Genomic DNA, 55,279 nt, shown 5'->3' with positions numbered 1-55,279 from the left:
CGCCAGAGCACGAGATCGAGAACGCCGCTGCGGTCCGCAAGGCGGGCGACGACGAGAAGAAGCGCAAGCGCATCGTCAAGAAGAAGGCGCCGCAGGGCTTCGTCTCGTGGGGCGAGAAGTCGTTCGAGAAGCTCGTCTCCGCCGAGCCGGAGCCGCTGACCTCGCATATGCACATCACGGCGTCGATGATCATCAACGTCATCGCGCGTGGGGGAGACGTCTTCGGCAACGCGAAGAGGCTCGTCTACGACAACCACGAGAAGCCCGCCCGTCAGCGGGAGCTGGCGTTGCGCGCGATCGGCATCTTCCGCACGCTCGTGACGGCAGGCATCGTCGAGATCGGCAGGCAGGGTCGCATCACCCTCACCGTCGACCTGCAGGCGAATTTCGCGCTCAACCAGCCGCTCTCGCCGTTTGCGCTCGCGGCCATCGAGCTGCTCGACCCTGACGCTGAGGCCGCTCCCGGCGACCGCGGTTCCGAGGAGAACACGAGCGGCGAGGGGGCCGTCGGCTCCGGCCACTACGCGCTCGACGTCGTCAGCATCATCGAGTCGACCCTCGACGACCCGCGCCCCGTGCTCTCGCAGCAGCAGTTCAAGGCGCGTGGCGAGGCGGTCGCGCAGATGAAGGCCGACGGCATCGAGTACGACGAGCGCATGGAGCGGCTCGAGGAGATCACGCATCCCAAGCCGCTCGAGGGGCTCCTCGCGCAGTCGTTCGAGCTGTTCGCGCAGCACGAGCCGTGGGTGCGCGACTTCGAGCTCTCGCCGAAGTCGGTGGTGCGCGACATGTTCGAGCGCGCCATGAGCTTCGCCGAGTACGTGAACTTCTACCAGCTGATGCGCAGCGAGGGGCTTGTGCTCCGCTACCTGAGCGACGCGTACAAGGCCATCCGCCAGACGGTGCCGGACGAGGCGAAGACCGAGGAGCTGCTCGACATCATCGAGTGGCTCGGCGAGCTGGTGCGCCAGGTCGACTCGAGCCTCATCGACGAGTGGGCGTCGCTGGTCGACCCTGAGCAGCAGGCGGCGAGCGACGAGCCCGTCGTGCCGCCGGCCCCGCCGAGCGTCGTCGGCAACCGCCGCGCGTTCACGGTGCTCGTGCGCAACGAGATGTTCCGTCGCGTGCAGCTCGCTGCCCTCCAGCGCGACGAGGCGCTCGCCGAGCTCGACCCGGACGTGGACTGGTCGAAGGCCCTCGACGACTACTTCGCAGACCACGACTCGATGGGGGTGGATGCGGCGGCTCGTTCGCCGAAGCTCCTCACGATCGACGACTCCGAGGGGCGCCAGTCGGGCGGCCTCTGGACCGGCGTGTGGCATGTGGAGCAGATCATCGATGACCCGGCTGGCGACCATGACTGGCGCATCCGCGCCGACGTCGACCTCGCCGAGTCGCACGAGGCCGGGGAGGCCGTCGTGCGGGTCACCGAGGTCGCGCGCCTGTAGACCCGGCGCCCTCGCCCGGCACGCCCCTTCCGGGGCAGCCAGCAGACCTGGGGCTTGCGCATGCCTGTGGCAAGACCCGGTGCGGCGGCCACAGGTCTGCGGTGGCACCATCCGCAGACCTGGGGGTCGCGCATCCACAACACGGCACGCGGATGCACAAACCCCAGGTGTGCAGCGGGCACCGGCGGCACCGCGGGCACCGGAGACCTCATCAGGCCGCACGAGCCCGCCCTGGTCCGCCGGGCAGGAACGACGAAACCGGATGCTCGCGACTGGCGCGTGCATCCGGTTTCGTCCTACTGGCGTGGTGCCTAGCGGCGGTCGGGCTCGTGGCTGGCGACCGGAGCGGAGTCCGTGTCCTCTGCGGTCTCGGGCGTGGTGCCCTCGACGCCGGCGGCTGCGGCCTCAGGGCCACCGGCGGCGGACCCGACGGTGCTGGGAGCGTCGTCGCCCTTGGCGCGGGTGTAGATGATGCTCGCGATCGTCGCGACGATGAGCACGCCGAAGATGAACGTGAGCGACAGCCAGATCGGGATCTCGGGGATCCAGAGGAGCGGCTCGCCACCGTTGATGAAGGGCAGCTCGTTCTCGTGGAGCGCGTGGAACATGAGCTTCACGCCGATGAAGCCGAGGATGAACGCGAGGCCCAGGTCGAGGAACACGAGGCGCTCGAGGAGCCCGCCGATGAGGAAGTACAGCTGGCGGAGGCCCATGAGCGCGAAGGCGTTCGCCATGAAGACGAGGTACGGTTCCTGCGTGATGCCGAAGATGGCGGGGATGGAGTCGAGCGCGAAGAGCAGGTCGGTGAAGCCGAGGGCCACGATGACGAGGATGAGCGGCGTCCAGACCTTCTTGCCGTTCTCCAGGATCTTCCACTTGTCGCCGTCGTAGTGCTCGCTGGCGGGGATGATCTTGCGGACGAGGCCGACCCACTTGGGCATCTCCGGCTCTTCGTCCTTGAAGGAGTCGATGGCCTGCTTGACGGCCATGTAGAGCAGCCAGGCGGCGAAGATGTAGAAGACGGAGACCCAGGCCTCGAGGATCGCGGCACCCGCGATGATGAACGCGAAGCGCATGACGAGGGCGATGGCGATGCCGATGAGCAGCGCCTTCTGCTGCGCGATCTTCGGCACCTTGAAGCTCGTCATGATGATGAGGAAGATGAAGAGGTTGTCGACCGACAGCGCCTTCTCGGTGGTGTAGCCGGCGATGAACTCGCCCGCGTGCTGCCAGTCCCAGACGAAGCCGAGCGCCACCATGAAGACGACGGCGAGCGCGATGTAGAAGATCGACCACCAGCCGGCTTCCTTGAGGCTCGGCTCGTGCGGCGTCTTCACGTGGGTGAAGAAGTCGAAAACAAAGAAGCCGATGACCACGGCAATGGTCACCGCCCAGATCCAAATGGGAACGTCCACGGGTCCTCCGGAGGGGTGTGTTCGGCGAATCGGCCGAAGGTCTCTTCCGTCGGCAGAAACCGACCGACGCGCCCGGGTGGCTGATGACAGTCACCGTGATGACGAGCGCGTCGCAGGAGGAATACTCCCCTTCAACGAAGCTCATCGTACACCGTGGACGGGGCGACGCCAGGGGCGGCGAGGAATCCGTCGCTCGAATCCGGGATTCGCGTGCCTGCGTTCCCGGATGCCTGCTAGGGCGTTGGAACGAGCGGGTACCCGTTGAGCAGCGTCACGACGAAGCCGCCTTCAGCGCCCGGTCGCAGGATGCTGAGGCCGAGGTTGCCGATGTGCGGCGCCTGGGCGCTGAGGATCGCGGTGAGGACGAGGCGGATGACGCTGCCGTGGCACACGATGAGGGAGTCCTCGTCCGGGTGGGCGGCCGCGACCTCGCCGATGGCGGCCAGCGACCGCTCGACGACCGCGGCTCGCGGTTCGACGGTGGGGTGGTCGAGTGGACGGCGGGTCCCGTCGGGCATCCAGTACTTCTCACCTTCGAGGACCCCGAAGCTGCGCTCGATGATGCCGGGCAGCAGGATCGGGGCACCGAGGCCCGTTCCCTCGCCGATGATCTCGGCCGTGACTCTCGCGCGGGAGAGCGGGGAGCTGTAGAGGTTGCTCCAGCCCTGGCCCACGAGGAGCCCGGCTGCATCTCCCGCCTGGTCGAGGCCTCTCGAGTTCAAGGGGATGTCGGTGGCGCCCTGGAGGAGGCCGGTCGCGTTCCACTCGGTTTCGCCGTGGCGGATGAGGCCGATGCGCATAGTGCTCCGTTCGAGGTTTCCACCCTCGCTGGCGAAGTTTCGCCGCTGGCTGAGGGGTCAGCACCCATGGTGTCAGAGCGCTGACTACGCTTGGCACATGGCTGAACGCACTCCCTGGTCACTGTCCGGCGCTCTGCGCGGCATGTTCGGCAGGCAGAAGATCGACGAGACGACGTGGGACGACCTCGAGGAGGCGCTGATCACGGCCGACTTCGGACCCGACATCACCGACGAGATCGTCGAGCAGCTGCGCGAGCAGGTCGACCGGTTCCACACCGAGGACCCGAAGGACCTGAAGCGGATGCTGCGCGAGCTCATCGAGGAGCGGCTCTCGAAGTTCGATACGACGCTGAACCTGCGCGAGCGCCCCGCGGTGACGCTCGTGGTCGGGGTGAACGGCGTCGGCAAGACCACCACCATCGGCAAGTTCGCGAACTTCCTGCGCATCAACGGACGCACCGTGGTCGTCGCGGCGGCGGACACGTTCCGCGCGGCGGCGGTCGAGCAGCTGGCGACCTGGGCGCAGCGCGCCGGCGCCGGCATCGTTCGCCCGCAGCAGCACGGGCAGGACCCCGCATCGGTCGCGTATCAGGCGGTCGAGATCGCGATGCGCGAGGGGCTCGAGATGGTCGTCATCGACACTGCTGGCCGTCTGCAGACGAAGAGCGGGCTCATGGACGAGCTGTCGAAGATCCGCAGGGTCGTCGAGAAGCTGGCGCCCGTCTCCGAGGTGCTGCTGGTGCTCGATGCGACGACCGGCCAGAACGGTGTCGCGCAGGCCGAGGCGTTCATCCAGCACGCCGGCGTCACCGGCCTCGTGGTGACGAAGCTCGACGGCTCCGCCAAGGGTGGCTTCGTGCTCGCGGTGCAGGAGCGGACAGGTCTGCCGATCAAGCTCATCGGGCAGGGCGAGGGCATCAACGACCTGGCTGGCTTCACGCCGCACGTCTTCGCCGAGAAGCTCGTCGGCTGAGGCCCGCCGTCGCCCAGTGCGGGGGAGTAGTGTGCCTCGCATCCGTGGAAGAGGTCTCTGATGGAAGCTGACGCGCTGTTCGTGTTCCTGTCCTACGCGCTCGCGGTGGTGCTCGCGGGTGCGGGTGGAGTCCTCATGGCCTTCGGCTCCGTACCGAGGCGATCCTGGCGCATGGTGATCTTCGCGACCGTCAGCCTGCTCGGGGCGGCCCTCCTGATCTGGACGGCGTTCGGGTCGCGGCCGTGGCTCTTCGTGGTCTTCGTGCTGGTGGCAGTGCTCGCGAACGCGGTGACGAGTGCCCTGCGGTGGAAGCTGCTCCCGCAGCTCAGCGGCGCCCAGCTGCCCGAGCTGCTCCGCCTCGTGCTCCTCCGCCCCGACATCCTCAGGCGGATGGCCGCTGACGCAGCCCAGCTGGAAGCCGACCGACTCCGCCGGGAGCGCGGACGAGGCTGAGCCTGCCATGAGGAGCCGAGCTCGCACAGCGCCGTCGAAGCAGACGATTTTCCCGTGGCGCGAGACGAAATGACGAAATCGCGGCGAGGCGGAAGGATTCGTCGACGGCAGAGGTTGTCAGCCACGTGACCCGCCAGCAACGCCAGATCCTCGTCATCGCGATCCTCGCCTCGTTCGTCGCCTTCCTGGACGGCTCGGTGACCAATGTCGCGCTCCCGGCCATGGTCGCCGAACTCGGCGGCGGACTCGGCACCCAGCAGTGGATCGTGGACGCGTACCTCATCACGCTCGGCTCGCTCATCCTGCTCGCGGGTTCCCTGTCTGACGTGTTCGGTCGCATCTCGGTGCTGCGTTTCGGCTTGATCGGTTTCGGCATCACGAGCGTCGCCATCGCGCTGTCGCCGACTCCGGAGTTCGTCATCGTCGCGCGGGCACTGCAGGGGGTGGCGGGGGCGCTGCTCGTCCCGAGCTCGCTCGCGCTCATCATCTCGGCGTTCCGCGACGCCGCGCAGGCGAAGGCGATCGGCATCTGGACAGCCTGGACCGGTGCCGCGTTCCTCGCCGGCCCCTTCCTCGGCGGCCTCGCGGCCGACTACGTCACCTGGCGTCTCGTGTTCGGCATCAACGTCATCCCGATCCTCGTCACACTCTGGATGCTCACCCGACTCGACAAGAGCGTCGACAGCAGGTCAGGCGGGCGCATCGACGTGCTGGGGGCGGTGCTCGGCTTCCTCGGCCTCGGCGGGCCCGTGTTCGCGCTCATCGAGCAGGGCAACTACGGGTGGGGGAGCCCCGTCGTCTTCCTGCCTCTTGTGCTCGGCCTGTTGAGCTTCGCGGGATTCCTGTTCTGGCAGGCGCGTGCGCCGCAGCCGATGCTGCCGCTTGGGCTCTTCCGCATCCGCAACTTCTGGGCTGGCAACATCGCGACGGTCTTCATCTACGCGGCGCTCTCGCTGGGCGGCTTCGTGCTGGCCATCTACCTGCAGCAGGTGGCCGGGTTCAGTGCCACGTTCGCAGCGCTGGCGACGCTGCCCACGTCGATCGCCAACGTGGCGCTGTCCTCGTGGTTCGGTTCGCTCAGCGGACGCTTCGGGCCGCGCCTCTTCATGACGGTCGGGCCCATCCTCGCGGGAGTCGGCACGCTGATGTACTCGGGGCTCGGCTCCGAGGTGAACTACTGGACCCAGGTGCTGCCGGGCGTCGTCGTCTTCTCGCTCGGCCTCTCGATGACCGTCGCTCCGCTCACGTCCGCCATCCTCGGCTCCGTGCCGACGACGCAGTCCGGCATCGGCTCGGCCACCAACAACGCCATCTCGCGAGTTGCCGGCCTCGTGGCGATCGCGATGATCGGCGTCATCGCCGGCGGCACGATCGACGTGGCCAGCTTCCAGCCGCTCATGTTCGTGACGGCTGGCCTCCTCTTCGCCGGGGCGCTCAGCTCATGGCTCGGCGTGCGGAACCCGAAGCCGGAGGCCATCACCGCGGCGAGCTGACCTCGACCGGTCGCGGGCGGATGGCGCAGGCCGGGGAAGCGTCACGTCGCGCTGAGCGTGAGCTCGAGCAGGGTGTCGTCGCCGTCGCGCGGTGAGCCCCGCCCGTCGGTGTTGTTCGTCAGCACGAGCAGGGTGCCGGATGAGGTCACGACGGCGTCGCGGAGCCGCCCGAACTCGTCGACGTAGAGTGCCTCGTCGCTGGCTTCTGATGCCTCTGGGATGGCGATCTTCCAGAGGCGCTCCCCGCCGAGGCCGGCCATGAAGAGCGTGTCGCGCGAGTACGCGAGGCCGCTCGGGCTGGCCTCGTCGGTCGACCACTGCAGGACGGGGTTGAGGAACGCGGGGTCGTCGCCCTGGCCTTCGACGTTCGGCCAGCCGTAGTTGCCGCCCGCCTCGATCTTGTTGAGCTCATCCCACGTGTTCTGCCCGAACTCGCTCGCCCACAGCGCACCTGTTGCGTCGAACGCGAGGCCTTGCGGGTTGCGGTGGCCCATCGAGTAGACGCGGTTGCCGAACGGGTTGTCGGCGACGGGGGAGCCGTCGAGCTCCATCCGGAGGATCTTGCCGTTGAGCGAGTTCTGGTCCTGGGCGAGATCGGTCTGGGACGCGTCTCCGGTCGAGGCGTAGAGGTAGCCGTCCGGGCCGATCGCGAGTCGCCCGCCGTTGTGGTTGCCGGCTTTCGCGATGCCGTCCACGATCACTTCGGGGGCCCCGACGCCGAGGCCACCCTCCCAGGTCACGGGGAAGCGCACGATGCGGTTGTCGGCGTCGGCGGTGTAGAAGGCGTACAGCCACTGCTCGGCGTCGTCGCTCGTCCCCGCGAGGGCGAGGCCGAGGAGGCCGCCCTCGCCGCCCGGTGCAGCGTCATCGATGGTCGTCACGACGCGATTGGGGTTCGACCCGTCGGCGGACACCTCGACGATCTGGCCGGAGTCGCGCTCGCTCACGAGGAAGTCGCCCGTCTCCAGCTCGACGACGGACCAGGGGGCCTGAAGGCCAGTCGTGACCACTCGCGGGTCGCCGCTCGGGGCGACGGGGCCGGGTTCTTCGGTGGCTGCTGCTGACGTCGCCGGAGCCTGGGTCGTGGATGCCGGCGACGGGCTGGCCGACGCCGTGGCCGGCCCCGTCGCCCCCGTCTCGGGTGCTGTCGGCGCGCATCCGGCGAGGGCCAGTGCTGCGGCCGCGGTGAGGGCGATGAGCGGAGCGGTGCGCTTGGTCATGGTGACGGCCAATCCTTCGACGACGGATGCGACCAGTCAAGCCGAGCTGTCTGTGCTGGCGCTCCGTGCCGGGGCCGTTGGCGCCTGCGCCAGCGACGCGGCTCAGTTCGTCAGCAGGAGGATGCCGAGCAGCGCCTGGGCGATGCCGATGACGAGCGCCGTGAGCACGAGCACGGCGTGCACCGTGAGGAAGCGAGTGGGGCGACCGTTCTCGTCCCGAGCGCGCGGGTCGTTGGAGACCCGACGGTAGAAGGACGGCCAGACGAGCACGTTGAAGACGGCACCGACGAGCAGGGCGATGCTTGCGAGGAAGACCATGCCCCAAGCCTATGGGCGGGCGGTGGCGTCCCCGATCGAGATGGCAGCGCCAGCCGGGCTCTGCCGCTTCGCGAGGGCGACGTAGCCTGCCGCGTGCGGAATGAACGCGGCGCTCTCCGCTGCTGTCAGCTCGCGCCGGACCTTGGCGGGCACGCCGGCGACGAGGACGCCGTCGGGGATGCTCGCGCCCTCGAGCACCACGGCGCCCGCGGCGACGAGCGAGCCCGTGCCGATGATGGACCTCGAGAGGCACGCGGCCTTCATCCCGATGAGCGTGCCGTTCGCGATGGTCGTGCCGTGCAGGAGCGCCTGGTGGCCGGCGGTCACGTCGTCGCCGATGATCGTGTCGACCTCTCGCTCGACGTGCACCACGGTGCCGTCCTGCAGGTTCGACCGTGCCCCGATGACGATGCGGCCACCCACATCCGCTCGCAGCACGCACCCGTACCAGACGGACGATTCCGGGCCGATCTCGACGTCACCGACGATGACGGCACCCGGCGCGATCCACGCGCTCTCGTGGATGCGGGGCGTCTTGCCCTCGAACGGCAGAATCAGGGGAGCGGCGCTGGTCATGCTCCGATACTCGCAGTTGCGCTGCTCCTTCGCGACCCCGCACGCCAGACTCCGCCACCTCGGCTAAAATGGGCGGACTATGGCCATTTTCGGGAACCTCTCTGACCGGCTGACGCAGACGCTCGCCGGCCTCCGCTCCAAGGGCAAGCTCACGCCCGCCGACGTCGACGGCACCGTGCGCGAGATCCGTCGCGCCCTCCTCGAAGCCGACGTCGCGCTTCCCGTGGTCAAGGACTTCGCCGCGCACGTGCGCGAGCGGGCCCTCGGCGACGAGGTCAACCGCGCCCTCAACCCGGCTCAGCAGGTCGTGCAGATCGTCAACGAGGAGCTCGTGCGCATCCTCGGCGGCGACACCCGCCAGATCGAGTTCGCCAAGCAGCCGCCGACGATCATCATGCTCGCCGGCCTCCAGGGCGCCGGAAAGACGACGCTCGCCGGCAAGCTCGCGAAGCGGCTCGCGGGGGAGAAGCACACGCCGCTGCTCGTCGCGGCCGACCTCCAGCGTCCGAACGCCGTCACCCAGCTGCAGGTCGTCGGCCAGCAGGCAGGCGTGCAGGTCTACGCCCCTGAGCCCGGCAACGGCGTCGGTGACCCGGTGCGCGTCGCGACGGATGCGGTCCGCTTCGCGAAGGACAAGCTGCACGACGTCGTCATCATCGACACGGCCGGCCGCCTCGGCGTCGACCAGGAGCTCATGAAGCAGGCGGCTGACATCCGCCGCGCCACGAACCCCGACGAAGTCCTCTTCGTGATCGACGCCATGATCGGCCAGGACGCCGTCGCGACGGCCAAGGCCTTCCAGGAGGGCGTCGACTTCACCGGCGTCGTGCTCTCGAAGCTCGACGGAGACGCCCGCGGTGGCGCCGCCCTCTCGGTGGCGCAGCTCACCGGTCGCCCCATCATGTACGCGTCGACCGGTGAGGGGCTCGACGACTTCGAGGTCTTCCACCCCGACCGCATGGCGAAGCGCATCCTCGACATGGGTGACATCCTCAGCCTCATCGAGCAGGCCCAGAAGGCCTTCGACGAGGACGAGGCGATGGAGATCGCGGGCAAGCTCGCGACCGAGAACTTCACCCTCGATGACTTCCTCAAGCAGATGCAGCAGCTGCGCAAGGCCGGCAACTTCAAGAAGATGATGGGCATGCTCCCGGGCATGGGCCAGATGAAGGAGGCGCTCGAGAACTTCGACGAGCGCGAGCTGGTCCGCACCGAGGCGATCATCCAGTCGATGACGAAGGCCGAGCGGCAGAATCCGAAGCTGCTCAACGGCTCGCGTCGCGCGCGCATCGCCCGCGGTTCCGGTCGGACCGTCACCGACGTCAACGAGCTCGTGAAGCGCTTCGAGCAGGCGGCGAAGATGATGAAGACCGTCGCACGCGGCGGCACGCCGCAGATCCCCGGCATGGGGCCGATGCCAGGCCAGCACGGCGGTCGCAAGGCTGCGGCCAAGGGTGGCAAGAAGAAGCAGCAGGGCAAGCGAAGCGGCAATCCGGCCAAGCGCGCGCAGCAGGCCGTCGAGGAGGCCGCGGCTCCGAAGCGACCGGGTGGCGCGTTCGGTGGCGCGGGTCTCGGGCGTCCCGCGGCCGGCGACGGGCAGCCGAGCCCGGCGGAGCTCGAGCAGCTCCAGAAGTACCTGGGTCGCGGGTAGCTCGAAACGCTGCCGCTGGCGGCAGCTGACGGAGGGGCGCATCCATCTCGGTGGATGTGCCCCTCCGTCGTTGAGCGGGTTCGCTTCGCGCGTCGCCCCGCGGCCGGCAGGAAGCACGAGGGGCGCATCCACTGATGGATGCGCCCCTCGTGCGTTCGTGCGCTGCCGTTAGTCGGACTTCCTCATGCGGCGTGTGAGGAGCAGCACGGCACCGGCGGCCAGCAGGAGTCCTGCGCCGATCGCCAGCGCGGGGGCGAAGCCTTCAGCACCGGTCGTCGCGAGTCCTCCGCCAGTGGCCGGCGGCGTCGTGTGGGTCGAGGTCGGCGCCGGGGTCCAGGTCGGCGCGGTGGTCGTCGGGACAGGGGGGACGACGGTTGCGGTCGGCGTGGCCGTGCTGGTGGGCGTCGGCGTGGTCGTCTCGGTCGGCGTTGGAGTCGGCGTCGTCGTCTCGGTGGGCGTCGGCGTCACGACGACGGGGCTCACCGTGATGGTGACCGTGGCCACCTCGCTGTCGACGGAGCCGTCGTTGGTCGTGAACGTGAAGCTGGTCTCTCCCTCGAAGCCGTCGGCCGGGGTGAAGGTGAGGTCAGCGCCTTCGCCGCTGAGCGTTCCGTTCTCCGGCTGCGTGACGACGGTGTAGGTCAGCGGGTCGCCTTCGGCGTCAGCGCCCGTGAGCGTGATGTCGAGCGGCGTGTCGATGTCTGTGGACAGGTTCTGCGAGGCCGCCGTCGGCGGCGTGTTGGAGCGGAAGCTGCCGGCTTGGATGAGGACCGCCGAGTCGTAGGAGCTGTCACCGCGGTCGGCGATGACGAGCTTGATGTGGTTCGTCTCTCCCTGCTGGACTGGGGCGGAGAGGCCGAGCACCGTCGTGAGCCCGTCGAGGCCAGTGTCGAAGGCGCCGGAGTCCGCGGGGTTGTCCCGGTAGAGCCCCGTGTTGCGCAGGTGGTTGATGTTGTTGATCGCGACGGCGGTGGTGGTGCCATCCGCGTCGAAGGTCGCGTAGTTGGTGCCGTTGACGAAGAACGCGAAGACGTCGTTGAAGCCCGTGTCGACGAACTCCTGGTACTCCTCGGAGCCGAAGACGTAGGAGAACGCGATGTTGTCCTCGGTGGGGACGAAGTCGAACTCGAGCACAGCGGCATCGCGGGTCGAGCCCTCGACGATGTTGTCGAGGTCCGCATCGCCTGGAAGGCCGTGCGATGTCGTGGTCGACCCGGACTCGTTCGGGCCGAGCAGGGCGCCGTCTTCGCCGGCTGAGCCGGTTGTCAGGGTGACGCCGCTCTCGACGCCGAGGTCCGTGAATCCCGAGTAGCTGCCGGAGGCTTCCGGCGCGCCCGTGTAGGCGACATTCGAGACGGCGGTCTCGTCGCCGACGAGGGAGGCGACCAGCTCTTCGGGTGTCTGGGCGGTGAGGTCGGTGACGGTCTGCCCGGGCGAGGCGGCGGCGGTGCCGACTCCGACTCCGAGAAGAAGGACGGATGTTGCCCCTGCGGCGAGGGCGGTGCGGAGTCGCATGTGTTCTCCTGAGGATCTGTGGGTTTCGTGATGCTAAGCCGCTAGTTCGCTGAAAATCAAGAGAATCTTGGGAAACAGGACGGGCTCGTGCGTCCCGGGACCAGAAGGTGTGGCGGATGTGACTCGTGTGAATGCGCGCCACCCCGATGATCCGCCACTGGTGAGGGCTCGTCGACAGGTACGCTTGTCAGGTCATCAAGTCGTCCGAGGAGTGCGCCATTGAGCAATGAAGCTGCCACAACAGGCGAGGCCCGACTCCCGCTCGGGCTGTTCGTCGGCATCGACCGTTCGAGCCCCGTCCCGCTGTACCACCAGGTGTCGGAGCGCATCGAGAAGGCGATTCGAGACGACACGCTGCCTGCAGGGTCGAAGCTCGAGAACGAGATCTCCCTCGGCCACCGCCTCGGCCTCTCTCGCCCGACGGTGCGCCGAGCGATCCAGGAGCTGGTCGACAAGGGACTCCTCGTCCGACGCCGCGGTGTGGGCACGCAGGTCGTGCACGGGCCCGTCACCCGCAACGTCGAGCTCACGAGCCTGTATGAGGATCTCGAGCGGTCCGCGCAGAAGCCGACGACGACGCTGCTCTCTCGCCGAGTCGAGGCCGCGACGCCCGAGCTCGCCGAGACCCTCGGCATCGAGGTCGGAAGCCCCACCCTGCACATCTCGCGCCTGCGCAGCGCGGATGGGGTCCCCCTTGCCGTGCTCGACAACGTCCTGCCAGAGCCGTTCGTCGAGCTCACCGAGGATGAGCTCATCCAGCACGGGCTCTACCAGCTGCTCCGCGCCCGCGGCGTCACCATGCGCATCGCCAAGCAGCGCATCGGTGCCAGGACCGCGTCTCGCGAGGAGGAGCGCCTTCTTGATCTCTCCGGCGGTGCAGCGGTGCTCACGATGTCCCGCGTCGCGTTCGACGCGACGGGTCGCGCCGTCGAGTACGGGCGGCACTGCTACCGGCCGGACCTCTACACGTTCGAGATCACGCTCGTCGAGCGCTGACCTGCGCTGACGGGCGCTGACGTGGCGGGTTGGTCCTCGTCCGCGGGTCGATGGCCACCGCCGGCAGCGCGAGTTCTCCGGGATGCGCGAGAAGACGTTGCCAGCCGATGTGCCTTCCGCACAGGGTGCGGTCGGGCGCATCGGCTGGCAGCGTCTGGCTGCCGTGGGGCCGAGGCTAGGCGCGGTTGGGAACCGCGAGCTCGCCCGTGAGGTACTGGGCGCGGCCGAAGCCGAACGTCCAGTCTTCTGGGCCGTTCTCGACATAGCCGATGAAGACGTCGTTGCCGTCGACGCCTTGCTCGCTGAGTGCTTCGGCGATGCGAGCGTAGAGCGACTGCTTGGCCTCTGCGGTGCGGCCGCGCTGCGTGAAGATCTGGATCATGACGACGCCGCTCGAGCGGTCGAAGCCCAGTCCAGCGTCCTGGGCGATGATCTGGCCGCCCTGGTGCTCGGTGATGATCTGGAATCGGTCGCGAGCGGGGATCCCGTACTCGGCGACGATGGCGTCGTGGATGGCGTCGGCGATGGACGAGATCTGCTCGGGCGTGCGGCCGGCGTTGACGTCGATGCGTACGAGAGGCATGGTGCGGTGTCCTTGAGGTCGAGGGGGTGACGTTCGTTGTCTGCTCACGAAGTCTAGCGTCAAAAGACCTAATGTCCTAACAATTACCGTCCGGGCTCATGGGACCACGAGAGGCCGCATCCGAATGGATGCGGCCCCAGTGGTCAGGCGCGGAGCTCTCGCAGAAGAGTCGTGCCCAAGACGGAGATCAGAGCGACGCCTCGAGAGCCGCGTCGGCGTCGAGGAGCACCGTCGCGGCGACCTCGAGCCCCTCGATGCGGCCGAGCGAGGTGTCCTCGTGCTCGATGTTGACCCACATCTCTGGGTCGACCTCGTGCAGGGCGCGGAGGAACTCGGTCCAGAACGCCGTGTCGTGGCCGCGGCCGAGGGCGACGAAGTCCCACGCTGAGTTCTTCGGCCACTCGTTCGCCCACTCGTCGCCACCGAGGTTGGTGCGCGGCTCGTCGGCGGACAGCTTGCGGAACTGGTTGTCCAGCACGCCGTAGATGGCCGCTGCCGGGTTCACGCGAACATCCTTCGCGGCGGCGTGGAAGACCCACTTGCCGAGGTCGCGGACGACGGCCACCGGGTCCATCTGCTGCCAGAAGAGGTGCGAGGCGTCGAGCTCGACGCCGATGTTCGTCGTGCCGGCCCGCTCGATGAGCTCGCGGAAGTTCGCCGGGTTGAAGGCGACGTTCTGCGGGTGCAGCTCGAGCGCCACCTTCACGCCGTGCTCGCGGGCGAGCTCGTCGATCTCGGCCCAGAACTTCGCGGCGACGTCGAGCTGGTAGTCGATGACGTCGAGCGCCGCCGAGTTCCAGGCGTTGACCACCCAGTTCACGGTCGTAGCTCCCGGCTCGCCACCGGGGAGGCCGGACATCGTGACGACGCGGTCCTGCCCGAGGCGGGCCGCGAGGCGGATCGACCGGCGGATGTCCTCGGCGTGCTTCTCGCCGATCGCGCGGTCGGGGTGCAGCGGGTTGCCGTTGCAGTTGAGACCCGCGATCGAGACGCCGGTGCCCTCGAACTGAGCCAGGAACGCATCCCGTGCATCATCGCTCTCGAGGATCTCGTCGAAGTTCGGGATGTGGGTTGCCGGGAGGAAGCCGCCCGAGTTGAGCTCGATCCCCGTGAGGCCGAGGTCGGCGATGACCGTGATCGCCTCCGGCAGCGGCCGGTCGTGGAGGATCGCGTTGTAGACGCCGAGACGCATGTCAGGTTCCGATCTTGTGCGTGGTGGTGGGGTTGACGCGCACGGCCGAGCCGTTCGCGGCTGCTGATGCGGCGACGGCGTGGAGCAGCTCCATGTTGTGGATGCCTTCTTCGAAGCTGGCGCAGCGGGGGAGAGATGCATGCTCTGGAATGCCTGCGACCTCCTCGAGGAAGGAGCGCGCCTGGTAGGCGAATGCGTCGTTCTGCCCGAAGCCGACACTCGGGGCGTCCATCGCGAGCCCACCGGCGATGTAGGGGTGCTCCGGTCCGAGGATCACCTGCCGGTACCCGTTCTGGGCCGAGGGGACATCGTTCAGGAAGAGCTCGATCTCGGAGGGGCGACGCTGGTCGTACCTGGCGCCACCGTTCTCGCAGAAGACCTCGAAGATGAGGCTGTTGGCATGGCCGCGAGCCACGCGGGAGACCTCGATGGCGCCAGCGCCGTCCGCGAACTTCAGTGAGAACGCGGCGTAGTCGTCGTTCTCGACGGACTCGAAGGTGTCGCTCACGGCCGCGTGGTCGTGGCCGAGGACGGCTCCGAGCGGCAGGGGGCGCTCGTGGATGACGGTGCTGAGCGTCCCGCCGCTGACCTCCTGGATCTCACCGCCAAGGAACTCCGCGATGTACGCCATGTGGCTCCCGACATCGGCCAGCGCGCCGCTTCCTGGTGCGCCCTTGAAGCGCCAGCTCATGGGGCCCTGTGGGTCGCAGGCGTAGTCCGTCCAGTAGCGCCCGCTGAAGTGGAGCAGCTTGCCGAGGGTGCCGTCCTGGATGAGTTGGCGGATGTGGGCGATGCCGGGGGATCGGCGGTAGGTGAAGCCCACGCGGGCGATGGAGTCGGCGCGCTCTGCGGCCTCGGCCATGGCGTAGGCGTCCTTGATGGAGTCGCTGAGGGGCTTCTCGCAGAGCACGTGCTTGCCGGCTGCGAGGAGGCCCTCGACGGCCTCTCGGTGCAGGGAGTTCGCGATGACGACGCTCACGACGTCGATGTCGTCGGCGGCCGCGATGGCCTGCCAGGACGAGTCGGTGCGCTCGTAGCCGAAGCGCTTCGCGGCGAGTGCGCCGAACTCCGGGTTGATGTCTCCGATGGAGACGAGGCGGATCTCGGGCAGCGTGGGGCTGTAGAGAGTGGATGCGACGCGGTACGCCGCGGCGTGTGCGCGCCCGGCCATGCCTGCGCCGATGACGGCGACGCCCAGTGAGGTGGACATTGGTTCTCCTGTGGTTCTGCGTGAGCTGGGATGGTGAGCGCAGGCGACCGACGACGGTGTTGGAGCGCTACACTGGAAGGTAGGTCATGAAACAATGTCCTGTCAAACGATCCGAGTTCGGAGTGTCGAATGCCACCCACGTCCCGCCAGAAGCGACCGACGATCTACGACGTCGCTGAGCGCGCCGGAGTCTCCAAGTCGCTGGTGTCGCTTGTGCTGCAGAACTCGACCCGAGTCAGCGACGAGAAGCGCGCGGCAGTGCGGACCGCGATCCAGGAACTCGGCTACCTGCCGAGCCGGGCGGCCACGGCGCTCGCGGGGAACCGCACGCGCGCGATCGGCGTCATGATCGACGACTTCAGGAACCCCTGGTTCGTCGACCTCCTCGAGGGCATGCAGGAGGTGCTGAACGGGCCCGGCTTCCACGTGACGGTGGCTGACGCGAACCTGAACGCGCACCTCGAGCAGTCCCCGATCAGCGGCTTCCTCGCCGCAGGGGTCGAGGGTCTTGTCATCGGCGGTGACGTGGATGCGGTGCCTGCGAAGGGCTTCCCGGTGCCGACCGTCGTCGCGGGCAACCGGGCGACGGTGCCGGCCGGGGCCGACCTCGTGGCCAACGACGACGAAGCTGGCGCCCGCCTCGCTGTCGAGCACCTGCGGTCACTCGGCCACGCGAGGATCGGGCATGTCACGGGCAGCGGGCGAGCGGCCGAACTCAGGCGCATGGCCTACGAGGCGGCCATGGTCGAGGCGGGGCTCCAGCCGCGCGTCGTCGGAGGCTCTGGTCCCACTGACCAGGACGAAGGGCGACGAGCCTCGCGCGAGCTGCTCGAGAACTGGCCGGAGACCACGGCCGTTTTCGCCGCGAACGACGTCATGGCGCTTGGCGTGCTCGGAACGCTCGACAAGCTCGGGATGCGTGTGCCGGACGACATCTCGATCGTCGGCTACGACGACTCGCACCTCGCGGGCGCCGAGCACCTGTCGCTCACCTCGGTCGACGACCGCAGTGCCGACGTGGGTCGTGTGGCGGCCGAGCTCCTGCTCGCGCGCATCGAAGGGCGCCGTCCGGAGGCCGGAGAGCGAGGCGAGGGAACGCGCAGGCTCATCCAGCCGATCCTCACGGTCCGGGGCTCGACCGCGTCCGCCGACGGCTCCGCCTGAGCTGCGCTCGCCGGCCGATGACGCGGCTCAACGGTCGCGTCGCGCCCCTGCCTCAGGTTCGAAGGCGAGCACGAGGGGAGCCTCCCAGCCCTGCTCCACGTACGCGCTCAGGACGCTCTCGCGCAGCTCGTCGACCTTCTCGGCTGGGTGCATCACGAACACGGAGCCGCCGAGGCCCGTGCCGGTCATGCGCGCGCTCGCGGCACCGAGGTAGGTGGCCAGCTCCACGGTGAAGTCGATGCGCGCGGTCGAGACCTCGAAGTCATCCCGGAGCGACGCCTGCGACGCGGCGAGCAGGTGATTGCGTTCCTCGGGCGTCTCGCCCGTGCGCATCAGCTTCGTGAACTCCAGCGTGCGAGCGATCTCGGAGACGACGTGGCGGGCGCGCCTGAAGACGACCTCGTCGAGCTTGTCCGCAGCCGCGTCGAGTTCAGCAGGTCGCACCTCGCGCAGCGTCTGGCAGCCGAGCGCCTCGGCAGCCCTGGCGCAGTCCTCGGCCCTCGATGCGAACTCCGCCGACCAGTTGCGGTGCGATTCCCGCGTGTCGATGAGCACGCGGACCAGGCCGGACTCGGCTGGTCGCGGCGCGGGAAGGATGGAGACGTCGGACCCGCGCGCGTCGAAGAAGACGTCCTCATCGCTGCGCGCGGCGTGCACGGTGATGTGATCGCTCAGGCCGCCGGGCGCGCCGACGATGTCGGCCTCGGTCTGTCGGCCGATCTCCGCGAGCTCCTCGACGTTCATGCCGAGGCCCCAGAAGTCGTTGAGGGCCGTGCTGATGGTGGCGCACACGGAGGCGGAGGAGGCGAGGCCAGCCCCGATGGGCACGTCCGTCGTCAGGAAGATGTCGAGGCCGGTGCCCAGGAAGAAGGGCACCCCGGGGTCCGTCTCGTCGTCGTCGCCGCGAGTGCCTTCCGGCGGGTTCTCGCGAGCGAAGCGCAGCATGCTCGAGACCGCTCCGAGCGGGTACGCACGCCAATCCTTGGTGGGGATCTCCGAGGAGATCGACCGCAGGTCGGTCACAGCTTCCTCGGTGGAGAGATCGGTGACGATGCGGATGCGGCCGTCGTCACGCGGCGCGATCGCCGCGCTCGAGCGGAGGGGGATGGCGCACCCGTAGCCGACGCCATCCTGCAGGTCGGTGTGGTCGCCCATGATGCTGACGCGACCCGGCGCGGACCAGACTCCGAGGGGTTCGCGCTCGAAGGCGGCCCGGAAGCCCTCACAGACGATCGTCGTCAGGTCTCTGCTCATCTCGTCACCGTTTCTCAGGCATGGGCGAATGGGCGTCCGCCCCTGTGCATGCGCAGGGCGATTCTAATAACTGCGTCCTGAACGAGTGCCGAAACTCCAGCGGGCGAGCCGCGCATCCGAACGGAACGGGCCGTCCATCTGGTCGGGACTGGTCTCGCGTGCTAGAGTCGGACCCTCGTGGGTCCTATTTCCCACAATCGTCGTACCGTTTGTTGTTCGAGGGCACCTTTCCTGCCTCGGCACGATTTCACGAGTTGCGGCGAACGGGCACATTCGCCCGCATCATCGCCGCAAGAGCGCAGCACTCGAGTGTTGTGCGTTCTCTGCGTGCTGATTGAAAGGCAAGACCTCCATATGACGGAAACAACCTCAACTTTCGCCGAGCTCGGCGTCCCCAAGTCCCTCGTGAGCGTGCTCGATGCAGCAGGCAAGCACGAAGCCTTCCCCATCCAGCAGTCCACACTCCCGAGCACCCTCGCTGGCCGCGACGTCCTCGGCCGTGGCAAGACGGGCTCCGGCAAGACGCTCGCGTTCGCGATCCCGCTCGTGGCCCGCCTCGCCGGTGCCGTGTCCGGTGGCAAGCGCCGCCCGGGCCGTCCGCTCGGCCTCGTGCTGCTCCCCACCCGCGAGCTCGCAACCCAGGTCGCAGCGGTCATCGAGCCGCTCGCCAAGGCCGCAGGCCTCACCGTGACCACCGTCTTCGGCGGCGTCTCGCAGCGTCCGCAGGAGACCGCGTTCCGCAACGGCGTCGACATCGTCGTGGCCTGCCCCGGCCGTCTCGACGACCTCATGAAGCAGCGCATCGTGAACCTCGACGCCGTCGAGGTCACCGTGCTCGACGAGGCCGACCACATGGCCGACCTGGGCTTCCTGCCCGTCGTCACGCGCATCATGAACGCCACGCCGCAGAGCGGGCAGCGCCTCCTCTTCTCCGCCACGCTCGACAACGGCGTGGACAAGCTCGTCAAGAAGTTCCTCAACGACCCGATCCTCCACTCGGTGGACGAGTCGAACTCGCACGTCGCCGCCATGACGCACCACGTCTACGAGGCGGAGACGCCCGAGGCGAAGACGGCGCTCGTGCACGCCCTCGCCAGTGGCAAGGGCCGCCGCATCATGTTCATGCGCACCAAGCACCAGGCGAAGAAGCTCGCCAAGCAGCTGACCGCTGCCGGCATCCCGGCCGTCGACCTGCACGGCAACCTCTCGCAGAACGCCCGCGACCGCAACCTCGCGGCGTTCTCCGGCGGCGAGGTCAACGTGCTCGTCGCGACCGACGTCGCCGCACGCGGCGTGCACGTCGACGCCATCGAGCTCGTCGTCCACGTCGACCCGCCGGCCGAGCACAAGGCGTACCTGCACCGCTCCGGCCGCACGGCACGCGCGGGCTCCGAGGGCGACGTCGTCACCCTCATGCTCCCGAGCCAGCGCAAGGACACGGAGATGCTGCTCCGTCGCGCGAAGATCGGCGTGACCCCGCAGCGCGCCAACGTCAACTCGCCGTTCGTGGCCGAGCTCGTCGGCGAAGTCGCCCCGACCGTGCGCCCCGTTCCGGGCGGACCGGGATCCGGCAACGTCGAGGTCAGCCAGGGCCGCGGCACCTCGCAGGGAGCGAACGCGCGCCGCAAGCGCGACAACGCCTCCTCGCGTGGTGGCGCATCGCGTGGCGGATCGAGCACCGGCGGTGGCCGTGGCCGCGGCGGGTCCTCATCGCAGACCTCCTCCTCGTCGTCCGCGTCGCGCCCCGCGCGCTCGCAGGGTGGAGAGGGTGCAGCCCAGGGCCAGCGCCGCGGCGAGGGTCGCCCGCGCCGCGCAGGCACCACCTCCGCAGCGGCTCCGTCGCGCGGTGGCGGCGAGCGCGGCTCGCGTCGCGCCAGCTGGTCCTCCGGTCAGTAGTCAGCGCCAGACGCACAGCATCCCCGAACGGGCGGCCCGAGCAATCGGTCCGCCCGTTCGTGCTCTGCCCGCGCCGCTCGCCGGTCTGCCCGCATTCGGAGTCCATCCACGTGGAGATGCGGCTTTGATCGCGCAGGAAGCGGCAGCTCTCGTTTGGATGTGTGGATGCCACGGGCGCTGCGCAGGCAGGCACTGAGTCGGCTCAGGCGGGGGAGTCGCTCACCAGGTGGGCGGTGAGGGCGTCGAGGTGGCCTCGCACGGCGGCCGGGCCGTCGTGCTCGAGCAGGGTGAGGTAGGCCTCGTGGTCGTCGGCCAGCCCCGTGGCCTCGTAGTGCTCGTGCGCTCCCGCCAGCAGCAGGCGGACCTCGCTCTCGAGTGATCGCGAGGCCTCGCTGATCCGGGGACTCCCGGCCGCGTCGACGATGGCCTGGTGCACGGCGGCGTGCGCCGCCTCGAGCAGGCGCCAGGACTGCGCATCGCTCGCCTCGATCTCCCGCAATCGGGCGATCTTCGACTGGATCGGCTGCCGCACGGCCAGCGGCCACCCGCCTGCGTGCCTCGAGTTCAGGATGCGCACGGCCTCGGATTCGAGCGCGCAGCGCAGATCCTGCATGGCCCTGATCTCCGCGTCGTCGAGCTTCGTGACCTCGACCCCCTTGTAGGGAGCGGAGTGGACAAGCCGTTCCGCGGCCAGCGCGGCGAGGGCCGTGCGCACCGTGTGCCGCGACAGTCCGAACTCGTCCGCGAGGTGCTCCTCGCGCAGTGACTGGCCGCGGGCGTAGCTGCCCTCGAGGATGCGCTCGCGAAGCGTCGTGGCGAGCTTCGAGGCGGCGGTCAGTCGTGGCGTTGCGTCAGGCGCTCCTGCGCGCGTCATTGCTGCTGCCGCTCCGCCGAATCTGCGTCCGGATGGATGCCAGCCGCAGCCGTGCCCGTTGTCGTGCCGTTCACGGCGAGCGTCGTCTTCGTCGCAGGTGAGAACCGCTTGGAGGCAGCGGTGGACCCCAGCACCAGCACCACGATTCCTGCCGCGAGCACGATGAGGCCGAGGGCTTCGAGGCCCGCGAGCTGCTCGCGAAGCACGAGGAGCCCCAGGATGCTCGCGGTCAGCGGCTCCGCGAGCGTCAGTGTCGAGACGGTCGCTGCCTGCAGCTTCGCGAGGCCAGCCCCGAAGCACAGGTAGGCGATGGTCGTCGTGACGACACCGAGCCAGGCCGCGGTCGCGAGCCCGGTCGGTGTGAGCATCCACTCGGCCCCGCTCGCGAGGAGCAGGGGAACGCTGACGATGCCGGCGACACCGAAGACGACGCCCATGGTGCCGTCGGCGCTCCAGCCTCGGTTCATGAGCGCCTTCGCCGAGAGCGTGTAGACGCTGTAGCTCGCGCCGGCACCGATCGACGCCGCGATCCCGGCGAGGTTCGCTCCGCCCGCGTCTCGTGAGCCAGCCGCCGCGATGAGCGCAACGCCGAGGACGGCGATCGCGGTCGCGACGCCCCAGCTCAGTCCGGGGAAGCGGCGTTCGAGCGCCCACTGCAGCAGTCCCGTGAGGACCGGTGCTGATCCGAGCGCGAGGACGGTGCCGACTGCCACGCCGCTGCCTGCCGTGCCCGCGAAGAACAGTGGCTGGTAGAGGAGCACACCGAGCGCTCCCAGGGAGATCAGACCGAGATGGGCACGATTCGGTCGGCGGAGCCGGGCTGCGTCCGGCGTGAAATTCGCGGTTGTTCCGCGGGCTCCGCGGCGATGCCGCACGGCGAACAGCGCCCAGGCGCCGAGGAGCGTCCCGCCGATGGCGAGACGGGCGGAGCCCAGCGAGAACGCGCTCACCTCCGGCGCGCCGAGCGCCTGCGCCGTCCCGGTCGTGCCGAAGCAGACGGCGGCGAGGAGGACGAGGAGGAGAGGCACCACGAACAGATTGTTACACAATCCGTCGTGCGCGTGGGGTGCATCCGAAGACGAGTGATGGGCCCGGCCAGAACGGCCGAGCCCATCGCTCATTGCTGCAGAGGGGGTTACTTCTTCGCGGTCGGAAGGAAGATCGCGCCGGTCGTGACGCCCTCATCCAGTGACTCGAGCGTGCGGCCGCGGGTCTCCGGGATCTGCGTTGCGACGAAGATGAGCGCGACCACGTTCAGCGCGCCGAACAGGAAGAAGGTTCCAGTGATGCCCATTCCGTCGACGAGCGAGGGGAAGTACAGCGAGAGGAAGCCGTTCGCGACCCAGAGGAAGAAGATCGAGACGCCCATGCCGATGCCGCGCATGTGCAGCGGGAAGACCTCGGAGAGGTAGACCCAGACGGCAACGTTGAGGAACGTCTGCATCGACCCGACGAACGCGACGACGAGGAACAGGATGACCCAGGGGCGCAGCGGGTTGCCGACCTCGAGGAGCATCGAAGACAGGCCGATGAGTAGGTGGCAGATCGTCGTCAGCGTGAAGCCGATGATGAACGTCTTGCGGCGGTCGAACTTGTCCATGTAGGAGAGCGCGATGAACGCACCGACCACGGCGATGACGCCTGGCGCGATGTTGGCGATGAGGGCCGCGCTCGAGTCGAAGCCGGACTCGATGAGCACGATCTGGCCGTAGTACATGATCGAGTTGATGCCCGTGAGCTGCTGGGCGACACCGAGTCCGATGCCGACGAGCAGGATGCGCAGGAGCCACTTGTTCTTGAGGATGGCTGCGAAGCCGACCTGCTTCTCCTGGCCCTCTTCCAGCGCGACCTTCTCGACCTGTGCGAGCTCAGCTTCGGCGCGCTCGGGCGAGCGGACGGTCTTGAGCACCTCGAGCGCCTCGGCGTCGCGGCCCTTCTCGACGAGCCAGCGGGGTGATTCCGGCATGCGCAGCATGCCGAAGAAGAGGCAGATGGCCGGGATGGCGCAGATGGCGAACATGATGCGCCAGACGCCGTCGAGGTGTCCGAGCGTGTTGCCGAGGATGGCGTTGATGATGAACGCGGAGAGCTGTCCGATGACGATGGCGGCTTCGTTGCGGCCTGAGATCGACCCGCGGATCTCGTAGGGTGCCAGCTCGGCCAAGAAGACCGGGACGACCGTGGACGCTCCGCCGACGGCAAGACCGAGGAGGATGCGGCCGACGACGAGCACCTCGAAGTTCGGGGTGAAGACGACGACGAGCGTGCCGAGGAAGAAGAGCACGGCGAGCATGATGATGGTCTTGCGGCGGCCCCAGCCGTCGGAGAGGCGGCCGCAGAAGATGGCGCCGATGGCGGCCGCGAAGACGAGCGAGCTCGTGACGACGCCTTCGGTGAGCGGCGTCAGACCGAGCTCCTCGGTCATGGGGTTCAGGGCGCCGTTGATGACACCGGTGTCGTAGCCGAAGAGGAGACCGCCGAAGCACGCGACGATCGAGATCAGCCCGAGCCGCGAACGGTGCGGCCCAGCTGTGAGGGGCGGAAGTGATTTCTCGGCGGTATTGCCCGCCGGATGCGATGAGGCCATTTGGACGTCCTTGTCGTGGATGCTGCGAGGTGGAGCAAGGTTGTGCGGTGCTGCTGGCGCGTCTTCTGCGAACGCGTGTCTTGATGGTAACCGAAGAATGACGTGATGTGAATATGTCCTGACAAATTTGTCGGGAGTGACAATGGCCCCGCAGCTCAGAGCTGCGGGGCCACACGGTGTCAGGAGGAGGCGACAAGCTCCCGGATCTTCTCGAGCTGGAACTTCGAGACCTCGTCGGCCCGCTCGTCCTCTGCGAAGACGTTCGAGACGATGAGCGCGTCCGGGCGGTCGAGGTACCCGACCTGCTTCAGCGTCGCGAAGAGCTCCGCGAAGTCGACGTCGCCGTCGCCGATGCGGAGGTGCTGGTGGATGCGCGCCTCGTTCCCTGGAGGGTTCGAGATGTAGCGCAGGCCGTGCGAACGGTGGTGGTCGAACGTGTCCGCCGTGTAGACGGCGCCGAGCCGCTCACCCAGTTCGGGGAGCAGTGTCCTCGCCCGGTCGCCGTAGTGGAAGGTGTGCGAGGCGACGTAGACGAAGCCCACGTTCTTGCTGTTCAGACCGCGGATGACGCGCCACCCCTCGAGCCCGTCCTCGACGAAGTCGTTGGGGTGCGGGTCGATGTTGAGCTGGATGCCCTCGCGCTCGAGGATCGGCAGCAGCGTCTCCATCGAGCGGTGGAAGGCGTCCTCCGACTCGTTGAACTGGGAGGGCTCTCCGCTGAACTCCGTGTTGATCACGGGGATCTCGAGCAGCGACGCCAACTCGATGACCCGCGTGAAGTTGCGGACCGCCGCGAGGCGGCCGGCTTCCTCCGGCCCCGAGATGCGCTGCACCGGCAGGATGGCGGGGATCTTGACCCCTGCATCCGCCGCCCGCTTCTTGAACTTCAGCGCGTACGCGTCGTCGGCCGACGGGTGGCGGAAGAACCAGGAGAAGTCGGGGTGGGGCGTGATCTGCAGGTACTCGTAGCCGAGGCGGGCTGCGATATCCGGGAACTCGAGGAAGCCGGCCTCGTGGTGGAACGGCGTCGGGTCCAGTGCGATGCGAACCATGGGGGTCTCTCCTTACGCCTTGTCGTAGAACGCGGGGCGCTCGACCTGCTGGACCTCGACGATGCCACCGTCGAACGCCTTCACGCCGGCCTCGCAGGCGAGCGCGACGCGGTAGCCGTGCCACGCGTCCGGGCCGTCGATGGTTCCGCGGGCGACCGCATCCACCCAGCGCTGGATCTGCACGTCGTAGGCGGCCGCGAAGCGGGTCACGAACGAGCGGTGCTCCTCCTTCGCGAACGAGCCGTCCGACCAGGTCTGCACTCCGTTGGCCTGGCCGATGCGGGCGAGCCCGTTCGAGAACACTGCCTCGGTCGCGACCTGGTAGCCGAACTTGATGCTGACGTTCATCTCGACGTCGACGAGGATGCCGTTCTCGAGCTCCATGAGCACGAGGATCGGCTCGCGGAGGCGCTCGGGCGAGTTCGGGTTGCGACGCATGTACTTGATCTCGATGCTGCGGATCTCGCTGCCTGCGAGCCACGGGATGACATCGAGTTCGTGCACGACCGAGTCGTTGATGAGCATGTCCTGCGTGTACGTCTCGGGCACGTCGGGGTTGCGGTGCACGGCGCGCAGCGCGAGCAGCTCGCCTGCCTCGCCCGAGGCGATGATCTCGCGCAGGCGGGCGTACTCGGCGTCGAAGCGGCGCATGAAGCCGAGCTGGATGAGCGGTCGGTCTGACGCGGCCATCTCGGCCTCGACGACGCGCAGGGACGACGCGGAGTCTGCCGTCAGCGGCTTCTCGCACAGGATGGGGAGCTTTGCCTCGAGGGCGGGCAGGAGCACGGGCTCGTGGAACTTGCCTGGCGTCGCGATGACCACCGCGTCGACGGCGTTCGCCGCGATGGCGTCCTCGATGCTCGTGAACCACTGCGCGCCCGGCGCGTTCTGCAGGGCCGCGGTGCCGCGTCCCTCGTCCGGCTCGATGACGGCCGAGACGATGGCACCACTGATGCGCTTCGTGATGCGGGCGATGTGGTCTGCGCCCATGAGGCCGGCGCCGACGACGCCGACGCGGAGGTCAGTTGAAGTCATGTCGATGGTTCCTGTTCTTCTCTGGCGCTACTTCGCGCGGGCTGCCGGCGTGGAGCCGCAGATGTGCTTGAGCGTGCGCTCGGCGATCGGGTACGGGCGGTCGGCCGAGCAGCCGAACATGTCCTGCTCGACGATGCCGAAGATGTTCGGGTCGATCTCGGCGGCACGGGCCACGATGGGGCCGAGCTCCGGGATGCCGTTCGGCGGCTCGACCATGATCATGTCGGCTGCGGCCTCGGCCCACGGAACATCGTTCTTGAGGACGTCGAACAGGCGGTCAGGATCGACCTGCTTGAGGTGCAGGTAGCCGATGCGCTCGGGGTAGGCGTTCATGAGGCGCAGGCTGTCGCCGCCGTAGTACGAGAAGTGACCCGTGTCGAGGCAGAGGTTCGTGTACCGAGCGTCGGTCTCGGTGAGCAGGCGCTCGACCTCGCGGTACGTGCCGACGTGGCTGTCGGCGTGCGAGTGGAACTGCTGCTTGACGCCGTACTCCTCGAGGAGTGCCTTGCCGAGGCGGTCATGGCCGGCCGCGAGGCGCGTCCACTGCTCGGCGTCGAGCGTGCGGGGCTCCTTCGCCTGGCCCGTGATGTCGTCACGCCACATGTCGGGGATCGTCACGAGGTGCTCGGCGCCGAGCTTCGAGGCGAGCCCCGCGACGGCGATGGCCTGGTCCCAGGCGCGCTGCCACTGGCTCTCGTCCTCGTTGTGGAAACCCGTGAAGACGGTTCCGGCCGAGAGCTTCAGGCCGCGCGACTCGAGTTCGTCGGAGAGCTGGTTGGGGTCGGTGGGGAGGTAGCCGTACGGGCCGAGCTCGATCCACGTGTAACCGGCCTTGACGACCTCGTCGAGGAAGGTCTGCCACGGGATCTGGCCCGGGTGGTCGGGGAGCCAGATGCCCCAGGAGTCAGGTGCGGTTCCGATTCGGATGCTCTGCGACATCGTCGTCTGCTTTCTGTTGAGGGTCGTTCGGGGAGGTCGAGAAGAGGGTGTTGTCGTGGCGTCAGCCGAGGAGCGGCCGCTGGGCGGCCTTCTGCTCCTTGTAGGCCTCGAGCGCGCTCTTCGTGGAGTCGAGCGTGGAGGTCTCGGCGACCGGCACATCCCACCATCCTTCGCCGTCGGGGGCGTAGAGGAGCGGGTTGCTGTTGATGTGGATGAGGGTCGAGGTGTCAGATGCCTTCGCCGCGGCCATGGCGTCGCGCAGGTCGCTGATGGCGTTGGCGCTCGGCTCGATCTCGATCGTGGTGATGCCGTAGCTGCGCGCGTTTGCGGCGAGGTCGACGGGGAGGATCTCGTCGCCCTGGAAGTTCGAGCCGGCCTCGTCGAAGGCGCGGTACCAGGTGCCGAAGCGCTCGGAGCCGACCGTCTCGGAGAGGTGGCCGATGGAGGCGTAGCCGTGGTTCTGGATCAGCACGACGATGATCTTGATGCCCTCGGCGACGGCAGTCACGAGCTCGGTGTGGAGCATGAGGTACGAGCCGTCGCCGACCATGACGATCACGTCGCGGTCGGGAGCCGCGCGGCGCACGCCCATGCCGCCTGCGATCTCGTAGCCCATGCAGGAGAACGCGTACTCGACGTGGTAGCCGAGCGGGTCGCGCACGCGCCAGAGCTTGTGCAGGTCGCCCGGCAGGGAGCCGGCGGCCTGGACGACGACGTCGCGCGGGTCGCTTGCGCCCTGCACAGCGCCGATGATCTCGGGCTGGCCCGGCAGCTCGAGGCCGCTCGGCTCGAACGCGGCGTCGACGGCCGCATCCCACCCGCTCTTCTCGGCGGCGATCTGCCGCGAGTAGTCGTCGCTCACGCGGAACCCGGAGAGGGCGCCGATGAGCTTCACGAGCGTCTCGCGCGCATCCGCCACGACGGGCAGCTGCGAGCCGTGCTTGTAGGCGTCGAAGGCGGCCACGTTGATGTTGACGAAGCGCACGCCGTCGTTCTGGAACACCGTGCGGCTCGCCGTCGTGAAGTCGCTGTAGCGCGTGCCGATGCCGATGACGACGTCGGCCTGCGCCGCGAGGCGGTTCGCGGCGGTCGTGCCGGTGGCTCCGATGCCGCCGAGGTACTGCGGGTGGTCCCAGTCGAGGGACCCGCCGCCGGCTTGGCTCGTGCCGACCGGGATGCCGGTGGCCTCGACGAAAGCGCGCAGCTCGTCCTCAGCTCCCGAGTAGATGACGCCGCCGCCCGCGACGATGATCGGGTTCTTCGCGTTCTTGATCGCCTCGACAGCACGGGCGAGCGGACCGGCCTCGGGGAGGGGACGGCGGATGTGCCACTCGCGCTCCTCAAGGAAGGCGAGCGGCACGTCGATGAGCTCGGCCTGGACGTCCTCCGGCAGCGCGATCGTCACGGCACCCGTCTCGGCAGGGTCGGTGAGGACGCGCATGGCGGCGAGTGCGATCGAGAACAGCTGCTCGGGGCGCTGCACGCGGTCGAAGAAGCGGGAGAGGGGACGGAACGCATCCGTCACCTGGATGCCCGTGTCGTGCGGGAACTCGAGCTGCTGCAGCACGGGGTCGGAGACGCGCGTCGCGAAGGTGTCGCTCGGCAGGAGCAGTGCCGGCAGGCGGTTGGCCGTCGCGAGGGCGGCACCCGTGAGCATGTTGGCGGCGCCCGGTCCGACGGATGCGGCGCTCGCGTACGTCGCGCGGCGGCGGCGCATGCGCGCGTAGCCCACCGACTGGTGCACCATCGCCTGCTCGTTGCGCGCCTGGAAGTACGGCATGAGGCTCGGGTCTTCGACGTTGGCCTGCTTGAGCGCCTGGCCGATGCCGGCGACATTGCCGTGGCCGAAGATCCCGAACATGCCGGGGATCGTGCGCTCGCGCACGTCGCCGTCGACGGTGTACTGCTTGCCGAGGAACTCGACGAGCGCCTGGCCGACGGTCATTCGCTTGGTTGACATCTGCGTCATCTTTCTGCGTTGTTTCTGAGCTGGTGCTGGTGCTGGTGCTGGTGCGCTGGAAGCGCGGCGTTACTGCTGGGGGCCGTAGGGGAGGCGGGAGTCGAACTCCTGGGAGGTCCACTGCTCGCGCACCCAGCCGTGGGCGGGGTCGTCGCTGATGAGCCATTCGCGCGCCTCATCTGGGCCGGCCATGACGTTGAGGTAGTACAGGTCGTAGCCTGGGGCCGCGACGGCGGGGCCGTGGTAGCCGAACGGGACCAGCGCGATGTCCCCCGTGCGCACGATCTCGTTGATGGAGATCTCGCCCGCTGGCGACGTGTAGGTCGCGAACATGCCGAAGGCGTCAGCGCCCTCGGGGACCGTCGCGTTCTTGGTGGGCTCGCTCTCGAAGTAGTAGATCTCCTCGAGGCGGCTCTCGTGGCCCGGGTGGTGCTCGTCGTGCTTGTGGGGCGGGTACGACGACCAGTTCTCGGCCGGTGTGATGACCTCGCACACGATGAGCTTGGCGGCCTGCAGCGAGCCGGGGATGCCGAAGTTCTGCACCTGCCGGCTCGAGCGGCCGGCGCCGCGCAGCTCGACCGGCACGTCGCCCTTGCGGAGCACCTGGAACGGGAAGACCTGGGTCGTCGGCGCCTCGGCGACGGCGATCCTGCCGTTCCCCGTGACGACGGCGCTGGTGCCGACGGGCAGGTAGGCGACGTCTGCCGGACCGTCGAAGACCGAGGGGCGGCCCTCGAGCTCGACGGATGCGGGCGCATCCGTCCCGTCGAGCTCGAGGGCCGCGTCTCCGCGGAGGGGGATGACCATTCGCTCAATGTCGCCTGCGGGCAGCTCGAGGCGCACACCATCGGAGAGGTCTGCGACTCGGATGCCCGTGTGTTCCCAGCCGGGGAGCGTCGCATCGACGACGCTCTCCCAGCCGTCTCGCGAGAGGGCTCCGCGGGCCCTGAACCAGGTGTTCTCTGCTGTGTCCCTGGGGGAAGCTGCTGCGTGTGAGGACATTGCTCGTGAGTCTTTCTAGGTGCGAATGGTCTGGCTAGCCGGTGGAGGCTAGTCGTTCTGGGCTGCTCAGTCGTTCTCGGGGAAGCCGAGGTTGATGCCGCCGTGCTTGGCGGGGTCGAGCCAGCGGCTGGTGACGGCTTTCTCGCGGGTGTAGAAGTGGAAGCCCTGGAGGCCGTAGGCCTTGGAGTCGCCGAACGCGGAGTCCTTCCAGCCACCGAAGGAGTAGTAGGCGACGGGCACGGGGATGGGCACGTTGATGCCGATCATGCCGACCTGGATCTCGTTCTGGAAGCGTCGTGCGGCGCCGCCGTCGTTGGTGAAGATCGCGGTGCCGTTGCCGAACTGGCCGGTGTTGATGAGCTCCACGCCCTCCTCGAACGACTTGACGCGGACGATGCCGAGGACGGGGCCGAAGATCTCTTCCGTGTAGGCGCGGCTGGTGGTGGGGAGGTTGTCGATGAGGGTCGGGCCGAGCCAGAACCCGCCGTCGGCGCCTTCCGCCTTGATCTCGCGGCCGTCGACGAGCACGTCCGCGCCGTCGTCTTTCGCGATCTGGATGTAGGAGGCGATCTTGTCGCGGTGCACTTCCGAGACGATGGGGCCCATGTCGGGCTCCGTGTGGGTGTCGGTGGGGGTGCCGTCGCCGATGCGGAGCTTCGCGATGCGCTCGGTCACCTTCTCGATGAGCTGGTCGGCGACGGGCTCGATCGCGAGGACCACGCTGATGGCCATGCACCGCTCGCCCGCGGATCCGTAGCCGGCGTTGATGGCCTGGTCGGCGACGAGGTCGAGGTCGGCGTCGGGGAGCACGAGCATGTGGTTCTTCGCCCCGCCGAGGGCCTGGACTCTTTTGCCGTTCTTGGAGGCGGTCTCGTAGATGTACTGCGCGATGGGCGTGGAGCCGACGAAGCTGATCGCGGCGACGTCGTCGTGGTTCAGGAGGCCGTCGACGGCCTGCTTGTCGCCGTGGAGGACGTTGAAGACACCGTCGGGGAGGCCGGCTTCCTTCCAGAGCTCCGCGAGCCAGAGCGCCGCGGAGGGGTCCTTCTCGGAGGGCTTGAGCACGACCGTGTTGCCGACGGCGATCGCGATGGGGAAGAACCACATGGGCACCATCGCGGGGAAGTTGAAGGGGCTGATGATGCCGACCACGCCGAGCGCCTGCTTGATGGAGAACACATCCACACCGGTGGACGCGTTCTCGGTGAAGTCGCCCTTCATGATGTGGGGGAACCCGGTCGCGAGCTCCACGACCTCGAGGCCGCGCTGGATCTCACCGGCCGCGTCGGACACGACCTTGCCGTGCTCGGAGGTGATGATCTTCGCGAGCTCGAGCTTCCGCTCGTTCAGCAGCTCACGGAACTTGAAGATGATGTTCTGGCGCTTCGCGATCGAGGTGTTGGACCAGCCGGGGAACGCGGCCTTCGCGGCGGCGATCGCTGCGTTGATCTCGGCGTCGTCGGCGAGAGCGACGTTGCCCGTCGCGGTGCCGAGGGCGGGGTTGAAGACCGGCGAGGTGCGCGCCGGCGCGGTGGTCGAGTAAGCGCCGTCGATCCAGTGCTGGATCGTGGGCAGAGCAGTGTCAGTCATTGATCTTCCTTCGCTGTGGTGCACCGGGTTGGGAGCGGCGCGAGTGGATGCGGCAGCTGCCGCGAAGTGAGGGTGTCGGCGGTCCGAGCTCAGCTCGGGGTATGCACGAGGCGCGCGGCCGTGTCGACGGCCGCCGCGACGTCGCCGTCTGCGGGATAGAGGAGGGTGCGGCCGACGACGAGGCCGCGAACTCCGGGAAGCGCGAGGGCCTCGGCCCACTTCGCGTAGACCGCTTCCTGGTCGCCGTTCGGCTCTCCGCCGAGCAGCAGCGTCGGCATGGTCGTCGCCGCCATCACGCGCTCCATCTCGGGGACGACGGGCAGCTTCATCCAGGTCGACCCGGAGCTGTTGCCGAGACCCGAGGCGATGGCGATCGAGGTGATGACGGCGTCCGCCGAGAGGTCGTTGACGATCCGCCCGTCCTTCCACTCACTCATGAACGGCTCGAGCATGATCGGCAGGGAGGCCGCCGCCGCGTCGTCGACGGCGCGTGCGTTGGCCTCGAGCGTCGAGACCGTGCCCGCGTCGGAGAGGTTCACCCGCAGGAGGGTCTTCGCGAAGTCGATGCCGTCGCGCACCATCGAGTCGACGTCGTACCCGGTGAAGCGGTCGTCCATCTCGAAGCTCGCGCCCCGGAGTCCGCCGCGGTTCATGGAGCCGACGATGAGCTTGTCGTCGAGGGCACCGAGCAGGGCGAGATCGTCGATGATGTCGGGCGTGCCGAGCACGCCATCGACACCAGGGCGGGAGAGGGCGAGCGCGAGGCGGTCGAGCAGGTCGTAGCGATCGGCCATGGCCATGGCGTCGTCGCGGACGCCGAGCGCGCCGCGCGCCGGGTGGTCGGCCGCCACGAAGAAGAGCCTGCGGTCTTCTGGAAGCAGCGAAGCCCGGCGCTTCCGGCCGGCGAGCGCCTCGCGCAGCGCCGAAGGGCCGTCAGCTCGTGCGTCGCGGAGCTTCTCGAAGGCGGCCTCGTCGAGGATCCGGTACTGCTCAGGCAAGGGAGTTCTCCTTCAGGATCTCGTCGACCTCCGCCGTCGATGGCATGGCGGTCGAGCACTCGAGTCGCGAGGCCACGATGGCCCCGGCGACGTTCGCGAAGCGCAGGATGTGCTCGAGGTCCCAGCCGGCGATGAGGCCCTTGCAGAACGCGCCGCCGAAGCTGTCGCCGGCTCCGAGGCCGTTGATGACGTCGACGAAGTGCGTCGGCACCTCGATGGATCCCTCTCGGGTCTTGGCGAGGACACCGCGCGGGCCCTGCTTGACGACCGCGATGTCGACTCCTCGCTCGAGGAGCGCATCCGCTGCCCGCTGGGGCTCGGTCTCACCGACGGCGACCTCGCACTCCTCCTTGTTGCCGATGGCGATCGTCGACTGCGCGAGGATCGGCTCGATCGCGGCCGTCGCAGTTGCGGCATCCGGCCAGAACATGGCGCGGTAGTCGAGGTCGAGGATGGTGTGGTCGCGGCGGGCACGAGCGGCGAATGCGGCGTGGTGCGCGGCCCGGCTCGGCTCCTCGGAGAGGCCGGTGACGGTCGCCCAGAAGATCTTGGCGTCGCGGATCGCGTCGAGGTCGAGCGTCTCGGCCTCGATGTTGAGATCCGGTGCCTTGGGCTGCCGGTAGAAGTAGAGGGGGAAGTCGTCAGGCGGGAAGATCTCGCAGAACGTGACCGGAGTGGCGAGCGAGTCGTCACTCGTCACGAAGTCGCTCCTGACGCCGAGGCGCTCGAGCTCCCGCACGATGTAGCGGCCGAAGGGGTCGTCACCCGTGCGGGTGATGACCGCGGAGTTCAGGCCGTGCTTGGCGCCCGCGACCGCGACGTTCGTCGCACTGCCGCCGAGGAACTTCCCGAATGTGGAGACATCCTCTAGCCCGACACCGGTCTGGAGAGGGTAGATGTCGACGCCAACACGGCCGAGCGTGATGAGGTCGAACGCTGACGTTGCTGTTGTAGTGGTCATACGGCTCTGTACAACTTTCAGTCCGATGGTGAACGAGGACGAGAGTCAGCATACACCTATTGTCCTGACAAAGTAACAAAGTCGAACGGTCACCCTCATCGGCCCGATCTCCGGCCGCCGTTCGGCGTGTGTCAGGCCTTGAGCTCCTCGATGAGCGAGTCGACGACGGGGACAAGCGCGCCGTCGTGCCGGTCCGCCACGCGACGCTGCCGGTCGCTCGACGAGCCACCCTCGATGATCTCCGCGATCACGGCGAGCTCCCGCGTGCATCCGAGGTCTTCAGCGACCTGCAGGTAGTCGCCCTCGATGCGTTCGGCGAGCACCTCCGTCACGGGGCGCTCGTTGCCGTCCGCGTCCTCGATGATGATGGCGTCGAGTCCATAGCGGGCCGCACGCCATTTGTTCTCGCGCACGAACCACGACGGGAGGCGATCCGTGTCCCTGCCGGCGTCGAGCTCCCGAGACGCGTGCTCGACGATGACGTGGTTGAGCGCGACCATGGCTCCGAGCTCGCGGAGGTTCGTCGCCCCGTCCGAGATGCGGATCTCCACCGTGCCCCACTGCGCCGAGGGGCGCACGTCCCAGCGCAGCTCCTGCACCTCGTCGACGATGCCCGTGTGGAGCACGTCGTGGGCGACTCGCTCGTAGTCCTTCCACGTCTCCATCTCCGGCGGGAGGCCACCTGTCGGGAGCTGCTGGAAGATCATCGTGCGGTGGGAGCTGAAGGTCGTGTCCTCGCCCTGCCAGTACGGGCTCGATGCGGAGAGCGCGAGCATGAGGGGGTAGTTGGCGAGCGCGGCCCGCATGACCGCGGGCACCTTCCGGCAGTCCTCGATCCCGATGTGGGTGTGCACGCCCCAAATCGCGAGCTGCCCGCCCCAGCGCCCGGATCGCTCGGCGACCATGCGGTAGCGCTCACCGGGGGAGCGCTGCTGCTCGCGCCACTTCGAGAACGGATGCGTGCCGGAGCCGATGACCGCCGCACCAGCCTCGTCCGCGGCAGTCAGCAGGGAGTCCCTCAAGTCGCGCAGCTCGTCGACGGCCGCTCCCGCAGAACGGTGCACCCCCGACACGAGCTCGACGGTGTTCGTCAGGAACTCCTTCGTGAACCGCTCGTCGCCGAGGCGGTCGATGAGCTCTGGAGCGATGCCGGTCAGCTCGCGCGACGCAGCGTCGACGATACCGAGCTCCCATTCGACGCCGAGTGTCGAACGCTCTGATGAGGCGAAACGCATGGTTGAAGCGTAGACGCACCAGTGGTCGCGGCGTGTCTGCATTGCGGGGTATTCCGAATCCGCCGCAAGATAGGAGGAGGAGTCGGGCGACGGCAGGCGCCGCCCGCGAAGCGGAGGCCCTCATGCGCTACTCGGATGCACTCTCGGAGCTCGCGACCGCGGGTGCGCAGGACTTCGTTCCGTACGTCATCGGGGCCGTTCTGCTCGTGCTCCTCGGCGGCATCGTGCTCTTCTTCGTCCAGCGCCGACAGCGCGCAGCGGAACGCTCGAACGACTGGGCCGATGACCGCGACGGCCGCGGGACATCGAGCGATGATTCTGCGGTTGGCTAACTGGCCGAGAATCTGCCAAACTAGGCAGTTGAGCCTCGCGGGCTCGACCCTCTAATCCGGCCCGCGGTTCACCATTGAGCTCTGCCGAGTGTGCCCCACGCCCTCCGGCTGTCGTTCGCCGATACACACACCATCAGGAGACACGTGGCTGTCAAAATTCGTCTGAAGCGCCTGGGCAAGATCCGGGCACCCTACTACCGCATCGTCGTCGCCGACTCGCGCACCAAGCGCGACGGTCGCGTCATCGAGGAGATCGGCAAGTACCACCCCACCGAGAGCCCCTCGTTCATCGAGGTCAACTCGGAGCGTGCACAGTACTGGCTGAGCGTCGGCGCACAGGCCTCCGAGGCCGTCGTCGTGCTCCTCAAGCTCACGGGCGACTGGGGCAAGTTCACGGGCGAAGGCTCGACCGAGAACCAGGTCAAGGCGCCTGAGGGCAAGGTCCCCTTCGTTGCAGAGGCCGGCAAGAAGCCTGTCCTGCGCCCCAAGGCTGAGCCCAAGGCAGCTCCGGCCGCCGAAGAGGTCACCGAAGAAGCAGCGACCGAAGAGGTCGAGGCCTAGTCATGCTCGCTTCCGCGCTGGAACATCTCGTCAAGGGAATCGTCGATCACCCCGACGATGTCCGCGTGGACCGCAGCACGGCTGCGCGCGGCGAGGTCCTCGAAGTGCGCGTGCACTCCGAGGACCTCGGCCGCGTCATCGGTCGCTCCGGCCGCACCGCCAAGGCGCTGCGCACCGTCGTGACCGCGCTTGCCGACGGCCGCCGAGTTCGCGTCGACGTAGTTGACGACTGAGGTGGCAGGCAAGAAGAAGGGCATCACCCAGCTCCGTGTCGGTCGCCTCACCAAGGCCCACGGACTGAAGGGTGCCATCAAGCTCGAGCTCTTCACCGATGAGCCCGACCGGCGCTTCGTGCCGGGCGCGAGCTTCAGCCTCCAGGTGCCGACCGACAGCGAGTGGCACGGCAAGAGCCTGGAACTGCACGAACTCCGCTGGTACAACGGGCACCCCGTCGGCTTCTTCGTCGGCATCGCCGACCGAACGGCCGCGGAGAGCCTCGCGAAGGCCATCCTCTGGGTCGACTCCAACGACGCCGAAGAGCTCGAGGACGACGCCTGGTACGACCACCAGCTCGTCGGTCTCGACGTGCGGCGCGACGGCACGTCCGTCGGCCAGGTCATCCGCGTCGAGCACTTCCCAGCCCAGGACCTCCTCGTCGTCAAGACCGAGGACGCGGAGGTGCTCGTCCCACTCGTGAAGGCCATCGTCGCCGAGGTCGACCTCGAGGCCGGCACCGTCAGCATCACCCCGCCCAACGGCCTCTTCGAAGAGGTCGATGAGGCGCAGGTCGAAGCAGAGGCGCCCGCCGCCGAGCCCAAGGCTGACGCCGAATAGCCTCGTCCCCTCATCTGCGTTCTGCGCGCCCGCACTCAGCTGCGGGCGCGCATCCGCTTAAGCTGGAGCCCATGCGCGTCGACATCGTCACGATCTTCCCCGAGTTCTTCCAGGTGCTCGACGTCTCCCTGCTCGGCAAGGCGCGGCAGGACGGCATCATCGATGTTCGTGTGCACGACCTGCGCGATGCGACGACCGACCGGCACCGCACGGTCGACGACACCCCGTACGGCGGGGGCGCCGGCATGGTCATGAAGCCGGAGCCGTGGGGGCAGACGATCGACGCCATCCTGGGCGATGCTGCGCGTGATCGGGGTGCCTCGGAGCTCGCCGTCGCCGTCGCCGACGACGCCGAGGATGCGGATGCTCGACCGCTTGTCGTCTTCCCGTCGCCAGCCGGGACGGTCTTCACACAGGCGACCGCGAGGCGCTACGCGCTCGAGCCGCACATCGTCTTCGGCTGCGGTCGCTACGAGGGCATCGACCAGCGCGTCTTCGACGACACCGCCGAGCGTGCCAGGGTCGAGCTCGTCAGCCTCGGCGACTACGTGCTCAACGGGGGAGAGGTCGCCGTGACCGCGATGATCGAGGCGTTCGGTCGGCTCGTGCCAGGCGTCGTCGGCAACCCGGAGTCGCTCGTCGAGGAGTCGCACGAGGACGGCCTGCTCGAATACCCGAGCTACACGAAGCCAGCGCTGTGGCGAGGCCGAGAGGTCCCCGACGTGCTGCTGAGTGGCCACCACGCGAAGATCGCCGCGTGGCGCCGCGAGCAGCAGCTCGAGCGCACGCGCCGCGTCCGCCCCGAGCTGCTCCCGCCCGAACTCCGCTAGCCGCCGCCAGCTAGCTGCGGGCGGTGAGGATGATCGGGTCGCCGTCCGTGATGACGACCGTGTGCTCGCTGTGCGCGCCCCGCGAGCCGTCCGCGCTTCGGAGGGTCCAGCCGTCGGCATCCTGGACGAGCTTGTCCGTCGTCTCGAGCAGCCAGGGCTCGAGTGCCAGCACGAGGCCCGGCTTGAGCGGCATGCCGCGGTTCGCGCGTCCGCGGTTGGGGACGCTCGGCTCCTGGTGCATGGTTCGGCCGACCCCGTGGCCACCGAACTCGACGTTGACGGGGTAGCCGGCGTTCTTCGCGACCTGGCCGATGGCGTGTGAGATGTCCCCGAGCTTGTTGCCGGGGCGAGCGGCCTCGATGGCCGCCTCGAGTGCCACCTCGGTGGTGTCGATGAGGCGCAGGTCGGCCTCGCGGGGCGTGCCCACGACCACCGTGATCGCCGAGTCGCTGACCCAGCCGTCGACGGCGACGGCGAAGTCGAGCGTGAGGACGTCGCCGTCCTTGAGCGAGTAGTCGTGCGGGAGTCCGTGGAGGACGGCGTCGTTGACCGACGTGCAGATGACCTTGCCGAACGGCGAGGCGCCGAAGGAGGGGTGGTAGTCGATGTAGCAGCTCTTCGCGCCGCGCTTCGTGATGAGCTCGTGGGCCCTGGCATCGAGCTCGAGGAGGTTCGTGCCGACCGCGGCGCTCTGCGAGAGCTCGCTGAGGACCTCCGCGACGAAGCGCCCCGCGGGTCGCATCTCTTCGATTTCGTTCTGGGTGCGCAGCTCGATCATCCGCCAATCGTACCGGCGCTCGTGCCATGAGCGAACGTCTCTGCCTCCGCTCGGGATCCTCCCGTAGCGTTGCACCATGGGCATCGGCCGTCTCGTCTACCGCGCACTCCTCCCCGCTGCGCTCTTCCTCGCAGCCTGGCAGTTCGTGGGCTGGCTCATCCTGGGTGCGCCGGTTGGGCGCCTCTTCGTCTTCGGCTTCGCGGGTCTCGCGGCCGTCGCGGGGCTGCTCATCCTCTCCGCGAACTTCTGGCTCCGGCCGGACATCCGGGAGAGCAAGGCCCTGCCAGCGCGCGACCTGCCGCTCATCATCGTGCCGTGGCTGCTCTGGGCGGCCGGCGCCGTGGTTCCGGATGCGCCGGGCCTCTGGGTGCTCGCCGCCGCGTTCCTGTCGATGGTGGTCGCAGGCTCCATCGCGCGTCGCCGGCTCACCGCCGTGGTCCAGGAGCGCCTCGCCGCTGCGCAGGCGGCCGGCCCGCAGGCGAACCCGTTCGGCCTCTTCGGCACGATGCCGGGGATGGCGGGGCCCGGAATGCCCGGAACGCCTGGGACGCCGGGAAACAGGACGCCGACGTCGGGGCCCGGGGGCGCCTCCGGGCCGGATGCCGGCAAGATCATCACGCTCGACGCCGAACCGGACGACGAACGCCGCTGAGCTGGCCCGCTCTCGCATTGCGGGGGCAACGTCGGCATGGTTTACTGGATCCTTGTGCCGCGGCTCGACTCTGCCACAGGGGACGAGAGCACTTCGCGATGCACGCCAACCTCTTCACTGACCTTCGCAGCCGACCTGTGGCGACTGCAGAGAGCGAAATCATGACCAACGTTATCGATGTCATCGACGCAGCATCGCTGCGCAGCGATGTCCCAGACTTCCGCCCCGGCGACACCGTCAAGGTGCACGTGAACATCGTCGAAGGCACGCGCTCGCGCGTCCAGGTCTTCCAGGGTGTTGTCATCGCACGTCAGGGCGCCGGCGTCCGCGAGACCTTCACGGTCCGCAAGGTCAGCTTCCAGGTGGGCGTCGAGCGCACGTTCCCCGTGCACACCCCGGTCATCGAGAAGATCGAGATCGTCTCCCGCGGCGCCGTGCGTCGCGCGAAGCTCTACTACCTGCGTGGACGTCGTGGCAAGGCTGCGAAGATCCGTGAGAAGCGCGACAACTAAGCTTCAAGCAGTAGGCGAATGGCTCCCCAACGCGGGAGCCATTCGTGTCGTTCCACACACTGACTGAGGGTTCCGCCACCGCGGACCGACCGCGAGGGGGAGCCATGGGCGACGCGAGTGCGCGCGACCTCCGCGCCCCATCCCACGGCAGACCGCCCCATGAGGGGCGGCACCGCCTCGGGCGAGCCGCACGGCCCGCCGGGCTCGGCTCCTCCGCGATCGCCGACGCGCCCATCCACGCCACCGGGCTCATCGCCGACGACGAGCCGGTTCCGGCGCCCAGTCGTGGTCTCGGCAAGGCCATGCTCTCGTTCGCGCGCGACCTGGTCATCGTCGCCGTCCTCGCGATCGTCATGTCGATGCTCATCAAGACGTTCCTGCTCCGACCCTTCTACATCCCCTCGGCATCGATGAACGACACCCTCGTCGTCGAGGACCGAGTGCTCGTGAACCTGCTGGTCCCAGATCTGGTCGGCATCGAGCGCGGCGACATCGTCGTGTTCGAGGACCCGGGCGGATGGCTGCCCGTGGTCACGCCACCCGCCAAGTCGGGCTCGCAGGCGGCCGTCGATGGCGCGCTCGAGTTCGTCGGGTTGAAGCCCGAGGAGACGAGCAACCACCTCATCAAGCGTGTCATCGGCCTGCCTGGCGACGTCGTCTCCTGCTGCAACGAGTACGGGCAGGTGCTCATCAACGGGCTGCCGATCGGCGAGCCGTACCTGCTGCTCCAGGACGGTCAGGCCGCATCCGGAATGCCGTTCGACGTGACCGTGCCGGAAGGTCACCTGTGGGTCATGGGCGACAACCGCTACAACTCCGAGGACTCCCGCTACCACCAGGACGAGCCAGGGGGCGGCTTCGTGCCCGTCGACGACGTCGTCGGCAAGGCGTTCCTGCTCAACTGGCCGCTCGACAGGTTCACGTTCCTCGGGAACTACCCAGAGGTCTTCGATCGCGTGCCCGAGCGGACGGACCAGGAGTGACCCCACCGGTCGACCCGACGCTCGAGCTCGAACGCGAGCTGCTGCTCACCGCCCCGGTCGTCATCGGCGTCGACGAGGTCGGGCGCGGCGCGATCGCCGGCCCGGTCGCGGTGGGCGCGTGTGCCATCGACGTCAGACGGATCGAGCTCACGGCGCCCGCTGGTGTGCGCGACTCGAAGCTGCTGAGCGCGAAGCGCCGACTCGAGGCGCGCGCTGGCATCGAGGCGTGGGCGATGGGCGTCGGCGTCGGCTACGCGAGCGCCATCGAGATCGACGAACGCGGCATCACGGCCTGCCTCGGGGCGGCCGCCAAGAGGGCCCTCGCCGAGCTGCACGCGATCGGGGTGCCGGTCGCGGATGCGGTGGTGCTGCTGGACGGCTCGCACGACTGGCTCTCTCCGTGCCTCTCGACGCCGCTGCGCGTCGTGGTGCGACCGAAAGCCGACCGCGACTGCACCTCCGTGGCCGCGGCCTCTGTGATCGCGAAGCTCGAGCGCGACGCCCTCATGGTCTCGGCTGCGGAAGCGCATCCCGAGTACCTGTGGGAGTCGAACAAGGGATACGGCAGCGCGGCCCACCTCGCGGCGATCGCAGCGACGGGGCCGAGCGAGCTCCACCGGCACACGTGGCTTCGGGCCGCGACCCCCTAGACTGGGCGGATCATGGACGACGAGAATTTCGACGATTACGAGCGCGAGCAGGAGCTCTCCCTGTTTCGCGAGTACCGCGACGTCGCGGGGCAGTTCAAGTACGTGATCGAGACCGAACGCCGCTTCTACCTCGCGAACAGCGTGGACCTGGTCAGGCGCGACACCGAGCACGACTTCTACTTCGAGCTCACGATGAAGGACGTCTGGGTCTGGGACATCTACCGCTCCGACCGCTTCGTGAAGCAGGTTCGAGTGCTGACGTTCAAGGACGTCAACGTCGAGGAGACCGGTTCGAAGGAGTTCGAGCTCCCCAAGGAGCTCGCACTCGACGAGTAGCGCGGACGGGCCCCGGAGGGCACTCGCGCTCGAGCGGACGCGACGCGCCGCCTGAACGCCGATGTCGGTGGTTCGTGGGAGCCTCATGGGGTGACAGACACGACGATTCCCGAGGCCACCGCAGCCGCCGCAACCCAGATCCTCCGGGCCCTGGTCGGCCGAGACGACGCAGTCTTCCACGACGGGCAGCTCGAGGCGATCTCGGCGATCGTCGATGAGCGGAGGCGAGTCCTCGTCGTGCAGCGCACGGGCTGGGGCAAATCGGCCGTCTACTTCATCGCGAGCCTCATGCTGCGCGCCAGGGGAGCGGGCCCGACCATCCTCATCTCGCCGCTGCTCGCGCTCATGCGCGACCAGGTGGAGGCCGCGAGCCGGGCGGGTGTCCGCGCCGTGTCGATGTCGTCGGCGAACGCGCACGAGTGGGCGAGCATCCGCGAGCAGCTGGCGGCCGACGAGATCGACGTGCTGCTCGTCTCGCCCGAGCGGCTCAACAACCCCGAGTTCAGAGACACGCAGCTGCCCGAGCTCTTGGCACGCACGGGCCTCGTCGTGGTCGACGAGGCGCACTGCATCTCCGACTGGGGCCACGACTTCCGCCCCGACTACCGACGCATCGCGTCGCTGATCTCCGGTCTGGGCGCCGACATCCCCGTGCTCGCGACGACCGCGACCGCGAACGAGCGCGTGGTGCACGACATCGAGGAGCAGCTCGGCCGCAGCGGCATCCTGACCATCCGCGGCCCGCTCGCCCGTGCGAGCCTGCGCCTCGGCGTGCTGCGGCTCGGCAACGCCCGTGAGCGACTCGCCTGGCTGCTGCAGCACCTCGACGAGCTCCCGGGGTCCGGCATCATCTACACCCTCACCGTGGCTGGCGCCGAAGACACATCAGCGGCGCTCCGCGAGGCGGGCATCCACGCGCCCGCGTACACGGGCAAGACCGACCCAGACGAGCGCGAGCGCCTCGAGGGCGCGCTCAAGCGCAACGAGGTCAAGGCGCTCGTCGCGACGAGTGCGCTCGGCATGGGCTTCGACAAACCCGACCTGGGTTTCGTGGTGCACCTCGGCGCACCGTCGTCACCTGTGGCCTACTACCAGCAGGTGGGCCGTGCCGGGCGATCAAGCGCCTCCGCCGACGTGCTGCTCCTGCCAGGTGAGGAGGACCGTGCCATCTGGGAGTACTTCGCGACGGTCTCCATGCCAGACGAGGAGCGCGCCCAGGCGGTACTCGGCGCGCTCGGAGGTTCGCCCAGGTCGACGGTCGCGCTCGAGTCTGCGGTCGACCTCCGCCGGTCGCGCCTCGAGCTGCTGCTGAAGGTGCTCGATGTCGACGGCGCCGTGCGGCGCGAGCAGGGCGGCTGGGTCTCCACCGGGCAGGCGTGGAGCTACGACGGCGACCGCTACTCGCGCATCGCCGCGGCCCGGTCCGCGGAGGCACAGGCCATGATCGACTACGAGCGCACCGACGGCTGCCGCATGGAGTTCCTGCAGCGACAGCTCGACGACTCGACTGCCGCCCCGTGCGGGCGCTGCGACAACTGCGCGGGCATCTGGTTCGACTCGACGACAGACGCGGCGGTGCAGGCGCGGGCCGGTGCCGCGCTCGACCGTGTCGGCGCCGACATCGCACCGCGACGCCAATGGCCGAGCGGCATGGCGAGCCTCGGCGTCGACCTCAAGGGGCGCATCCCGAAAGAGCAGCAGGCGGCCGAGGGGCGTGTGCTCGCGCGGCTCAGCGACCTCGGCTGGGGTGGGCCGCTGCGCGAGCTGTTCGCTGCTGCCGGTCCGGAGACGGCCGTGACGGGGCCGCTCCTGCAGGCGTGCATCCGCATCCTCTCCGAGTGGAAGTGGGACGCGCGCCCGCAGGCCGTTGCTTTCGTCCCATCGCGCTCGAGGCCCAGGTTGAGCGCGTCGCTTGCCGAGGGCATCGCCGAGGCGGGCCGCCTACCACTTCTCGGCTCCCTGGACCTGGTCCGCGGCGGGCCTGCCGGTCAGCCTGGAGGGAACAGCGCGTTCCGGCTCTCGAACGTCGAGGGCCGGTTCTCGGCAGGCTCGCTTGAGGTCCCGGCGGGGCCCGTGCTCCTCATCGATGACTTCGTCGACAGCGGCTGGACGATGACGGTGTGCGCGCGCGAGCTTCGTCTCGCCGGGGCGAGCGCCGTGCTGCCGCTGGCCCTCGCGCAGAAGGGCTGAGCCGGGGCCCGACTGCAGCCGGGCTCAGCCGGGCTTGTTCTCGGGTGCCCCCGAGCAGGGCTGGGGGCGACCGCGTCCCTCTGACGCCGACGTCTCCCGGACGTCGGCACGCTGCCGAAGCCACTGCCCCGTTGCCGTGCCGCACTCTGCTGACGTCGTGACTGTGGGCAAGAGGTTGTCCACACCGTCCCTCCTCGTCGCTGGTCGGACGCTCGTGGCAGGTCAGACTCCCGGCAAGGGAGGTGGTGCGGATGCGTGCCAAGGATCAGCTGGGGCGGCTCGGAGAGAATCTCGCGACCGCGTACCTGGAGGAGCACGGCCACGACGTGGTGGAGCGGAACTGGCGCTGTCGGGAGGGCGAGATCGACATCGTCTCGCGGCAGGGCGGGTACATCGTCTTCACGGAGGTGAAGGCGAGGCGTTCGACCGCGGCGGGGCATCCGCTCGAGGCGATCACGCCCGTGAAGCTCGCGCGCATGCGGAGACTCGCGGGGCTCTGGATGCTCGCGCATCCCGATGAGCGCGGCGCGATGCGCCTCGACGTGGTCGCGGTGGTCGCGCCGCACGACCGAGCGCCCAATGTGGAGCACGTTGCTGGGGTCGGCGCGTGACGCAGGGCACGGTCGGCCACTCGGTGGCGATCGCGCTCGAGGGGCTCGGAGGCGAGCTCGTCGAGGTCGAGACGCAGATCAGCCCCGGCCTGCCGTTCTTCAAGCTCGTCGGGCTGCCCGACACCTCGCTCGGGGAAGCGCGCGAGCGAGTCCGAGCCGCGCTGCAGAGCTCCGGATGCCCGCTGCCGGCCAGCCGAGTCATCACGAACATGTACCCGGCGTCGCTGCGCAAGCACGGCGCCGGGTTCGACCTCGCGATCGCCGTCTCGTTCCTGGCCGCGGCGGGCATCATCTCAGCAGAATCGCCGACCAGGGCCGTGCACATCGGGGAGCTCTCGTTGACGGGGCAGGTCAGGGCGGTCGTCGGCGTCCTGCCGGCCGTCGCCGCCGCCAGGGCCGCGGGGTTCGACACCGTGGTCGTGCCGGCAGACTCGAAAGCCGAGGCGGAGCTCGTCGAGGACATCCGCGTGGTCGCCGTCGCCTCGCTCCGGGCCGTCGCGCTGCACTACGGCGCGGACGCCGACGACCTCACGGAGGAGCTGGCGTATCCCTCCAGCCCCGCAGCCAGGTCCACCGCACGGGAAAAGCAGCCAGGCGACAGCGCCCGCCCGCACCAGCACCTGCAGCAGCACGAGCAGGACACGGCGCTCGACCTCTCCGACGTCGTCGGCAACGAAGCGGCCGTGCGCACCCTCGTCATCGCCGCAGCCGGCGGCCACCACCTGCTGATGCTCGGGCCACCAGGCGCAGGCAAGACCATGCTGGCGGAGCGACTGCCGGGCATCCTGCCCGATCTCGAACCTGAGGCGGCCGTCACGCTTGCCGCGGTTCGCTCGCTCCGCGGCATTCCGCTCTCAGCGCGCCTCGACCGCCGGCCGCCGTTCGAAGCGCCGCACCACACGGCTTCGACGGTCGCGCTGCTCGGAGGCGGCAGCGGCATGATCCGCCCAGGCGCCATCTCCCTCGCGACGGGCGGAGTGCTCTTCCTCGACGAGGCGCCGGAGTTCTCACGCCACACGCTCGATTCGATGCGGCAGCCACTCGAGAACGGCGTCATCGAGATCCATCGTGCGCAGGGGAGGGCCGCCTACCCGGCCGAGATGCAGCTCGTGCTGGCCGCGAACCCCTGCCCCTGCGGCAACCACGGCGACCCAGACGCCGATTGCCGCTGCGACGCATCCGCACCTCGACGCTACCTCGCTCGCCTCTCCGGTCCGCTGCTCGACCGGATCGACCTCCAGCTGCGCGTCGAGCGGGTCTCCGCGGCCCGCGCCCGACTCGTCGACCACGAGGCGCAGCTCGAAGAACCCGGCAGCTCTGGCGCACGATCGGCCACCAGCACCGCCGATGCGCGGGAGATGGTCCGCCTGGCCAGGGAGCGCGCACGCCAACGCCTGGCAGCCACGCCCTGGAGCCTCAACGCCCGAGTCATCTCACGATGGCTCCGAACTCCCGCCAACCGCCCCACGCGAGAGGCGTACGCGCCGCTCGCGGTTGCGCTCGAGCGCGGGCAGGTCACCATGCGCGGGCACGACCGTGTGCTCCGGGTCGCCTGGACGATCGCGGACCTCGCCGGGGTGCCTCGCCCCGAACTCCAGCACGTCCAAGAGGCACTCTCCTACCGAATCAGATTGGGGTAGCTCGCCGTGCACACACCGTTCGAACCAGGCACCCACCAGTCCTCTGCAGCTGCGGAAGCGACCCGTCACGGTCGGCCTGACGTCGACCAGATGCGCGCGGCGCTCTCGGGGGTGAGCAGGCCTGGCACCGACGCGACGAGGGACGACGAGGTGCGAGCCCGCATCGCGCAGCTCGCCTGGTCGTGCACCGTCGAACCAGGCGATGCCACTGCGGGGCTCCTCCTCGGAGCGCTCGGGCCAGTCGCGGCTCTCGACGCCGTCACCTCGGGTGCGCTGCTGCAGCGTGCCAGGGAGCGCGGATCCGGGGCGGGGATCCCACTCGCCGACCTCGCCTCCGCCCTCGAGCGATGGCGAGATCGCCTCGATATCGACCGGACCTTGGCCATCTTGCGAAACTCCGCGAAACTCGGAGTGCTGGCCGTGCTTCCGGGCGACCCGGAGTGGCCGACGCAGCTCGATGACCTCGGACCGCATGCCCCGTGCGCGCTCTGGGTGCGCGGCTCCGTCGACACCCTTCGCCAGCTCGCCCCCTCAGTGGCCCTCGTCGGAGCCCGAGCCTCGACCACGTACGGCGAAGAAGTCACCGTGCGGCTCGCGAGCGGGCTCGCGAACCGCGGCTACGCGCTCGTCTCCGGCGGGGCGTACGGCATCGACGCAGTCGCTCACCGCGTCGCGCTCGCGGAAGACGCCACGACGGTCGCGGTGCTGGCGGGCGGCCCGGATCGGCTCTACCCGCAGGGCAACCGTGCGCTGCTCGAGCGCATCATCGCGCAGGGTGCGCTGGTCTCGGAGCTGCCGGTCGGCCAGGCGCCCACCCGGTGGAGGTTCCTCCAGCGCAACCGGATCATCAGCGCCCTCGCCTCCGCCACGGTCGTGGTCGAGGCGGGCCGTCGCTCTGGTGCCGCCAACACGGCCGCCCACACGCTCACACTCGGACGACCACTCGGTGCGGTGCCCGGCCCCGTCACGAGCGCGGCATCCGTGGGCTGCCATCGTCTGCTCCGAGAAACGGACGCGACGCTCATCACCTCCGTCGACGACATCGTCGAGATGCTCGGACAGAGCCAGACAGCTGAGCTGGCGTTGCCGGACGGCGCTTCGTGGCCAGGGGAGCGCGGCTCAGTCGCTGACGTCAGCGAGCGACTCTCCTCCAACGCCGTTCGCGCGAAAGACGCACTGCGAGTCGCAAGACCGCAGCGCATCGACGCCGTCGGCTCTTCGGCCGGGCTCACCACAGCCGAGACCGCCGCGGGGCTCGCCGAGCTCGAGATGCATCAGCTCGCTCGCGAGACGCCCGCCGGATGGGTGAAAGCGCCGAACACGAGGTGATGACGGGGCGTCGGATGCCCCCGGCCCCCGGGCAGTCGTGGTCAGCGCGGCGGCTGCAGGTGCTCGCGGTAGCTCGACACGACGCCCTGCAGGTAGCGGACGATGACCTCGCGCTCGCCTTCATCGAACTCCTGGGCAACCGAGTCGATGTCCATGATCATCGGCGCGAGCAGGCCGCGAGCCTTCGCCGTCGACCCCTCATCCGGCACGACGAGCACACCGCGACGGTCGCTCGGGTTCGGCTCCCGGCGCACATGCCCCGCCTTCACGAGCCGATCGACCACGACGGTCACCGCGGCAGTCGTGATGCCCAGCCTCCGAGCTATGTCGGACGGCGTGAGATGACCCGACGAGATGAGGTGCTGCATGGCGACCAGATCGGTGTGGTTCACGTCGAGTTCCTTCGCGACGACCACCTCGTACTCGTCCGAGATCGTGAGGATCTCGCGCAGCAGCGCCGTCGACTCATGGACGCGCGGAAACGCGCGACCCCGCTCATCCCCGGATTGCATGACATCCATCCTAGCGCTAAGTTAGCTAAGCAAATTGATTACTAGTGGATTTAGGCGGTTCGACCATGGGCGGGATCATCCGATTCATCACCGGCAAGGCGAGTGGTGCGATCGTCATCGCCGTCTTCGTCGCCCTCAGCGGCCTCGCTTTCTTCTGGGGCTCGGGTGAGAGCGGCGACGTGGCACCGGCGGGCGACCTGCCCGCATCTGCCGAGTCGGCGAAGGTGGAGGAGGCGCTCGCATCCTTCGAGACCGAGGACAGCTCGGCCGCGCTGTTCGTGTTCCATCGTGAGGGTGAGGCGCTCACGCCCGACGACCTCGCCGCCGTCGCCGCGGCCAGCCCCGGCATCGCCGAAGCGGCCGGAGTCGAGGCCCTGCCGCCCGCCTTCCCGGCCGAAGACGGCGAGGCCATGATCCTCACGGTGCCCCTCGACGCCACGAGCGACGTGGAAGCGCAGTCCGCGCGGGCCGAAGCGCTCCGCGCCGCAGCGGCAGACGGACTCCCAGATGGTCTGGTCCCGGTCATGACCGGGCCCGAGGGCTTCGCCGTCGACATCGCAGCCGTCTTCGAGGGCGCCAACTTCACGCTGCTCACCGTCACCGTGCTCGTCGTGGCCTTCCTCCTCATCGTCACCTACCGCAGCCCGGTGCTCTGGCTCATCCCGCTCTCCGTCGTCGGTCTCGCCGACGGCGTCGCGGGGATCGTCTCGACCCGCATCGTTGGCGCCTTCGATCTGACGATGGATGCATCGATCAAGGGCATCCTGTCAGTGCTCGTCTTCGGCGCTGGCACGAACTACGCCCTCCTTCTCATCGCCAGGTACCGCGACGAGCTCCGCGTCTCGGAAGACCGGCGCGAGGCCATGGCAACGGCGCTTCGCGGAGCCGGTCCCGCCATCATCGCCAGCGGTGGCACTGTCGCGCTGAGCCTGGCGACGCTGCTCTTCGCCTCGCTCGGCGGCAACGTCGTGCTCGGCCTGGCCTGCGCCATCGGAGTGGTCGTGGCGATGGCCTTCGCGCTCGCGCTCCTGCCAGCGACGCTCGTGCTGTTCCCCCGAGGGATCTTCTGGCCGGTGGTGCCTCGAGTCGGCGACGACCAGCACGGCAAGGGGTTCTGGTTCAAGCTCGGCACGGGCGTCTCGAAGCGTCCGGCCGTCGTGGCTGGAGCAGGAATCGTCGTGCTCATCGCGCTCGCGGCCATCGCGCCGAGCATCAAGGTCGGCCTCGCGCAGACGGAGCGCTTCACGTCGACACCGGAGGCGGTCGTCGGTCAGGAGCTGCTCAACGACCACTTCCCCGACCTGGCTGGAGCCCCCGCGATCGTCGTCTCGCAGGCTGACCAGGCGGAGGCGGTGGCGCAGCGAGCTGCTGAGATCGAGGGCGTCGCGTCGGCGGTGGTGGGCGATTCCAATGGAACTCTGACGCGCATCGACGTCGCCCTCTCGTCTCCTGCGGAGACCGAGGAAGCGCTCGCCACGGTTGAACGGTTGCGCGCCGAGCTGTCACAGGTCGACGGGGCGGGGGCCATCGTGGGAGGGCTCGACGCGCAGGCGCTTGACGAGCAGGCCGCCCAGGACCGCGACCAGCTCCTGCTGTTCCCGTTGATCCTCGCCGTCGTCTTCGTCGTGCTCCTGCTGCTGCTGCGCTCACTGGTGGCGCCGATTCTGCTCCTGCTGACCGTCGTCGGCTCATTCTTCGCCTCAGTTGGGGCGAGCTGGCTCCTGTTCACCAGCGTCTTCGGCTTCCCGGCCCTCGACACGTCCGTGCTGCTGTTCAGCTTCCTGTTCCTCGTCGCCCTCGGTGTCGACTACAACATCTTCCTCGTGACGAGGGCACGCGAGGAGGCCGCGAAGCACGGCACGAGGGATGGCATGATCCGCTCCCTGTCGGCGACGGGCGGGGTGATCACGAGCGCCGGGATCCTGCTGGCCGCGGTCTTCGCCGCGCTCGGTGTGCTGCCGCTCATCACGCTCACCCAGATCGGCATCATCGTCTGCGTCGGTGTCCTGCTGGACACCCTGCTGGTGCGCACGGTGATCGTGCCCGCGCTTGCGTTCCTGACGGGGGACCGCTTCTGGTGGCCGAGCAAGGGGGCCCCCGGCGGCAGGCACCCGGCTCACGCGAAACCGGCGCACGCCGCTTCGGCGCGGGATGCATCGGTGCATGAGGGATCCAGCCCGTCCGAACCGGCGCACGCCAAGCCGTAGGAGTTGTCCGGGTCGCCGCCAGCTCTCCGGGTGGCGACCTACGATGGTCGCCATGCAGGAGCTCTCGCATGCGGTCGACACGTACCTGCGTTCGCTGCGCGCCGAGCGCGGGTTGTCCCCTCGGACGGTCCAGGCGTATGCCAGCGATCTGAGTCTGCTGCTCGACTCGTGCGAGCACCAGGGTGTGGACGCCTTGGACGGGCTCACGTTGGAGGTCTTCCGCGACGTGTTGTGGCAGCAGACGCAGGCGGGCAAGGCTGCGTCGAGCCTTGCTCGGATGGCGGCCTCGTTCCGGGGGTTCACGTCGTGGCTCGAGGAGACGGGCCGCGGTGCGGACTCTGCTCGTCGCCTGAAGAGCCCGAAGGCTGGCTCGACTCTGCCTCGGGTGGTGTCGGCAGAGGGGATGCGGGGCATCCTCGATGCGCTCGCGGATCGCGCGTCGAGCGGTGATCCTGTTGAGGTGCGTGACCTCGCGATCATCGAGCTGCTCTACGCGTCCGGCATCCGCGTCTCGGAGTGCTGTTCGCTGGACGTCGGCGCCGTTGATCTCGGTCGGCGGGTCGTCAGGGTCGTCGGGAAGGGGGACAAGGAGCGTGTTGTCCCCTTCGGTGCTCACGCCGCGAAGGCGATCGATGGGTGGCTCTCGTCTGGTCGACCGTTGCTGGAGCAGCCTCAGTCTGGCGGGGCCCTGTTCTTGGGTGTGCGCGGTGGGCGAATGGATGCTCGCACGGTGTACGCCCTCTCCCGGGAGGTGCTCGGGGCCGCGCCCGGCGGGGGTCCGTCTGGCCCGCACACGTTCCGACACACGGCGGCGACACATCTGCTTGACGGGGGAGCCGACCTGCGGGCCGTGCAGGAGATCCTCGGTCACTCTGATCTCGGGACGACGCAGATCTACACGCACGTCTCGGCCGATCGGCTGAGGGCGTCGTACGTGCAGGCGCATCCACGAGCCTGAACGGCCGGACCGGTGCCGCGCGTGCTCAGACGATGATGTCGTTCGCGTTCGCGTTCGCGTTCGCGTTCTTGTCCGTGTCCGCGTCAGGGGCAGTCGTCTGACGCCTTCGTCTGCGTTCACATCCGTGTCCGTGTCCGTGTCCGTGTCTGCGTCTGCATCTGCGGCTGACGTTCGCGTCCGCAGGTTCTGGTGTTCGAGAGGGCGAGGGGGGCATGCGCGGAGCCGCGACGGCTGGGGTCGTCCGTCGCGGCGCGCATGCGCGGGTGTGTCTCTCATTCTGGGTGTGGCGCCTCCCTTCCCGGGCTGGGCCCGCGGTCTGCTCGCTTGGCTGGCGTGGGCTGGGGCCTTCGAGCGCGTCCGTTCGGCAGTGCTCGTGAGGGGTGTCAGGCCTGGCGTCGTCGGCTCAGGAATCCCCAGGCCAGGGCGAGCGCGCCGATGACAAGTGCACCACCGCCGAGGAGGAGCGGCCAGCTCACGGCCGTTGCCCCGGTCTGGGCGAGTGCCTCCGGCTGGGGGCTCGTCGGCGTTGTCGGTCCTGCAACCGCCGTGCCCGCTGTGCCCGCCGGCGTGGACGTGGACGTGGAAGGGGTGTTCGGCGGTACTGCCGTCGATGTCCATGTCGATGTTGCACTCGCTGTCGGGCTCTGCGAAGTGCTTGGGCCAACGGTCGCCGCGACGGGTGTGCTCGGCGGTGTGTGCGCGTCTGTGGTGGTCTGAGGTGCGGGCGTCGTGCTGGGCGCTGGGGTCTGCGTGTCGGGTGCTGGCGGCTTCGCCGTCGCCGTCGCCGTCGGCGTTGTCGTCGACGGAGCGGACGAGGCGGGCGGTGGCGTCATGATCGGACTGCTGCTGGGCGTCGGTGTGATGCTCGGCGCAGCTGTTGGGATGGGGGTCGGCGTCGGCGTCGTGGTCGGTGCCTGCGTCGGAGCCTGCGTGGGTGGTGCCGTCACGGACGGCGTTGGGCTCGGGATGCGCGGGGGAGCGGCCGTGCGCGTCGGGGTCGGGGTCGGGGTCGGCGAGGCTGTCGCTGTCGCTGTCGCTGTCGCTGTCGCTGTCGGTGTCAGGCTGGCGTCGGCACTCGGGGCACGCGGTCCTGGCCCACTACGGTGAACTCGCCGGGGACCGTGCCTCCGCTGCTCCCGAGCAGCTGCGCGCCCGGGGTGTGGAGCAGCAGGATCTTCGCGGCCCATGGTTCCGACGGCGCGGTGACCTTCGCCGTCGCGCTGACCGTGACGGGGCCCCGCTCGAAGCCGGCGGGCACGACCACGATCGGTGATGCTTCCCCGACGGTGAGCGTCGCGGTGTCGGTTGCCGTGGACGCGAAGGTCGCGCCTGAGAGCACCACCGTGCCGGTGGCGCCCGAGAGGTCTGATGACAGCGTGACGGTGCCCTTCTTGGCATCGGCGGCGTCGGTGGTGAACTGCAGGCTCCCCGAGTGGTTCGCGAGTACTCGCGCTCCGACCTTCGTCGCCCCCTCGCGGATGGTCGCGAGCGTGCTGCTGACCTCGCCCCTCCGGTCCGCGGGTACTCGTCCGAGGTAGTGCTCGTCTCCGCTCGTCCCGTGGCTGGCGTAGCTGTCCGGGGCGGCGAGCGACCAGACGAACATCGCGACGGCGCTCGTCACGACGGGGTCAGCGGATTGCCCGTGCGTGGAGATCGCCCAGTTCACCCGCGCGGTGCTGTCATCGTTCATCTGGAACTGCTGGCCGTCCACCACATCACCTTTCGTGGTCTCGTCAAGCGGGCGTGGGAGCCACGGCTGCAGGCAGTACACGTTGCGTCCCTCGAAGCTGTAGGCGCCGATCCGCCCCTGCCCGCCGTTCTGAACGTCGTCGAAGCCCGGGCCGTAGCCCGCCGCGCTTGCGGACTGCGCCCCGGAGAAGAGGAGGAAGGTCGCGGCCATCGCGAGCATGGCGATTCCCGCTCCGGCTCGCGACAGGCGGGCCAGGAGGCCGCGCGCAGTTCGATGTCGGCCTGGGGAAGTGCCGTCCGCGGTTCGTGAGCGGCGTCGAGGAAGGAGAGACATGTGGTGCCTTTCTGGTGCAGATGGTGTGGTCACCGGCTGTTCACCGGTAGAGGGGGAGCAGGACTGCGGCCCTCGGACGGAGGGCGTCGAAGTACGGCGCGGGGTCGAGGTATGCGCCCTCCTGGCGCAGCCCCACGTGCAGTGCGCCCTCCGGCGTATGTCGGTGATCGGGACTGAGCGTGCCGATGCGCTGCCCGGCCAGGACCGGAGCCCCCGGGCGGAGGTCGGAGACGACCGGCTCGTAGCTCGTCAGCGCTCCATCGGCATGCTGGATCGAGAGCACCGGGCGGTCGACGACGAAGCCGCTGAACCTGACGACCCCTGCCGCCGGGGCGACGACCTCGCTCCCGGGTTCGGCGGCGATGTCGATGCCGCGGTGACCGGGGCCATACGGGGTGTCGAGTGCAAACGGGCGCGTGACCTGGGGTGAGGCCTCGACGGGCCACAGCCACCCGCCCGGCTCGGCCGAGACGTGCGGTGCCGTCATCAGGTTCGTGCTGCCGATGAGCGCCGTGATGAACAGCACTCGGAGGATCCGGGCCCTGCGGGTGGTGATCTGTCGGAGCGGCGATGGGCGGTGCATGCAGTCATGGTGCTTGCCCACGAAGCAGCTCGACGGGTGAGGTCAGCTGCCTGTGGACGACACCTGTCCCCAGGCGCGGGAACAACGGAGTCGAGCGTGCCCCGCTGTTCCGCGCGACACTCCGCGTGTGTAGACTGTGCCCAGCAGCCCGCCCAGCGGGCTGACTTCGCGTGCCCATCGAGGCGTGCATCCATCGGTCTCTCGCATTGCGGTGTGAGAGCGGATGCGCGTTGGGTACCAGGCTGTGCGGCCGCCGGTCGCAGAGAACAACCGCGCGCAGCAATGCGCATTCCACAAGGGAGAACGACCATGGCAGTCGTCACCATTCGCCAGCTGCTCGACAGCGGCGTCCACTTCGGGCACCAGACCCGTCGCTGGAACCCGAAGATGAAGCGCTTCATCTTCACCGAGCGCAGCGGCATCTACATCATCGACCTCCAGCAGTCGCTGGGCTACATCGATGCTGCATTCGACTTCGTCAAGGAGACGGTCGCCCACGGCGGCACCATCCTCTTCGTCGGCACGAAGAAGCAGGCACAGGAGTCGATCTCCGAGCAGGCGACGCGCGTGGGCCAGCCCTACGTGAACCAGCGCTGGCTCGGTGGCCTCCTCACCAACTTCGGCACCGTCCAGAAGCGCCTCAACCGTCTCAAGGAGCTCGACCTCGTCGACTTCGACGACACGACCCGCGGCTTCACCAAGAAGGAACTCCTCATCCAGCGTCGCGAGCGTGACAAGCTCGAGAAGTCGCTCGGTGGTATCCGCAACCTCTCGAAGACGCCTTCGGCGCTCTGGGTTGTCGACACCAAGAAGGAGCACCTCGCGATCGACGAGGCCAAGAAGCTCGGCATCCCCGTCATCGCGATCCTCGACACGAACTGCGACCCGGACGACGTCAACTACCCGATCCCGGGCAACGACGACGCCATCCGCTCCGTTGCACTGCTCACGCGAATCATCGCTGACGCCGCAGCTGAGGGCCTGATCCAGCGCCACCAGAAGCCGACCGAGGGCCAGACCGAGGTCGAGCCGCTCGCAGAGTGGGAGAGCGACCTGCTGCAGGGCGACGCTCCTGCCGCTGAGGCCGTCGTCGAGGCACCTGCCGAAGCCGCTGAGGCCGAGGCAGCAGCTGAGCCCGCAGAGGCAACCGAGGCCGCTGAAGCGGTCGAGGCTGTCGAAGCCGTCGAAGAGTCCAAGTAACTTCAAGCACTAGGGAGAACCCCACACATGGCTAACTTCACCCTCGCTGATGTCAAGGAGCTGCGCGAGCAGCTCGGTACTGGCATGGTCGACACGAAGAAGGCGCTCGAAGAGGCCGACGGCGACAAGGAAAAGGCCGTCGAGATCCTCCGCCTCAAGGGTGCGAAGGGCAACGCGAAGCGCGCTGACCGCTCCACCAGTGAAGGCCTCGTCGCCGCGAAGGACAACGGAAACGGCACCGCGACGCTCATCGAGCTCGCAACCGAGACCGACTTCGTGGCGAAGGGCGACAAGTTCATCGCCCTCTCCGAGAAGGTGCTCGATGCTGTGGCCGCCGCTGGCGCGTCGACCCTCGAGGAGGCGCTTGCCGCCCCCGTCGACGGGACGACCGTCAAGGAGACCATCGACGGCGTCGCTGCGATCCTCGGCGAGAAGATGGAGCTCCGCAAGGTGGCCCTCCTCAAGGGAGCCAACTTCGAGATCTACCTGCACCGCACCTCGCAGGACCTGCCACCGCAGGTCGGCGTCGTCGTGGCGTACGAGGGCGACGACGCGGCTACGGCTCGCGGCATCGCTCAGCACATCGCGATGTTCGACCCGCAGTACCTCACTCGTGAGGACGTTCCTGCCGAGGCAATCGACAAGGAGCGGGTCATCGTCGAGGAGATCTCGCGGAGCGAGGGCAAGCCTGAGGCCGCTCTTCCGAAGATCATCGAAGGTCGCCTGACCGGCTTCTTCAAGCAGATCGTGCTCCTCGAGCAGGACTACGCTCGCGACAACAAGCAGACCGTGAAGAAGATCGCTGACGCCGCAAACGTCAACGTCGTCGACTTCGGTCGCATTCGCGTCGGCGCGTAACGCCAGACGTTCACGAATTCGGGGCCGGATGCAGCAGCATCCGGCCCCGTTTCGCGTCTCCGACCACCGGCGGAGGCGCCCGCCTGAGACGTGCGCCCGCTCGGCACAAGGTAGGCTCGTGGACGATCAGCGACCCCCACAAGGAGCACACATGTCACCACAGGCCCCGCGCAGACGCGTTCTCCTCAAGCTCTCTGGCGAAGCGTTCGGTGCAGGCAAGATGGGTGTTGATCCCGAGGTGCTCACGAGCATCTCCAAGGAGATCGCCGCTGCCGCACGCGACGTGGAAGTCGCCATCGTCGTCGGCGGC

The 55,279-nt window shown here is 68.8% G+C and carries 55 protein-coding genes (2 of these 55 cut by a window edge); 29 read left to right on the top strand and 26 right to left on the bottom strand.

Translation table 11 applies throughout. The features are described from left to right. Positions 1-1,448 carry the 3' portion of a DEAD/DEAH box helicase gene (locus ACQFZP_RS13810; protein ID WP_211891699.1) on the top strand. 1,174 nt of this gene lie to the left of the window's left edge, so 1,448 of the gene's 2,622 nt are visible here — the last part of the coding sequence; the start codon falls outside the window, past its left edge; it ends in the stop codon at positions 1,446-1,448. Positions 1,449-1,759: 311 nt separating this feature from the next. On the opposite strand, the gene ACQFZP_RS13805 is transcribed toward ACQFZP_RS13810, so the two are convergent. Both ACQFZP_RS13805 and ACQFZP_RS13800 read right to left on the bottom strand, forming a co-directional pair. Then, the gene (locus ACQFZP_RS13805) at positions 1,760-2,863 is read right to left on the bottom strand and encodes a TerC/Alx family metal homeostasis membrane protein (protein WP_104311280.1); all 1,104 of its coding nucleotides are present in this window, start codon (positions 2,861-2,863) and stop codon (positions 1,760-1,762) included. 233 nt (positions 2,864-3,096) lie between these two features. Then, positions 3,097-3,663, bottom strand: a complete 567-nt coding sequence (locus ACQFZP_RS13800; protein WP_211891698.1) for a histidine phosphatase family protein — start codon at positions 3,661-3,663, stop codon at positions 3,097-3,099. A gap of 97 nt (positions 3,664-3,760) precedes the next feature. Between ACQFZP_RS13800 and ftsY the strand changes: the two genes are divergently transcribed. The 3 genes from ftsY (at position 3,761) to ACQFZP_RS13785 (ending at position 6,582) form a co-directional block, all read left to right on the top strand. Then, positions 3,761-4,636, top strand: coding sequence for a signal recognition particle-docking protein FtsY (gene ftsY / locus ACQFZP_RS13795; RefSeq protein WP_179557397.1), 876 nt, complete (start codon positions 3,761-3,763; stop codon positions 4,634-4,636). A 60-nt stretch (positions 4,637-4,696) separates the two neighbouring features. Next, positions 4,697-5,089, top strand: coding sequence for a hypothetical protein (locus ACQFZP_RS13790; protein ID WP_104311283.1), 393 nt, complete (start codon positions 4,697-4,699; stop codon positions 5,087-5,089). A 125-nt stretch (positions 5,090-5,214) separates the two neighbouring features. Next, positions 5,215-6,582, top strand: coding sequence for an MFS transporter (locus ACQFZP_RS13785; RefSeq protein ID WP_211891697.1), 1,368 nt, complete (start codon positions 5,215-5,217; stop codon positions 6,580-6,582). A gap of 41 nt (positions 6,583-6,623) precedes the next feature. On the opposite strand, the gene ACQFZP_RS13780 is transcribed toward ACQFZP_RS13785, so the two are convergent. From ACQFZP_RS13780 to ACQFZP_RS13770, 3 genes are all read right to left on the bottom strand, one after another. Further along, positions 6,624-7,802, bottom strand: a complete 1,179-nt coding sequence (locus ACQFZP_RS13780; protein ID WP_211891696.1) for a PQQ-dependent sugar dehydrogenase — start codon at positions 7,800-7,802, stop codon at positions 6,624-6,626. Between the two features lie 102 nt (positions 7,803-7,904). Continuing rightward, positions 7,905-8,120 (bottom strand): SCO4848 family membrane protein, encoded by a 216-nt coding sequence (locus ACQFZP_RS13775; RefSeq protein ID WP_104311286.1) that lies wholly within the window; start codon positions 8,118-8,120, stop codon positions 7,905-7,907. A gap of 9 nt (positions 8,121-8,129) precedes the next feature. Beyond that, complete coding sequence (locus tag ACQFZP_RS13770) at positions 8,130-8,696, bottom strand: gamma carbonic anhydrase family protein (protein WP_104311287.1); 567 nt, start codon at positions 8,694-8,696, stop codon at positions 8,130-8,132. A gap of 79 nt (positions 8,697-8,775) precedes the next feature. Between ACQFZP_RS13770 and ffh the strand changes: the two genes are divergently transcribed. Then, a complete protein-coding gene (ffh, locus tag ACQFZP_RS13765; protein ID WP_211891695.1) occupies positions 8,776-10,347 on the top strand; it encodes a signal recognition particle protein in 1,572 nt (523 codons plus the stop codon). A gap of 168 nt (positions 10,348-10,515) precedes the next feature. Here ffh and ACQFZP_RS13760 read toward each other — a convergent pair whose 3' ends face one another. Then, complete coding sequence (locus tag ACQFZP_RS13760) at positions 10,516-11,862, bottom strand: choice-of-anchor L domain-containing protein (protein ID WP_211891694.1); 1,347 nt, start codon at positions 11,860-11,862, stop codon at positions 10,516-10,518. Positions 11,863-12,081: 219 nt separating this feature from the next. Here ACQFZP_RS13760 and ACQFZP_RS13755 point away from each other — a divergent pair, with 219 nt between their 5' ends. After that, positions 12,082-12,858, top strand: coding sequence for a GntR family transcriptional regulator (locus tag ACQFZP_RS13755; RefSeq protein ID WP_104252487.1), 777 nt, complete (start codon positions 12,082-12,084; stop codon positions 12,856-12,858). Positions 12,859-13,033: 175 nt separating this feature from the next. On the opposite strand, the gene ACQFZP_RS13750 is transcribed toward ACQFZP_RS13755, so the two are convergent. The 3 genes from ACQFZP_RS13750 to ACQFZP_RS13740 form a co-directional block, all read right to left on the bottom strand. Then, positions 13,034-13,441, bottom strand: coding sequence for a tautomerase family protein (locus ACQFZP_RS13750; RefSeq protein ID WP_211891693.1), 408 nt, complete (start codon positions 13,439-13,441; stop codon positions 13,034-13,036). Between the two features lie 187 nt (positions 13,442-13,628). Next, on the bottom strand, positions 13,629-14,633 hold the full coding sequence (locus ACQFZP_RS13745; RefSeq protein WP_179557403.1) for a sugar phosphate isomerase/epimerase family protein: 1,005 nt from the start codon (positions 14,631-14,633) through the stop codon (positions 13,629-13,631). A gap of 1 nt (position 14,634) precedes the next feature. Beyond that, positions 14,635-15,843 (bottom strand): Gfo/Idh/MocA family protein, encoded by a 1,209-nt coding sequence (locus ACQFZP_RS13740; protein WP_211891692.1) that lies wholly within the window; start codon positions 15,841-15,843, stop codon positions 14,635-14,637. A gap of 129 nt (positions 15,844-15,972) precedes the next feature. On the opposite strand from ACQFZP_RS13740, the gene ACQFZP_RS13735 reads away from it, so the two are divergent. Then, complete coding sequence (locus ACQFZP_RS13735; protein WP_104311292.1) at positions 15,973-17,007, top strand: LacI family DNA-binding transcriptional regulator; 1,035 nt, start codon at positions 15,973-15,975, stop codon at positions 17,005-17,007. Between the two features lie 27 nt (positions 17,008-17,034). On the opposite strand, the gene ACQFZP_RS13730 is transcribed toward ACQFZP_RS13735, so the two are convergent. After that, on the bottom strand, positions 17,035-18,261 hold the full coding sequence (locus ACQFZP_RS13730; protein ID WP_179557406.1) for a galactokinase: 1,227 nt from the start codon (positions 18,259-18,261) through the stop codon (positions 17,035-17,037). A gap of 354 nt (positions 18,262-18,615) precedes the next feature. Here ACQFZP_RS13730 and ACQFZP_RS13725 point away from each other — a divergent pair, with 354 nt between their 5' ends. Beyond that, on the top strand, positions 18,616-20,157 hold the full coding sequence (locus ACQFZP_RS13725) for a DEAD/DEAH box helicase (RefSeq protein ID WP_211891691.1): 1,542 nt from the start codon (positions 18,616-18,618) through the stop codon (positions 20,155-20,157). A 202-nt stretch (positions 20,158-20,359) separates the two neighbouring features. On the opposite strand, the gene ACQFZP_RS13720 is transcribed toward ACQFZP_RS13725, so the two are convergent. From ACQFZP_RS13720 to ACQFZP_RS13665, 12 genes are all read right to left on the bottom strand, one after another. After that, positions 20,360-21,031 carry a GntR family transcriptional regulator gene (locus tag ACQFZP_RS13720; protein ID WP_211891690.1) on the bottom strand — a complete coding sequence of 224 codons (672 nt, stop codon included), beginning with the start codon at positions 21,029-21,031 and terminating at the stop codon, positions 20,360-20,362. Continuing rightward, positions 21,028-22,062 carry a DMT family transporter gene (locus ACQFZP_RS13715; RefSeq protein ID WP_211891689.1) on the bottom strand — a complete coding sequence of 345 codons (1,035 nt, stop codon included), beginning with the start codon at positions 22,060-22,062 and terminating at the stop codon, positions 21,028-21,030. The genes ACQFZP_RS13720 and ACQFZP_RS13715 overlap by 4 nt, the downstream gene beginning before the upstream one ends. A 104-nt stretch (positions 22,063-22,166) precedes the next feature. Further along, the gene (locus ACQFZP_RS13710) at positions 22,167-23,618 is read right to left on the bottom strand and encodes a sugar porter family MFS transporter (RefSeq protein ID WP_104311297.1); all 1,452 of its coding nucleotides are present in this window, start codon (positions 23,616-23,618) and stop codon (positions 22,167-22,169) included. Between the two features lie 179 nt (positions 23,619-23,797). After that, positions 23,798-24,670 carry a sugar phosphate isomerase/epimerase family protein gene (locus tag ACQFZP_RS13705; protein WP_211891688.1) on the bottom strand — a complete coding sequence of 291 codons (873 nt, stop codon included), beginning with the start codon at positions 24,668-24,670 and terminating at the stop codon, positions 23,798-23,800. Between the two features lie 12 nt (positions 24,671-24,682). Next, complete coding sequence (locus ACQFZP_RS13700) at positions 24,683-25,705, bottom strand: Gfo/Idh/MocA family protein (protein ID WP_211891687.1); 1,023 nt, start codon at positions 25,703-25,705, stop codon at positions 24,683-24,685. A 27-nt stretch (positions 25,706-25,732) separates the two neighbouring features. After that, on the bottom strand, positions 25,733-26,644 hold the full coding sequence (locus ACQFZP_RS13695) for a sugar phosphate isomerase/epimerase family protein (protein ID WP_179557412.1): 912 nt from the start codon (positions 26,642-26,644) through the stop codon (positions 25,733-25,735). Between the two features lie 61 nt (positions 26,645-26,705). After that, positions 26,706-28,604: a 3D-(3,5/4)-trihydroxycyclohexane-1,2-dione acylhydrolase (decyclizing) gene (gene iolD, locus ACQFZP_RS13690; protein WP_374100768.1), complete on the bottom strand. Its 1,899-nt coding sequence runs from the start codon at positions 28,602-28,604 to the stop codon at positions 26,706-26,708. Positions 28,605-28,673: 69 nt separating this feature from the next. Further along, positions 28,674-29,606: a 5-deoxy-glucuronate isomerase gene (gene iolB, locus ACQFZP_RS13685; protein WP_211891686.1), complete on the bottom strand. Its 933-nt coding sequence runs from the start codon at positions 29,604-29,606 to the stop codon at positions 28,674-28,676. A 66-nt stretch (positions 29,607-29,672) separates the two neighbouring features. Continuing rightward, entirely contained in the window at positions 29,673-31,196 is a 1,524-nt protein-coding gene (locus tag ACQFZP_RS13680; protein ID WP_211891685.1) for a CoA-acylating methylmalonate-semialdehyde dehydrogenase, read from the bottom strand. Positions 31,197-31,285: 89 nt separating this feature from the next. Further along, positions 31,286-32,194 carry a Cgl0159 family (beta/alpha)8-fold protein gene (locus ACQFZP_RS13675; protein ID WP_249312499.1) on the bottom strand — a complete coding sequence of 303 codons (909 nt, stop codon included), beginning with the start codon at positions 32,192-32,194 and terminating at the stop codon, positions 31,286-31,288. Continuing rightward, positions 32,187-33,155, bottom strand: a complete 969-nt coding sequence (iolC, locus tag ACQFZP_RS13670) for a 5-dehydro-2-deoxygluconokinase (protein ID WP_104311331.1) — start codon at positions 33,153-33,155, stop codon at positions 32,187-32,189. Before iolC ends, ACQFZP_RS13675 begins: the two co-directional genes overlap by 8 nt. A 131-nt stretch (positions 33,156-33,286) precedes the next feature. Beyond that, positions 33,287-34,390: a glutamate--cysteine ligase gene (locus tag ACQFZP_RS13665; protein ID WP_211891684.1), complete on the bottom strand. Its 1,104-nt coding sequence runs from the start codon at positions 34,388-34,390 to the stop codon at positions 33,287-33,289. A 122-nt stretch (positions 34,391-34,512) separates the two neighbouring features. Here ACQFZP_RS13665 and ACQFZP_RS13660 point away from each other — a divergent pair, with 122 nt between their 5' ends. The 5 genes from ACQFZP_RS13660 to trmD all read left to right on the top strand — a co-directional run bounded on the left by ACQFZP_RS13660 (position 34,513) and on the right by trmD (position 36,947). Further along, positions 34,513-34,722, top strand: coding sequence for a hypothetical protein (locus ACQFZP_RS13660; protein ID WP_104311332.1), 210 nt, complete (start codon positions 34,513-34,515; stop codon positions 34,720-34,722). 144 nt (positions 34,723-34,866) lie between these two features. After that, complete coding sequence (gene rpsP / locus ACQFZP_RS13655; protein ID WP_211891683.1) at positions 34,867-35,283, top strand: 30S ribosomal protein S16; 417 nt, start codon at positions 34,867-34,869, stop codon at positions 35,281-35,283. 2 nt (positions 35,284-35,285) lie between these two features. Then, on the top strand, positions 35,286-35,516 hold the full coding sequence (locus ACQFZP_RS13650; protein WP_068484100.1) for an RNA-binding protein: 231 nt from the start codon (positions 35,286-35,288) through the stop codon (positions 35,514-35,516). A 1-nt stretch (position 35,517) separates the two neighbouring features. Next, the gene (gene rimM / locus ACQFZP_RS13645; protein WP_104311334.1) at positions 35,518-36,117 is read left to right on the top strand and encodes a ribosome maturation factor RimM; all 600 of its coding nucleotides are present in this window, start codon (positions 35,518-35,520) and stop codon (positions 36,115-36,117) included. 71 nt (positions 36,118-36,188) lie between these two features. Beyond that, a complete protein-coding gene (gene trmD, locus ACQFZP_RS13640; RefSeq protein ID WP_211891682.1) occupies positions 36,189-36,947 on the top strand; it encodes a tRNA (guanosine(37)-N1)-methyltransferase TrmD in 759 nt (252 codons plus the stop codon). Positions 36,948-36,957: 10 nt separating this feature from the next. On the opposite strand, the gene map is transcribed toward trmD, so the two are convergent. Further along, on the bottom strand, positions 36,958-37,725 hold the full coding sequence (gene map / locus ACQFZP_RS13635; RefSeq protein ID WP_104311336.1) for a type I methionyl aminopeptidase: 768 nt from the start codon (positions 37,723-37,725) through the stop codon (positions 36,958-36,960). A 76-nt stretch (positions 37,726-37,801) separates the two neighbouring features. Here map and ACQFZP_RS13630 point away from each other — a divergent pair, with 76 nt between their 5' ends. From ACQFZP_RS13630 to dprA, 9 genes are all read left to right on the top strand, one after another. Next, a complete protein-coding gene (locus tag ACQFZP_RS13630; protein WP_211891681.1) occupies positions 37,802-38,377 on the top strand; it encodes a hypothetical protein in 576 nt (191 codons plus the stop codon). A 161-nt stretch (positions 38,378-38,538) separates the two neighbouring features. Beyond that, positions 38,539-38,889, top strand: a complete 351-nt coding sequence (gene rplS / locus ACQFZP_RS13625) for a 50S ribosomal protein L19 (protein WP_068484112.1) — start codon at positions 38,539-38,541, stop codon at positions 38,887-38,889. Between the two features lie 104 nt (positions 38,890-38,993). Further along, positions 38,994-39,872, top strand: a complete 879-nt coding sequence (gene lepB / locus ACQFZP_RS13620) for a signal peptidase I (RefSeq protein WP_249312498.1) — start codon at positions 38,994-38,996, stop codon at positions 39,870-39,872. Continuing rightward, positions 39,869-40,522 carry a ribonuclease HII gene (locus ACQFZP_RS13615; RefSeq protein WP_258068050.1) on the top strand — a complete coding sequence of 218 codons (654 nt, stop codon included), beginning with the start codon at positions 39,869-39,871 and terminating at the stop codon, positions 40,520-40,522. Before lepB ends, ACQFZP_RS13615 begins: the two co-directional genes overlap by 4 nt. A 12-nt stretch (positions 40,523-40,534) precedes the next feature. Next, positions 40,535-40,858 carry a DUF2469 family protein gene (locus ACQFZP_RS13610; protein ID WP_068484088.1) on the top strand — a complete coding sequence of 108 codons (324 nt, stop codon included), beginning with the start codon at positions 40,535-40,537 and terminating at the stop codon, positions 40,856-40,858. A 90-nt stretch (positions 40,859-40,948) separates the two neighbouring features. After that, entirely contained in the window at positions 40,949-43,048 is a 2,100-nt protein-coding gene (locus ACQFZP_RS13605; protein WP_307852850.1) for a RecQ family ATP-dependent DNA helicase, read from the top strand. Positions 43,049-43,299: 251 nt separating this feature from the next. Further along, the gene (locus ACQFZP_RS13600; RefSeq protein WP_104311340.1) at positions 43,300-43,659 is read left to right on the top strand and encodes a YraN family protein; all 360 of its coding nucleotides are present in this window, start codon (positions 43,300-43,302) and stop codon (positions 43,657-43,659) included. Next, positions 43,656-45,299, top strand: a complete 1,644-nt coding sequence (locus ACQFZP_RS13595; RefSeq protein WP_211891680.1) for a YifB family Mg chelatase-like AAA ATPase — start codon at positions 43,656-43,658, stop codon at positions 45,297-45,299. The genes ACQFZP_RS13600 and ACQFZP_RS13595 overlap by 4 nt, the downstream gene beginning before the upstream one ends. Before the next feature lie 6 nt (positions 45,300-45,305). Continuing rightward, complete coding sequence (gene dprA / locus ACQFZP_RS13590; protein ID WP_307852848.1) at positions 45,306-46,628, top strand: DNA-processing protein DprA; 1,323 nt, start codon at positions 45,306-45,308, stop codon at positions 46,626-46,628. A gap of 41 nt (positions 46,629-46,669) precedes the next feature. On the opposite strand, the gene ACQFZP_RS13585 is transcribed toward dprA, so the two are convergent. After that, positions 46,670-47,140 (bottom strand): MarR family winged helix-turn-helix transcriptional regulator, encoded by a 471-nt coding sequence (locus ACQFZP_RS13585; protein ID WP_104253194.1) that lies wholly within the window; start codon positions 47,138-47,140, stop codon positions 46,670-46,672. A gap of 65 nt (positions 47,141-47,205) precedes the next feature. On the opposite strand from ACQFZP_RS13585, the gene ACQFZP_RS13580 reads away from it, so the two are divergent. The 4 genes from ACQFZP_RS13580 (at position 47,206) to ACQFZP_RS13565 (ending at position 51,412) form a co-directional block, all read left to right on the top strand. After that, positions 47,206-49,347, top strand: a complete 2,142-nt coding sequence (locus ACQFZP_RS13580) for an MMPL family transporter (protein WP_211891679.1) — start codon at positions 47,206-47,208, stop codon at positions 49,345-49,347. A gap of 52 nt (positions 49,348-49,399) precedes the next feature. Beyond that, positions 49,400-50,305 (top strand): tyrosine recombinase XerC, encoded by a 906-nt coding sequence (locus ACQFZP_RS13575; RefSeq protein ID WP_104311344.1) that lies wholly within the window; start codon positions 49,400-49,402, stop codon positions 50,303-50,305. Between the two features lie 435 nt (positions 50,306-50,740). Further along, positions 50,741-51,022 (top strand): hypothetical protein, encoded by a 282-nt coding sequence (locus ACQFZP_RS13570; protein ID WP_211891678.1) that lies wholly within the window; start codon positions 50,741-50,743, stop codon positions 51,020-51,022. Between the two features lie 12 nt (positions 51,023-51,034). Next, positions 51,035-51,412, top strand: coding sequence for a hypothetical protein (locus tag ACQFZP_RS13565; RefSeq protein WP_211891677.1), 378 nt, complete (start codon positions 51,035-51,037; stop codon positions 51,410-51,412). Here the strand turns inward: ACQFZP_RS13565 and ACQFZP_RS13560 are convergent. Both ACQFZP_RS13560 and ACQFZP_RS13555 read right to left on the bottom strand, forming a co-directional pair. Continuing rightward, positions 51,363-52,214 carry a hypothetical protein gene (locus ACQFZP_RS13560; RefSeq protein ID WP_211891676.1) on the bottom strand — a complete coding sequence of 284 codons (852 nt, stop codon included), beginning with the start codon at positions 52,212-52,214 and terminating at the stop codon, positions 51,363-51,365. The genes ACQFZP_RS13565 and ACQFZP_RS13560 overlap by 50 nt on opposite strands. Positions 52,215-52,368: 154 nt before the next feature. Next, positions 52,369-52,911, bottom strand: a complete 543-nt coding sequence (locus ACQFZP_RS13555) for a murein hydrolase activator EnvC family protein (RefSeq protein ID WP_211891675.1) — start codon at positions 52,909-52,911, stop codon at positions 52,369-52,371. A 309-nt stretch (positions 52,912-53,220) separates the two neighbouring features. Here ACQFZP_RS13555 and rpsB point away from each other — a divergent pair, with 309 nt between their 5' ends. From rpsB to pyrH, 3 genes are all read left to right on the top strand, one after another. Continuing rightward, positions 53,221-54,111 (top strand): 30S ribosomal protein S2, encoded by an 891-nt coding sequence (rpsB, locus tag ACQFZP_RS13550; RefSeq protein WP_104311346.1) that lies wholly within the window; start codon positions 53,221-53,223, stop codon positions 54,109-54,111. Positions 54,112-54,138: 27 nt separating this feature from the next. After that, positions 54,139-54,969, top strand: coding sequence for a translation elongation factor Ts (gene tsf / locus ACQFZP_RS13545; RefSeq protein ID WP_104311347.1), 831 nt, complete (start codon positions 54,139-54,141; stop codon positions 54,967-54,969). A gap of 151 nt (positions 54,970-55,120) precedes the next feature. After that, positions 55,121-55,279, top strand: the start of a protein-coding gene (gene pyrH, locus ACQFZP_RS13540) for a UMP kinase (RefSeq protein WP_104253188.1). The gene runs 567 nt beyond the window's last position; 159 of the gene's 726 nt are visible here — the first part of the coding sequence; it begins with the start codon at positions 55,121-55,123; its stop codon lies off the right edge, out of view.

The organism is Pseudoclavibacter sp. Marseille-Q434, from assembly GCF_050315415.1.
Lineage (GTDB): Bacteria > Actinomycetota > Actinomycetes > Actinomycetales > Microbacteriaceae > Pseudoclavibacter.
This window is presented reverse-complemented; position numbering and strand designations above follow the sequence as displayed.

Excerpts from the sequence above, each read along its gene's own strand:
- lepB (WP_249312498.1), top strand. The coding sequence starts at position 38,994 with ATGGGCGACGCGAGTGCGCGCGACCTCCGCGCCCCATCCCACGGCAGA.
- ACQFZP_RS13750 (WP_211891693.1), bottom strand. The coding sequence starts at position 13,441 with ATGCCTCTCGTACGCATCGACGTCAACGCCGGCCGCACGCCCGAGCAG.
- ACQFZP_RS13735 (WP_104311292.1), top strand. The coding sequence starts at position 15,973 with ATGCCACCCACGTCCCGCCAGAAGCGACCGACGATCTACGACGTCGCT.
- ACQFZP_RS13680 (WP_211891685.1), bottom strand. The coding sequence starts at position 31,196 with ATGACTGACACTGCTCTGCCCACGATCCAGCACTGGATCGACGGCGCT.
- ACQFZP_RS13710 (WP_104311297.1), bottom strand. The coding sequence starts at position 23,618 with ATGGCCTCATCGCATCCGGCGGGCAATACCGCCGAGAAATCACTTCCG.
- tsf (WP_104311347.1), top strand. The coding sequence starts at position 54,139 with ATGGCTAACTTCACCCTCGCTGATGTCAAGGAGCTGCGCGAGCAGCTC.
- ACQFZP_RS13770 (WP_104311287.1), bottom strand. The coding sequence starts at position 8,696 with ATGACCAGCGCCGCTCCCCTGATTCTGCCGTTCGAGGGCAAGACGCCC.
- ACQFZP_RS13780 (WP_211891696.1), bottom strand. The coding sequence starts at position 7,802 with ATGACCAAGCGCACCGCTCCGCTCATCGCCCTCACCGCGGCCGCAGCA.
- trmD (WP_211891682.1), top strand. The coding sequence starts at position 36,189 with ATGCGCGTCGACATCGTCACGATCTTCCCCGAGTTCTTCCAGGTGCTC.
- ffh (WP_211891695.1), top strand. The coding sequence starts at position 8,776 with ATGGCCATTTTCGGGAACCTCTCTGACCGGCTGACGCAGACGCTCGCC.
- ACQFZP_RS13790 (WP_104311283.1), top strand. The coding sequence starts at position 4,697 with ATGGAAGCTGACGCGCTGTTCGTGTTCCTGTCCTACGCGCTCGCGGTG.
- ACQFZP_RS13585 (WP_104253194.1), bottom strand. The coding sequence starts at position 47,140 with ATGCAATCCGGGGATGAGCGGGGTCGCGCGTTTCCGCGCGTCCATGAG.
- ACQFZP_RS13580 (WP_211891679.1), top strand. The coding sequence starts at position 47,206 with ATGGGCGGGATCATCCGATTCATCACCGGCAAGGCGAGTGGTGCGATC.
- iolD (WP_374100768.1), bottom strand. The coding sequence starts at position 28,604 with ATGTCAACCAAGCGAATGACCGTCGGCCAGGCGCTCGTCGAGTTCCTC.
- ACQFZP_RS13575 (WP_104311344.1), top strand. The coding sequence starts at position 49,400 with ATGCAGGAGCTCTCGCATGCGGTCGACACGTACCTGCGTTCGCTGCGC.
- ACQFZP_RS13660 (WP_104311332.1), top strand. The coding sequence starts at position 34,513 with ATGCGCTACTCGGATGCACTCTCGGAGCTCGCGACCGCGGGTGCGCAG.
- ACQFZP_RS13695 (WP_179557412.1), bottom strand. The coding sequence starts at position 26,644 with ATGTCGCAGAGCATCCGAATCGGAACCGCACCTGACTCCTGGGGCATC.
- iolC (WP_104311331.1), bottom strand. The coding sequence starts at position 33,155 with ATGACCACTACAACAGCAACGTCAGCGTTCGACCTCATCACGCTCGGC.
- map (WP_104311336.1), bottom strand. The coding sequence starts at position 37,725 with ATGATCGAGCTGCGCACCCAGAACGAAATCGAAGAGATGCGACCCGCG.
- ACQFZP_RS13600 (WP_104311340.1), top strand. The coding sequence starts at position 43,300 with ATGCGTGCCAAGGATCAGCTGGGGCGGCTCGGAGAGAATCTCGCGACC.
- ACQFZP_RS13705 (WP_211891688.1), bottom strand. The coding sequence starts at position 24,670 with ATGGTTCGCATCGCACTGGACCCGACGCCGTTCCACCACGAGGCCGGC.
- ACQFZP_RS13650 (WP_068484100.1), top strand. The coding sequence starts at position 35,286 with ATGCTCGCTTCCGCGCTGGAACATCTCGTCAAGGGAATCGTCGATCAC.
- ACQFZP_RS13800 (WP_211891698.1), bottom strand. The coding sequence starts at position 3,663 with ATGCGCATCGGCCTCATCCGCCACGGCGAAACCGAGTGGAACGCGACC.
- ACQFZP_RS13720 (WP_211891690.1), bottom strand. The coding sequence starts at position 21,031 with ATGACGCGCGCAGGAGCGCCTGACGCAACGCCACGACTGACCGCCGCC.
- ACQFZP_RS13745 (WP_179557403.1), bottom strand. The coding sequence starts at position 14,633 with ATGCGTCTCGGCGTCTACAACGCGATCCTCCACGACCGGCCGCTGCCG.
- rplS (WP_068484112.1), top strand. The coding sequence starts at position 38,539 with ATGACCAACGTTATCGATGTCATCGACGCAGCATCGCTGCGCAGCGAT.
- ftsY (WP_179557397.1), top strand. The coding sequence starts at position 3,761 with ATGGCTGAACGCACTCCCTGGTCACTGTCCGGCGCTCTGCGCGGCATG.
- ACQFZP_RS13630 (WP_211891681.1), top strand. The coding sequence starts at position 37,802 with ATGGGCATCGGCCGTCTCGTCTACCGCGCACTCCTCCCCGCTGCGCTC.
- ACQFZP_RS13760 (WP_211891694.1), bottom strand. The coding sequence starts at position 11,862 with ATGCGACTCCGCACCGCCCTCGCCGCAGGGGCAACATCCGTCCTTCTT.
- ACQFZP_RS13560 (WP_211891676.1), bottom strand. The coding sequence starts at position 52,214 with ATGCTCGCGATGGCCGCGACCTTCCTCCTCTTCTCCGGGGCGCAGTCC.
- ACQFZP_RS13665 (WP_211891684.1), bottom strand. The coding sequence starts at position 34,390 with ATGCGTTTCGCCTCATCAGAGCGTTCGACACTCGGCGTCGAATGGGAG.
- ACQFZP_RS13610 (WP_068484088.1), top strand. The coding sequence starts at position 40,535 with ATGGACGACGAGAATTTCGACGATTACGAGCGCGAGCAGGAGCTCTCC.
- iolB (WP_211891686.1), bottom strand. The coding sequence starts at position 29,606 with ATGTCCTCACACGCAGCAGCTTCCCCCAGGGACACAGCAGAGAACACC.
- ACQFZP_RS13730 (WP_179557406.1), bottom strand. The coding sequence starts at position 18,261 with ATGAGCAGAGACCTGACGACGATCGTCTGTGAGGGCTTCCGGGCCGCC.
- ACQFZP_RS13555 (WP_211891675.1), bottom strand. The coding sequence starts at position 52,911 with ATGCACCGCCCATCGCCGCTCCGACAGATCACCACCCGCAGGGCCCGG.
- ACQFZP_RS13775 (WP_104311286.1), bottom strand. The coding sequence starts at position 8,120 with ATGGTCTTCCTCGCAAGCATCGCCCTGCTCGTCGGTGCCGTCTTCAAC.
- ACQFZP_RS13725 (WP_211891691.1), top strand. The coding sequence starts at position 18,616 with ATGACGGAAACAACCTCAACTTTCGCCGAGCTCGGCGTCCCCAAGTCC.
- ACQFZP_RS13700 (WP_211891687.1), bottom strand. The coding sequence starts at position 25,705 with ATGACTTCAACTGACCTCCGCGTCGGCGTCGTCGGCGCCGGCCTCATG.
- ACQFZP_RS13740 (WP_211891692.1), bottom strand. The coding sequence starts at position 15,843 with ATGTCCACCTCACTGGGCGTCGCCGTCATCGGCGCAGGCATGGCCGGG.
- ACQFZP_RS13570 (WP_211891678.1), top strand. The coding sequence starts at position 50,741 with ATGACAAGTGCACCACCGCCGAGGAGGAGCGGCCAGCTCACGGCCGTT.
- rpsB (WP_104311346.1), top strand. The coding sequence starts at position 53,221 with ATGGCAGTCGTCACCATTCGCCAGCTGCTCGACAGCGGCGTCCACTTC.